We start from the raw sequence: 57671 nt of genomic DNA on the forward strand, positions 1-57671 counted from the left end.
CCGTGGTTCATCGTGTCACCCTCCGTGGTTCATCGTGTCACCCTCCGTGGTTCATCGTGTCACCCTCCGTGGTTCATCGCGTCAACCTCCGTGGTTCATCGTGTCACCCTCCGTGGTTCACGATGTATTTCGGATGGGTTTATATTATAATAATGTATTAAAAAGAAGTTGGGCGACAAATTCTGCATATATACAGATTTGCCGCCCAATCTATTTATGTTTGCAATGTCTCATTATTCTTCAATTGCTGCCTGCGCCGCAGCGAGTCTTGCAATAGGTACTCGGAAAGGTGAGCAGCTCACATAATTCAAACCTACACGATGGCAGAACTTCACGGATGAAGGTTCCCCGCCATGTTCTCCGCAGATGCCGCATGTTAATCCGGGACGTGTAGAACGGCCTTTCTTAACGGCCATTTCGATAAGTTGACCGACTCCTTTCTGATCAAGCACTTGGAAAGGATCGACACTCAGTATCTTCTTTTCAAGATAAACTGGGAGGAAACTTGCGATATCGTCGCGACTGTAACCGAAAGTCATTTGGGTTAGATCGTTAGTTCCGAAACTGAAATACTCTGCCTTCTTGGCTATATAATCTGCAGTAAGGGCTGCACGTGGTATTTCAATCATTGTTCCTACACGATAGGGTATTTTTACACCTTCTTCTTCGAATAGGCGATCGGCTGTTGAACGGATAACTTTTTCTTGTTCGTCGAACTCGTTGACAATACCGATCAAAGGAACCATAATCTCCGGATGCGGATCGAACCCTTCTTTCTTTAGTTGTATAGCTGCACTTAAGATAGCGCGTGTCTGCATTGCGGTAATCTCCGGATAGGTGTTACCAAGGCGACATCCGCGATGTCCAAGCATGGGATTGTGCTCACTGAGTGAGTTTACACGGTTCTGAATTTCCTGTACACTGACACCCATCTCTTGTGCCATGTCCTCTTGTCCTTTAAGATCATGAGGAACGAACTCATGCAGAGGAGGATCAAGCAGACGGACATTGACAGGGTGCCCGTCCATGGCTTTCAGTATGCCATAGAAGTCTTGTTTCTGATAAGGTAATAACTTTTCGAGTGCCACCTCGCGTCCTTCAGTAGTATCTGCAAGGATCATTTCACGCATAGCTTTAATCTTTTCGTTTTCGAAGAACATGTGCTCCGTACGACAAAGACCAATACCTACGGCGCCGAAGTTACGTGCAACCTTTGCATCGTGCGGAGTATCGGCGTTGGTGCGTACTACTAATTTGGTATATTTATCGCATAACTTCATTAGATCGGCAAAATCTCCTGTTACTTCGGCAGCTTTAGTCTGCACTTCTCCCAAATAAACTTCGCCGGTGGAACCGTTTAAAGAAATATAATCGCCTTCGTGTAGCGTGATGCCATCGATTTCAACAGTGCGCTTTTTGTAATCTATGTTAATTGCACCGGCACCAGAAACGCAACATTTGCCCATACCGCGTGCTACAACAGCTGCATGAGAAGTCATACCGCCACGTGCTGTAAGAATTCCTTCTGCAGCAGACATTCCTGCCAAGTCCTCCGGACTGGTTTCGATGCGTACCATTACCACTTGTCGACCATCATCATGCCATTTTTCCGCATCGTCTGCAAAAAAGACAATTTGTCCGCATGCTGCGCCCGGAGAGGCCGGAAGACCGCGTGTAAGCACCTTTGCACGACTTAAAGCCAACTTGTCGAATACGGGATGAAGCAACTCGTCAAGTTTATTCGGTTCGCATCTCAAGAGAGCTGTTTTCTCATCAATCTCGCCTTCGCGGAGCAAATCCATGGCAATCTTTACCATAGCTGTGCCTGTACGTTTACCGTTACGTGTCTGGAGGAACCATAACTTACCCTCCTGAACGGTAAATTCCATGTCCTGCATATCATGATAATGCTTTTCGAGTTTATCCTGAATAGCGTCTAATTGTGCATATATTTCGGGCATAGCTTCTTCCATCGAAGGATAATTGGTGGCACGTACTTCTTCCTCGATACCTTGCTGTGCCGCCCAACGCAACGATCCCTCTTTGGTTATCTGCTGGGGGGTACGGATACCTGCCACTACGTCTTCGCCCTGTGCATTTACAAGGTATTCGCCGTTGAAGCGGTTTTCGCCTGTTGCGGCATCACGAGAGAAGCATACACCTGTTGCAGATGTATCTCCCATATTACCGAACACCATAGCCATAACGCTGACTGCAGTTCCCCATTCCGTGGGGATGCCTTCCATTTTACGATATAGGATGGCACGCTCGTTCATCCAACTATCGAATACGGCACATATTGCTCCCCATAGTTGTTCCATGGGATCTACGGGGAAGTCTTTACCTGTTTGTTGCTTAATAGCATTCTTGAACAATACAACAAGTTGTTTTAGTTCCTCTACGCTCATCTCATTGTCGAGCTTGATACCACGTTGTTCCTTTACTTTAATAATAATAGCTTCGAACGGATCGATATCTTCTTTGTTAAGAGGTTTCATTCCAAGAACAACGTCACCGTACATCTGTACGAAACGGCGGTAGCTGTCGTAAGCGAAACGTTCATTGCCTGTTTTACGTGCAAGGCCTTCTACCACTTCATCATTGAGCCCGAGATTGAGGATTGTGTCCATCATACCCGGCATAGATGCACGTGCTCCGGAACGTACAGATACGAGTAACGGATTTTCTACATCGCCGAACTTTGAATTCATCAGAGTTTCTATATGCTTTACTGCATTTTCTACTTCATCTTTCAGTAAGGCAACAACCTCTTCTTTTCCTTTTTCAAAGTATTCGTTACATACATTCGTTGTAATCGTAAACCCCGGGGGAACGGGAACGCCGATGAGGTTCATTTCAGCAAGATTAGCCCCTTTTCCTCCGAGCAGATTTCTCATATCCGCCTTACCTTCGGCTTTACCGTTGCCAAAGGTATAAACTCTTTTTTCACTCATTGTAAATTTGGTATCAATTGTTTGTTTCATCTATATCTTTTGCAAAATTAGTGGATTTTCATTAACCTACAAAACATTTGGGGTAAAAATTGCAAAGTAGACATTGCATTTTTACCCGTTTGCGTTAACACAAGTAATCTGTTTATGTAAAATGAGCAGAAAATGTGATATTTTAATTTTTATTTTATTGGAGACAGACTGTATTTGTATGTTCGGTAGGGGTATTGTTTGGTGTTGTTAGATATAAGGAATGATAGAGGTTTTTATGTATTCTATGAAAAATACGACATTGTATGCCTATTTGTTTTTTGCGGCTTTTTTCTTTCTGCTCTTTCCGAACAGATCGCGCAAACCGTTGAAATCTTTTTTGAGAATAATACCGATGCCTTGGGTGTTCATGCTGTTTCGAGTAAAATACCGGTCGTTGGTCTGATTATAAACCTTTATGGCAACGTTGCCACTTGGGAAGAGTAAGTATCTTACATCAAAGTCGCCAATGAAGCCGGTAGTGGCATTTGCGTTGTCACGGTAGCCGAATTGTCCGTTTATGAGCAGGCGGTTATTGAGCAACCGGCCGTTCAGCATGCCTTCGTATTCGGCGTTGTTCCAGCCTTCTGTGCCAGTTGAGATGTTTGCACCGAAGTTCCAATTCGTATTGTTGATAACGCTGCTTAGCACGTTGTTGATTTGTTGGCTTACCGTACCGCTCAGAATACTTTGCATGGCGAGACTTGTTTGACTTTGTTGCGAGTTGTTTTCGGCAAACGAATTATTCTGTCCTTGGGAGTAGAACCGTCCGATGGCCAGCAGATAGAGAACTTGTTGATTCATTTCTTCTTCGCTGTTGATCAGATTGTATACCATTTGTTTTACATCGTTGTTCACGGTCGGCATGTCGAGAGAGAAGTCTATCTTGGGCTGCTCCGGCGTGCCGCTGATATTCATCAGGCAATTTACGCGGATTGTATTGTTCGTAAAACTCCGTCCGATCTTCAAGTCGGATAGGCTCACTCCGTTGACCGTGTATTCCGTTTTGAGGTTCAGTGCAGCGTCATACGGATTTCCGCCAAAGGCAATTGTTCCGCCTTTTTCGAATTGGAAATCTTTCTTGATCACATTTTGGATGGTAAGTTTGTAGATACCATGGTCTACCACGTAGTTTCCGAAGATGTTGAAAGCCCCTTTATTATAATAAGTGGCTTGTAAAATACCATCGCCGTTGAGGGCTATATAATCTCCGGTCTGACTGTCCATCAGCAGTTTGAATGTTGTGTTTTGATTGCAGTCGATATGAAAATTTATGTGGAGATCGCTCGGTATGTCGGGTGTATCGTCTGTGTTTTTATCAGTCAGCGCGTTTTGTTGTGGGTTCATTGTGATGTCGGTTACGCTGTCGGTTTTGGCAAACCAATGAATAAACCCTTGTTTATTGATAGTATTTGGCGAAGCAACGTTATATACGAGTTGTGAACCTTTTTGTGGCGTTGCATTTACATCGATAATGAGTTCTCCGCTTTTGGCTTTGATATGGCAATTGCCTGTAACGAATGCTGTTCCATAAAAAGTATCGTCGCCGAAATAATGAGTATCGTAAGCAAGTAAATTTTGGCCGGCAATATTGAGATCGCAGCTTATATCGGTGAGATGCCGGTGATATACATGTCCGTTCAGTATGCCGATATTGCCATCTCGGTCGTACACGGTGTCGTTACGGAAAATAATGTCATCTGGCTCGAAGCGTATCGTAGTGCCCCGCATAGTGTACTGTGTGTTCAGACTTTTAATGCCCAGAGAGCCGGTAGCGGCAACTTCTCCCGTAAGATTAATGTTGCTCAAGTCGCCCGAAACCCGTATTCTGCCGTCGCCTGTGGCATCTACATCGCGCATAAAACTTTTACAGAAATCCTGTACGAATTCGAAACGTGTATGGTGAGCATCGATATCTAAGTCTATGTGGTTCTTGGCCGGCGACACATAACCTTTGATGATTGTCGTTTTGTCGGGGGCATCGACGGCTTGTGCATTTATATTGATTTGATTTTCTTTGAGCGTCCAGTCGACGTTGGCGTATAGCGTTCCCATCCGTCCGTTCTGGAACTTGAAGTCGTTTACTATCAGATGAGCTTTGGCACTCGGTTCGCTGAAAGGAGTATAAAGATATGCCTCACCGGTTGCGAGACCGTTGAATTCGACGGAATGGAAGTTAACGAAATTGAGTACATAATTCACATCGACATCTTTCAGATCGACGGTAACCGAGTCTGATACGGATTTAGAGGCCGTTCCGTCGATGATAATGTGCTGATTGTTGTGACTTACGGCGAAGTGATCTACCGTGAGACGGTGCTTGCTGTAGATGATGTCTGACGGCTGCACGTGCCACGTAGTGTCGCCTACAAGCATTTCTGAAGGGTGAACAACGACATGCGCTGCGGCCGCGCCGTGGGAGTTTTTGAAAAATTTGGTCTCAGTGTTCAGTCGCCCTTTCAGATGTTGGCGGCCTCGATTGTCAAATATCAACGATGTGATAAGATTGTCGTTGGCGGCAGCGCTTTCTACGTTCCAGTCGGTTCCGCCTCCTTTTTTGTCGAGAGTTCTGATTTGAGCGGCGGTTTTCAGCGTGTCGTTGGGTGTTGTGATATGGAAAAATCCTTTCGTGTATCTTTTGGAGTTGTAAACGAAGTCGGGTGCGCTGAAAGTTATGTCGGTATGCTGTCTTTTGCTATCCATGGCCCATTCCAAAGTGAGCGGCTGATTAAGGCCGATAGGGATGCCCAATAATTTTTCTGCCCATTCCGAATTATAGATTTCTACAGAGAGTTTAAACTTTACATCGGGTGCTTTTGCATATTTTATCGGCGAGAGGTGTTGTATTCCGGGGAGTTTGCTTATGATTGTGTTTTCAAGGTTCTGGACCAGTGCCGAGAGGTTGAATTTGCCTTGCAGATATGCTTTTCCGAAGTCGCTGTCGATTGATATGAAATGTTCTTTTTCTTTCATGCCCGACGCGATGGCCAAGGAGTTCAGGTGATATGCGGTTTCGGGAGCAGTCATATTGAAGTTCGAGATTTTCAGACTGCCGAGCATGTTATTGATATTGTTGCCTCTGAGGTTGGCATCTACGTCGAAGTCGAATGTTTTGTTCTTGTAGTTATTCGATAGTTTCAGCGCATTGAGGTCGAGATGCCGCACGCTGAGGCTGAACGACGATTGGGAAGTTTTGGATATGTTGCCTTTGAGTTCTATTTTTCCGTTGGGATCGTCCATGGAGAAGCGGCCGTTGAAACTGGTGGGATGCAGTTTGTTTTGCAGCGTCGAGTTGGCGTCGATGTTTATGTTGCAATAATCGTAGCCGTTGTAAGTGAATTGCGAAACGACTCCTTGAGCGCTTATCTTGGTTTCTTTCTGATTGGGGTGTGGGAGCGTTCCGCTTACGTCGATGTGGGTTGCCAACGTGCCGAATTTGTCGTCGTTCAGAATTTTTTGCAGGTTTATGCCTTGCGTTTCCAGCCGCCCCGAGAAATGGTTTTCGTGTTTGCCGAATGCGATGTTCGCATTGCCGGCATTTGTGTGGATGATGCCTTTTGTGGCGATGTCTTTCCCGTATCCGCCGGCGTTTCCGATGAAAACGATGTTTCCGAGGCGCGTCAGCGGTTCGATTCGCTTATTTGCGTCGGCGAGTTTGTTTATGGTGTATGCCGAGACGCTCAGCATCCGGATATTGACGAACCACTTGGGGCTGGCATTCCAGTTGCTCACGGAGCCGTCGGCCGTGAGTTTTGCGCTGCCGTCTGCGGCCCGCAGGTTCAGGGAGCGGATGCGCAGCGATGTGCTTGTGCCCGAGAAGGAAGCGGCGATGTAGATCGGGGTGTTGAGCGTTTCGGCATCGGGCAACAGGCAGGCTACGTCGGGAAAGAATATTTTCGAGGGTTCCAGCGTGCCGCAGAATTGCAGTGTGGGCATCTGCAGTTTTTGATTTTTCATGGAGTATGTGGCTGTGGTTTCGCCCAAGGTCAGTTGTGAGTGGGGCAGCGCGGCGTGGAAGTCTCTTACAACGGCTTTTTTGTTGTTGCCCGCAAATTTAAACGACAGCGACTTGATATCCAGCCCGCAGCCGTCTTTCAAAGACAGTTTCTTGACGTTGAGATTAACCGTATCTGCCTTTAAAGCGTTCAGTATGATGTGCGCGCTGATATCTTTCGCGTTGATATGATTTAAGGAGAAGCGTGCGCGCCGGGGAGCGATATCCAGCCTGTTGTAGGCAAGAAAACCGTGACGAATTATCAGAGAACCTATCTGCACATCGAGCGGCGCCGAGGCGGTAGTGCTTTTCGAGCTCAGCGAGTCCAGCACGAACTGAAAATTCGGCTCGGCTTCGGCCGTTTGTTTATACAAATTGGCCCGCATGCCGAAAAGCTGCGCCGAGGATATGGATATTTTTCCTTGGCCGAGAAGAAAGAAGTTGAGCTTTACGGATACGCGCGAGGCCTGCAGCAGCAGCTTGTTCTGCTGATCGAGGATGGAAACGTCGTCGACGATGATTCGGTTAAAAAGTCCCAAATCGATGCGGCCTACGGTAACTTTCGTGCCGAGTTTTTGAGACAATAAGCTGCCCGCTTGACTGCCCACGAACGTTTGTACTGCAGGGATGTGCAGCAGAATGGTCAACAGCGTGTACAGGCCGACGGCGGCCCACAGCGTTGCATTAAGTATGCTTTTAAGTTTTTTCAGTCTGACGAAAACATTGCGATTCTTGTCGCAAAAGTACAAAAAATATCAGTAAGGCTCGTAGGAAATTAGGATTATTAACGTAATTGTGGGCGGCGCGGCAGTTTCTGCAGGCGCGGTAATTTGCCAAGGTGCAAAATCATTTTTCGCACTGTCGAGCGGCTCGCTCGGGCCGAAAAACAATTTTTCATGCTGTCGAGCGGCTCGCTCGGGCTGAAAAACAATTTTTCATGCAAGAAAGCGGCTTTCTCGGGCCAAAAATCAATTTTTCGTGCAAGAAAGCGGCTTTCTCGGGCCAAAAATCAATTTTTCGTAAAAGAAAGTGGCTTTCCTGCACATTTTATTAAATTTTATTGATTACTTTTGTAGTCCTAACCTAAAACTATAAAATTATGACGATTAATAACAATGCGCTTCCGAAAACTGTTAAGTTCAAAGGAAGCAACTGTGCAAATTTCAGTAACGCGCTGCACGTACAATTCCATCGCAAACAATTGGAACTGGTGAAAGCGTCGGACTTGACAAAGTTAAATCTTTCGCCCGATCTTATGAGCGAGTGGAAAAATTGCATCGCGCTCGAAGTGGAAATTAACAAAGAAACTACTGCCTCGATATTTACCGAGCGGATGAAAAAGAAAGACGCGGAGCGCGACGCGTTGCTGTCGAATATTTTCGGCGTGGTTCGCGCGCAGAAACTTTCGCCCGTGCAGGCAGTGCGCGAGGCGGCCGAGGTGCTGGATGTAGCCCTGAAACCTTATGTGGGCATTCAGAACGATGCTTTCGAGGTGGAAAGCGCGCACATCGCCGGTTTGGAGGTAGACGTGGCCAAGCATGCCGCAGAACTTACCGCCCTCGGCCTTACTGCCGTGGTGGCGCAGCTGCATACGGCGAACGAGGAATACGAAAAAATGCGCGCAGAACGCCGTGCCGATGCCGTTTCTTCCAAATTGGCCAATGCGAAAGAAGCGCGCCCGAAAACCGATGCTGCCTTCGATACCGTTTGCCAATACATTCAGGCCAGCTATCTTTTTGCCAAAACAACCGACGATAAGGCGATGATAAAGAAAGTTGTCGACGGTATGAATCAAATTTCTGCCGATTTTAAAGTCAGTCATAACGAAAGTCTGGCGCAGAAGAAGAAAACTCCGCGCAACCCGTCCAAAAAAGGAGAAAACGGCAAAGACGACAAGAAAGGCACCGATAAAACGCGCGCCGAGTACGAAAAAAACATCGCCCCGCTGGTGCCGCTTTTCGAGCAGCGACTCAAATTGCCCGCGGGCAGTCTGTCATTCACCGGCAAAACGAAGAAAAACAATGGAAAGGTGTTGTACGAGTTTGCCATAAAAGACTCCGACAAAACCGTTTGGGGGCGCGTGGAAATCGACCATTTAATCGAAGTGGTGATAAGCTGATGCCGGCCCGATAGAGTTTTTTCGGCAAAATTTTAATGAGGGATTGCTTTCTGCATGAAAACAGTCCCTCGTTTTGTTAACGAACTTCGCATAATGCGCGGCAAATCGGAAAACATCAATCCTAATTCCTAATTTTTATTGCTCGTAACAACAAAAGGGCAACTTTTCTTTTTTTATCATCTAAATTTTATTAAATTTGCATCACGTTTCGTAAAAAGCGTTGTAGGGGCTGTTTCGATAGAAGAAATTTCATTTTATATGTTTTAAATATGGCGAATGTTTTTAAGTTGCGCAAGGGCTTAGACATTAATCTGAAAGGCAAGGCCAAAGAAGAAAAAGTAAATCTGGGGCTGAGCGATGAATACGCACTCGTGCCCGACGATTTCGCGGGAATGATTCCGAAAGTGGCAGTGCGGGAAGGAGATGTCGTAAAAGTCGGAGATGCGCTGTTCGTGGATAAAAAATATCCGGAAATACGGTTTGCTTCTCCCGTAAGCGGCAGCGTCAGCGCCATCGTCAGAGGCGACAGGCGTAAAGTCTTGTATGTTAAGGTGAAGGCAGATGCACAACAGCAGTATGCAGATTTCGGGAAGAAAAAAGATGTCGGCTCGATGAACGGCGAAGATGTGAAGAACGCTTTGCTGGAAGCCGGATTGTTCGGCTACATCGACCAGTTGCCGTATGCCGTTTCTACCAATCCGCAGACTGCTCCCAAAGCCATCTTTGTTTCTGCTTTGCGCGATAAACCGCTTGCCGGCGATTTCGAATTTGAGCTGAAAGGCAATGAACACGATTTCCAAACAGGGCTGACCGCTCTTTCAAAGATTGCCAAAACGTATTTGGGGATTGGAGTTCGGCAGAGCGCAGAGGCTCTTACTTCTGCAAGAAACGTTGAGATTAATGTATTCGACGGACCGTGTCCGGCGGGCAATGTCGGTGTGCAGATAAATCATCTCTCGCCCGTTAATAAAGGCGAAGTGGTGTGGACAGTCGAGCCCACGGCCGTGATATTTTTCGGTCGCTTGCTGAATGAAGGCAGAGTGGATCTTAGAAGAGTTGTTGCCGTCGGTGGAAGCAAAATCGTTGAGCCAATTTATGTAGAAACACTCGTTGGAACTCCTTTGTCGGCCATTCTTAAAGACAGACTGCACGCCGATGGGCATGTGAGAATTATCAATGGCAATCCTTTGACGGGTAAACGAGATACGCTGGACGGATTTTTGGGAGCGCATACGTCTGAAATTATTGCCATGCCGGAGGGCGACGATGCAGATGAATTCTTGGGCTGGATACTTCCCCGCACCAATCAGTTCTCTATGTCTCGCAGTTATTTCTCTTGGTTGCAAAAGAAAAGCAAGAAGTATGATTTGGACGCCCGTATAAAAGGCGGCGAGAGGCATATAATCATGAGCGGAGAATACGATTCGGTTTTGCCGATGGATATTTACGGCGAATTCCTCATAAAAGCGATTATTGCCCAAGATATTGATAAGATGGAACAGCTCGGCATCTACGAAGTGGCTCCGGAAGATTTCGCATTGGCAGAATTCGTAGATTCTTCGAAACTTGAACTGCAGCGCATTGTGAGGGAAGGATTGAATATGTTACGAAAAGAAAACGCATAGAGAAATGAGCGCATTAAGGAAATATCTTGATCGAATTAAGCCTTCTTTCGGAAAAGAAGGCAAGCTGCATGCTTTTCGCAGCGTGTATGAAGGTTTTGAGTCTTTTCTGTATGTTCCGAACTCAACGGCAAAAAGCGGAACGAGTATTCACGATTCCATCGACTCGAAGCGTATCATGAGTATTGTAGTAATTGCCCTGTTGCCGGCAATGCTGTTTGGTATGTACAACGTCGGATTTCAGAATTATAAGGCGGCAGGAACATTGGCCGCGGCAAGTTTCTTCGATGTCTTCGCTTACGGCTTTTTGGCTGTTCTTCCTAAAATTGTGCTGAGTTATATTGTCGGCTTGGGCATCGAATTCGCTTGGGCGCAATGGAAAGGAGAAGAAATTCAAGAGGGATACCTCGTTTCCGGAATACTAATTCCTCTGATTGTTCCGGTAACTTGTCCGTTATGGATGCTTGCTTTGGCAATTGCTTTCGCCGTTATTTTTTGTAAAGAAATATTTGGCGGTACGGGAATGAATATATTTAATGTCGCTATTGCGGCACGGGCTTTCCTGTTCTTTTCTTATCCTGCCAAGATGACGGGCGATACTATCTGGGTTGAAACGGATCGTATTTTCGGTTTGGGAAATACTCTTCCCGATGCATTTACCATGGCAACCCCTTTGGGAGAGATTGGGCAAGGCGTGAATGTGCCTTATTCTATCAGCGATATGATCGTGGGCTTTATTCCCGGTTCTATCGGTGAGACAAGTGTCGTGGCGATAGCGATCGGAGCAGCAATATTGCTTTGGACAGGTATTGCAAGTTGGAAAACAATGAGTAGTGTCTTTGTCGGAGGCATTGTAACCGCCTTGTTATTCTCTTTATTGGGCATGACACCCATTCCGTGGTATGAGCATGTCATTCTTGGCGGTTTCTGTTTCGGCGCCGTATTTATGGCAACAGATCCGGTAACCTCTGCCCGTACCGAGACCGGAAAATATATCTACGGTTTTATTATCGGCTTAATGGCGATTGTCATTCGCGTAATGAATCCCGGTTTCCCCGAAGGTATGATGCTTGCCATTATATTTGCAAACATGTTTGCACCGCTTATTGATTATTGTGTTGTTCAAAATAATATCAATAAGAGAATGAAACGTTTAACCCTTAAAAAGTAAACGAAATGGGCGAAGGAAAGAAGAAAGGATTGAATACCAATTCAAATTCTTATACAATCATATATTCTGCATTTGTTGTCATCGTTGTTGCTTTTTTGCTTGCTTTTGTTTTTCAGGCATTGAAGCCCGCTCAAGATGCCAACGTGGCGTTGGATAAGAAAAAACAAATATTATATTCTCTCAATATCCGTAATTTAAGTGACGAAGCTGCTGCTGCAAAATATAAAGAAGTGGTTGTTGCAGATGAAGTGATTGATGCGCAAGACAAAGTGCTTAGCGCGGGTTCGCAGGGAGGAGAGAATGCCGGTTTTAAACTGAACAGTGCCGATTTTAAGGCAGGTAAACTTGCTCTTTACATCTGTAAGGTCGATGGTAAAACGAAATATGTCATACCTGTCTATGGCATGGGGTTATGGGGAGCTATCAGCGGATATATAGCTATCAACGATGATAAGTCGACCGTGTTCGGTGCTTATTTCAATCATGAAAGTGAAACAGCCGGATTGGGCGCAGAGATTAAAGACAATCAGAAGTGGCAGGAGAAATTCCAAGGAAAGAAATTGTTTCTCAACGATAAGTCTTCATCGATAGCTCTTTCAGTGAATAAGAAAGTTTCCGATCCCAAGACACAGGTCGATGCCATTACGGGTGCAACCCTTACTTCGAATGGAGTAACAGAAATGCTACACGATTGTATTGGGCAATATACTAAATTCTTAAAAGATAAATAATCATGGCTTTATTATCAAAACAAAATAGAGAGGCGTTTACCAATCCTCTTAATTTGGATAATCCTATCATGGTACAGGTTCTTGGAATTTGTTCCGCATTGGCGGTGACAGCCCATTTGAAGCCTGCTATTGTCATGGGGCTGGCTGTAACCATTATTACTGCATTCTCGAATGTCATCATATCATCGATACGCAAAACCATTCCGGTCAGAATTCGTATTATTGTTCAATTAGTCGTTGTTGCGGCGTTGGTAACAATTGTAAGTCAGGTATTGAAAGCTGTTGCCTATGATGTCAGCGTGCAATTGTCTGTTTACGTAGGTCTAATAATAACCAACTGCATTCTGATGGGGCGCCTTGAAGCTTTTGCCATGATGAACAAACCGTGGCCGAGTTTCTTGGATGGTATCGGCAACGGTCTCGGCTATGCGATGATTTTGGTTATCGTAGGAGCGCTTCGCGAATTCTTCGGATTCGGTTCTTTGCTCGGTTTCCAAATCGTCCCGAAGAGTTTCTACGACATGGGTTACATGAACAACGGTATGATGACCATGCCGGCAATGGCATTGATATTACTGGGATGCGTGATATGGATTCACAGAGCATATTTTTATAAGGAGAAATGATGATGGAACATATTATAAGTTTATTCTTCAGGTCGATCTTTATCGATAACATGATATTTGCATTCTTCTTGGGAATGTGTTCTTTTCTGGCAGTCTCGAAAAATGTAAAGACATCTCTCGGATTGGGATTGGCAGTAACCTTTGTGCTTGTGGTAACCTTGCCGGTAGACTATTTGTTGCAAACTAAAGTATTGGGGCCCGATTGCCTTGTCGAGGGTGTAGACCTTTCCTATTTGAGCTTTATCCTCTTCATAGCCGTCATAGCAGGTATTACGCAGTTGGTAGAAATGGTTGTAGAGAAATACAGTCCTTCGCTCTATTCCGCGCTGGGTATCTTTCTGCCTTTGATAGCCGTGAATTGTGCCATCATGGGAGCGTCGCTGTTTATGCAGCAGCGTATCAATCTCGATCCGGGTAATACGCAATATATCGGCAACGTATGGGATGCCATAGCCTATGCTTTTGGCAGCGGTCTCGGCTGGACATTGGCAATTGTATCGATGGGAGCTATCAGAGAGAAACTACAATACAGCGATGTACCCAAACCGCTTCAAGGGTTAGGCATCACTTTTATTATAGTAGGATTGATGGCAATGGCCATGATGTGTTTTTCAGGCATTAAAATTTAAGGGAGTTTTCCGTATGGGACAATTTATTATAGCAAGTATAGGAGTCTTTCTCATAACGATTCTTCTTCTGGTAATCCTTCTGCTTGTCGCAAAAAGATACCTTTCTCCGAGTGGCAATGTCGATATTATAATTAATGGCGACAGAAAACTTACCGTAGGGCAGGGTAATTCTTTAATGTCTACTTTGACAGAAAACGGCATCTTTCTCTCATCGGCTTGTGGCGGTAAGGCCTCGTGCGGACAGTGTAAAGTGCAGGTGCTACAGGGCGGAGGAGAAATATTAGATTCGGAACGTCCACACTTCTCGCGCAAACAAATTAAGGATCATTGGCGGCTCGGGTGCCAATGTAAGGTTAAAGGAAATCTTGAAATCAGGCTTCCTGAGAGCGTTCTTGGTGTGAAAGAGTGGGAGTGTACCGTTATTTCGAATAAAAATGTGTCGAGCTTTATCAAAGAGTTTATCGTTGCTCTTCCCCCGGGAGAGCACATGGATTTCATTCCCGGAAGCTATGCACAGATAAAGATTCCCGCATACGATTGTATCGATTATGACAAGGATTTTGACAAGAACGACATCGGTGAAGAGTATCTCCCTACTTGGCAGAAATTCAATATCTTTTCGTTGAAAGCTCATAATCCGGAAGAAACTGTCAGAGCCTATTCTATGGCCAACTATCCTGCAGAGGGCGATCGTATTACGCTTACCGTGCGTATTGCTACTACTCCGTTTAAACCGCGTCCGCAGATAGGTTTCCAAGATGTTCCTACCGGTATCGCTTCCAGTTATATCTTCTCTCGTAAACCGGGTGATAAAGTTGTGATGAGTGGCCCGTATGGCGACTTTCATCCTATCTTCAACTCAAAGAAAGAGATGATATGGGTAGGCGGTGGAGCCGGCATGGCGCCGCTACGTTCACAAATTATGCACATGCTTAAGACGCTTCATACCCGCGACCGTAAAATGCATTATTTTTACGGAGCGCGTAGTTTAAGCGAGGCATTCTTCCTCGATGACTTTCATGCTCTTGAGAAAGAATATCCCAATTTCCATTTCCATCTGGCGCTCGACCGTCCAGATCCTAAGGCTGATGAGGCCGGAGTGCCCTACACGGCAGGCTTTGTGCATCAGGTAATGTATAACACTTACTTGAAAGATCATGATGCACCGGAGGATATAGAATACTACATGTGTGGGCCGGGCCCCATGAGCAAGGCCGTACAAGATATGCTCTACAGCATCGGCGTAGACTCGGAATCAATTATGTTCGATAATTTCGGATAGAATAAATATACATGTCATAAAATAAGGGGCCGATATAAGTCGGCCCCCTATTTTATATTTGTTTGGAACGAAATGGCTGTTATAATTGCTTATCCATGCCATCTGTTGTGAATGTTTCAATGTTATATCACCGATAGATGTGCTCTGTAACGGGAGCAGATGTGCGCTTTGTCAGACGCATTTATTTGATATTTTTGTCTTTACTGCAGAATTTTGCAGTGCTATTCCTTTAGCAAATTATCGAGAAAAGAGTCAAGATCGCTGTCTAAATCCTCCATCAGTTCTTGTCCAACGATAATCGTATCATCGTCGGCAAGATACAATTCGGCCACATGTTCCTTATCATCGTTTTCAAGAACGAAGCTGTAAGGCTTCATAATGCCCAAGTTATCTATCACGTCGTGCATGTTTTTCAGAACCGAGCGCAGTGTAGAGGTCACGTTTTCATAGAAGAGTTCCTCTTTGTTGTCTATCCATTGCTCTACGACACAGCGGGTAATTTCGTTGTCATCATCATCGTAAACCAGTAATTCTCCACTATCTTGCGATACAAGCAAGTGGATGTCTGTCAACGTCGATGTATCTTCATCGCAAGGAAACTTTTGGGCTATTTTCTTTATAGTCCTCTCTAATTGTTGGATAGTTTGCTCTGTAGCTTTCATTGTCATTCCTTTTATTTATGCTGCAAACTTACGAAAAATCGTTGTAACACACAATTTATTTTTGGAAAATGGTATGAATAACCGGTTGTTTACGAGGGTATATGAGGAATGGTAAGCAATGCCGAAACTCATTTGTTGTAGTTTCAGCATCTCTTATTGCCTTTTCTTGGATTTTTCCTATAAGGCTGTAAATGCAGCGAAAAAACCGAACAGTACGCCCGGGGCATTGGCAAGAGCAAGCGGCAAGTCGCGTTTTTCCTTGAATAATCCGTAGCATACCCACAATGTACAGTTGATGCCGGCCATCAAAGGCTGTATGAACGGTCCCTTATGTCCTTGGAGATTTAGTGAGATTTGGGGGAAATAAAATATATACATCATAACGGATGTTGCCATGCCCAGCCATCCTAATTTTTCAAAAAACTTACTTCTGTCCATAAAATCGATATTGCTTTTGGTTTTGGTTATAGCTTGCAAAGATAACGGAAAAATGCAAAAACATATTCATCTCTCGTGTTTTTTGTGAGAAAATCCCTCGTAAGAGCATGTTTTTTACAAACATTATCATTAAATTTGCACTTGTTAGCCGGCGGCAACCCTTATGTCAGTCTGCTTTCGGAACAGTAAAACGATAATTTAAAACATAAACGAAAATGAAACAGACAATTCTTGTTACGGGCGGAACCGGTTTTATCGGTTCCCATACAACTGTGGAACTGCAGCAGGCAGGCTATAAGGTTGTGATTGCAGACAATCTTTCCAACTCTAAAATAGAGGTGCTCGACGGTATCGAAAAGATAACTGGAGTGCGTCCGGCATTTGAGAATATCGATTTAGAAGATTACAATGCGACGAAGAACTTGTTTGAGAAATATCCCGATATTAGGGGGATTATACACTTTGCAGCAAGCAAAGCTGTGGGCGAGAGTGTAGAGAAACCGCTGCTTTACTACCGCAACAACATTACATCGCTGCTCAATTTGCTGGAACTGATGCCGCTGCATCATGTGAAAGGCATTATCTTCTCTTCTTCTTGTACGGTCTACGGCCAGCCTTCCAAGGAACACCTGCCCGTAACGGAGAGCGCACCTATCCAGACTGCACTATCGCCTTACGGCAATACCAAGCAGATTAATGAGGAGATTATCCGCGATTATATTCACAGCGGAGCACCCGTCAAGAGCATTATCCTACGCTATTTCAACCCGATAGGTGCCCATCCTTCGGCTCTTATAGGCGAGCTGCCCAACGGCACACCCAATAACCTGATACCTTATGTTACGCAAACTGCAATGGGTATTCGCAAGCAGTTGACTATCTTCGGCAATGATTATAACACACCCGACGGCACATGTATTCGCGATTATATTTATGTGGTAGACCTTGCAAAGGCACATGTTGCAGCCATGACACGCGTACTCGATCAGGAAACGGAGCTGCTGGAATACTTCAACATCGGCACCGGAAAGGGCGAATCTACGCTCGAAATCGTCGAGACTTTCGAGAAAGTAACGGGGGTAAAACTAAACTGGAAGTACGGTCCGCGGCGCGAAGGCGACATCGAAAAGGTATGGGGCAATGTAGACAAGGCCAACAAAGTATTGGGCTGGAAAGCCGATACGCCATTAGAAGAAGTGTTGGCTTCGGCATGGAAATGGCAGCAGAAACTCCGCGAAGACGGCGTGATGTAAAGTAAAATGGCATATGCTGCACTCTATATTTTCTGTTAATAATCATTAACTAACAACTGAATATATGTCATATGCATATTAGGTGTGAATTAAAAACTGTACCTTTGCAGCCGCTGTTACGAGTTAATGGCATAAAATTCAAACCTAATTAAAAGTTTTAAGAAATGGCAACAAAAATCAGATTGCAGCGTGGCGGTCGTAAAGGCTATGCCTTTTATAGCATCGTAATCGCTGACTCAAGAGCACCACGTGATGGTAAATTTACTGAAAAGATTGGTACTTATAACCCTAATACCAACCCTGCTTCTGTAGATTTGAATTTCGATCGTGCCCTTTATTGGGTAGAAGTAGGTGCGCAACCTACAGATACCGTGCGTAATATCCTTAAGGGTGAGGGCGTTTATTTAATGAAACATCTTCGCGGAGGTGTGAAGAAAGGCGCTTTTGATGAGGCTGCTGCGCAGACTAAATTCGATGCTTGGAAAGAGACAAAGTTAAAAGGTATGCAAGCTGTTCGTGACAACGAGGCCAAGGCTAAGAAAGAAGCAATAGCTAAAGAACTGGAAGCTGAGAAGAAAATCAATGAGGCTGTAGCGAAGAAAGTTGCAGATAAGAAAGCCGCAGAGGCTGCCTCAAAGGCAGAAGCTGAGGCAGCAGAAGCAACAGAGGAGGACGCAAATGCAGAAACAGAAGTTACTGTTGCTGAAGAAACTGCTCCCGTTGCAGAGGAATCTACACCTGCTACAGAAGAAGCAGCTCCTGCAGAAGCATAAGATTTTTCGCTTGAATATGATAAAGGGTACCGATCTCTATAAGGTCTGTACCCTTTTCTTTTTATCTGTTTTTATTACCGAATGCGGCGTTAAGCCGTTCTTGTGTGCATTTTAATCAGGTTTTGTAGAGCAGTAAGGATATGTAACAATCTCTCCTTATGCATACTGTGAATAAGCGTATGGATGGCCGATGAAAGATTAGCAGCAAGAAACAATCAAAACTAAAGGTGAGGACAAGAGAAATTTTACTATAAAATAAAAAGCGATGGCCTTCACAGGCAACCGCTTCAAATCTTCAATAGGTATTAGTTCTTTTAAGGTAAAAAGATTGTTTTCAGGATAACGTATGCAAAGATAGGGTATTTTTTTTAACCGCCAAACTTTTTTCTTATTTTTTTTAATAAAAATAAATGTGTGCCCGCACAATATCAAGTATGCCCCTAAAATGCGTTGGAAACCCTTAAAATATGAGATTTCTAATGCTTTCAGAATAAAGGTTTGTCTTAAATTTATCGGTCTATGTCCGGCTTTGGTTTGTATTACATTCTTCTTTAAATTATTATTCGTATTCGCAAGGAATATGTCTCTTTTAAAACAATAGCTCCTTGAAGTTATGCCGATGGCAATGCTTCAAGGAGCTATCGTGTAGGAATGGTGCTAACAGCCCGTTGCTCTAATGCAATTAAATATATTCTTTGTCGCCATTAAGCAGTACTTCTACATCAGATATAGAGGGTACGTGTCTTTGGCGTTTCTGCGAAGTTATTTGAACGTAAGTTCCTCTTTGTTGGGATTTTTGCCGATAGAAATGGTATCGCCTGCATGAAGCTCGCCCGACAGGATACGTTCGCACACCCCGTCTTCTATATAGTTTTGGATGGCACGTTTCAATGGACGGGCGCCAAATTGCACATCATATCCCTTTGTTGCTACAAACTCTTTCGCTTTATCGGTAATGCTGATGTGATATCCGATATCTTCTATCCGCTTATATAGACCGGATAACTCGATGTCTATTATCTTCTTGATGGCTTCCAAATCGAGTTGATCGAAAGTGATAATCTCGTCCAAGCGGTTCAGAAACTCCGGTGCAAACTGCTTGCTCAGACTTTTCTGAATGATGGAACGTGCATATTCCTTATCTTTTTCGTTTGTGCTCAGTCCTAAGTTACCGCTCGCGTTGAAGCCGATGCCGCGGCCAAACTCTTTCAGCTGACGTGTTCCGGCGTTCGAAGTCATGATGATAACCGTGTTTCGGAAGTCCACCAATCTGCCGTTACCATCGGTAAGACGCCCTTCATCGAGTACCTGTAAGAGCAAATTGAATACGTTGCCGTGGGCTTTCTCTATCTCATCGAGTAACACGATAGAGTAGGGATGCCGCCGTACTTTCTCGGTCAACTGTCCGCCTTCCTCATATCCCACATATCCGGGAGGCGCTCCTACGAGGCGCGATACGTTGAAACTCTCGGTATATTCGCTCATGTCGACACGGATAAGCACATCGTCTGAGCCGAACATGAACTGCGCGAGTTTCTTTGCCAAATAGGTTTTACCTACGCCTGTAGGTCCTAAGAACATGAACGCTCCGATCGGATGGTTAGGATCTTTCAATCCTACACGGTTTCGCTGTATGGCTTTTACCATTTTATCAATGGCTGTATCCTGCGCAATGACAGACTGTTTCAGACTGTCGGCCATGCCTTTCAGGCGTACTCCTTCGTTCTCCGCCATACGCTGCACCGGCACTCCTGTCATCATAGAAACAACATCTGCCACCTCGCTTCCGGTAATAGTCTCGCGGTTTTCGGTATCTCCGGCAGTCCACTTACGGTTCAGTTCATCGAGTTCACCTTCCAACTCTGTCTGACGATCCCTATAACTTGCGGCGAGTTCAAAGTTCTGATTTTTGACTGCATCCTGCTTCTTCTGTTTGATGAAGTCTATTTCTTTCTCTTTCTCTACTATTGCCGGCGGAACTTCGGCATGTTGCAAGTGCACGCGTGAGCCCACTTCATCAAGGGCATCTATGGCTTTATCGGGGAAAAAACGGTCAGTGACATACCGTTCTGTCAGTTTGACACATGCCGTAATCGCATCGTCTGTATATTTTACATGATGGTGGTTTTCGTAACGGTCTTTAATGTTCTGTAAAATCTGTATGGTTTCTGCCACGGTTGTGGGTTCTACCAACACCTTTTGGAACCTGCGTTCGAGTGCTCCATCCTTCTCTATCGAGTTGCGATATTCGTCCAATGTGGTGGCTCCGATGCACTGTATAACCCCGCGGGCAAGGGCTGGTTTCATCATATTTGCGGCATCCATGCTTCCCGGAGTGCTGCCTGCACCGATCAAGGTGTGTATTTCGTCGATGAAAACAATGATGTCCGGGTTTTGTTCCAATTCTTTCAACAGTGCTTTGATGCGTTCTTCAAACTGTCCTCTGTATTTGGTTCCCGCAACAATACCGGCCATATCTAAACTTACCACGCGCTTGTTAAACAGCATAGGCGATGTTTTTCGCTTGGCAATGAGTTGCGCCAATCCTTCGACGATGGCACTTTTACCTACGCCGGGTTCACCGATTAAGATCGGATTATTCTTCTTACGTCTCGACAATATCTCCGTTACGCGCTGTATTTCTTTCTCTCTTCCCACCACAGGATCTAACTTTCCTTCGCTTGCAGCTTTGGTAAGGTCGGTCGAGAAGTTATCGAGAACGGGCGTCTTTCCGTCTGACTTGCGGCTTTGAGCAGTGGTTACAGATCTTTTGGCTGTCTGTTCGTTCGAAGAAGACATATCAGGTTCTTCCTCATCTTCGTCAGGAAGTCCGATGCCGTCTTTAGGAGAAGCGGCTTTCTGCAAGTAGGCAAACAAGTCTTCGTAGCTTACATTGTTGAACTCGAGTACCTCTTTGGCGCCGTTGCTAACTTGGTCATGCAGTATAGCCAATAAGAGGTGTTGCACGTCTACTGTCTGTGTATGCTGTATACGTGCTTCGAGTATGGCGAGCTTCAGTATGTTGCTTGCCTTTTCGTTGAGCACGAGATCGGTTGTATTGATGGGTTGTTCTAACTCATCTTCGCGCACACGTTCCTCGAGTTCTGTCTTTACAGCAGAAATATTGACCTTCATTCTATCGAAAATATCGTGTATGGGATTGTTTTTCTCACGCAGTATACCCAAGAGTAAGTGTTCAGGTCCTACCGATCTGCTTGCTAAACGAGTGGCTTCTTCGCGGCTGAAAGCAAGTATCTCTGATACTTTTGGCGAAAATTGACTTGTCATATTTCTTTTTACCTTTCTTGTTCTAAATGTTGTTACTATTAGTGCTATCCTTCCTGAATTTATAAACACTCCTCTCATTTCTTACGGGAATCGCACGTTAGATATATAATCTATCAATTACAAACATTATGCCAAATCGCATTATCTGGTATATATATTGAAGATATTCGTACCGTTTATCGTGTCGTTTTCTAAATCGAGATGCTGCATACATCCGCCGATCATGTTTTTTATCTGACTGATACGTGCTTTTTGTCTGCTGTTGTCGAACGTTTCATAATAGGCAAGCGAGCTTGTAAGATAGTCGTAAGAATTGTTCCATTTGTTCGTAAAAGCGTAGCAAAGTCCTAATTTAAACAAGGCTTCAGCCCTCTCATTAGGATAACATACGGTAAGCATCATCTCGTAAAGAGGTATGGCTTCGGCGTATTGTTTTAGGTTGAAGTGGCTTTCGGCATCGGCATAATAATAGAAAGAACGTTCGTGTGGGGCAAACGAACGGAGCTGCGGAATGCTTTCATCAAGATGTGCAGCAGCTTTCTCATAGTCCCATTCGTAATAGAAACATACGCCGAGGTATGCTTTGAAACGCGGATTAAGACGGTATGTCTTATCTAATTGCCGGAATATGATCATTGCCTCGTGATACTTTTCACTCTGAAAATATTCGATAGCCTTGCCCAATTGCTCGCTGTCGTTGTGCTGTTTTTCTGGTTGCCAAGCACAGGCGGGCAGCACAGATATGAGAAGTATATATAAGAGGTTTCTGAACATGTAAGACAGTTTTATGGAACTGTTTATTCCGTATAGAATTTAATGAGGCGCTCGATGGCATCTTTACAAACTGCACAGAACTCCGGATATTCGTTCGTACGCATGCGGCAGTCTTGCTGTCCCCTGTATACGCCTTTTAAAGAATAGCCCGCTCCCTCGAATACACCTATTTTTTGTAAGTTCTTGGTGGGCGGCGTAGGGATGGGAGTACCCTTGTCGATCATCTTTTCCCATTTGTTATGGAAGTTGTGCAGGGTAGTAAGATTGGGTTCCCACGGTTCGATGTCGTGAGGATACATGGGTATCTGTTCCTGCTCATAGGCATACTCGTCGCCTAATCCTGCAAAGCTATGTCCGAATTCATGTACCACCACAGACCTGTAAGCCGGGTGGTGTGTCATAGACAGATTATAGGAATTGAGTATTCCCCCGCCGCCATATTTATCGGTATTTACAAGAACTATCAAGTGTTCGTAGGGCGTTCCTGCCATGATGTCGTGCAGATCGTTGATGCTAAGTGTGGTAAGATAGCGGTCGCTATAGAACGTGTCGAAGTGCGAATGCAGTGCTGTATTCTTCCATATCCCGCGTGACGGTTCGCTTGTACCGCTGTCTATCGACGGCGATTTCACTGCAATAATGTTGAATTTGTCACGAAGTGTCTTGAACGGTTCGTGCTCGAACAGCGCTTCCATGGCAATCTTTGCATCGTTCAGAAAGGTGTGCATCTCGTCTTCACGGTATCCTTCCGCCACGTATGCAATGTGAATGCAACGGGTTGTATCCTTTGCTTTTTGCAGTGTAACGTATGGCGTAACATGGCTGAACCCTATGTGTCTGATTAATATGTCTGACGGTACGACCAGATGTGTCAATGTTGCAGTAATGTTTCTGCGGTTGTCTTTTAAGTCTACCGTTACGTCCACAGTGTCGTTGGGCATTGGTATAAGGAAAGAATTCTGGAACGATTTCTGCGCTGTTTTGGCTTCATCGTACGACAACCATTCCTGAAAAAGAGTGGAAAACGAATTACGGAAGATTACTTTCCCTGTTTTATGACTCCTTACGGTAATCTGTCCGTTGCCTTCGACAGGTATCTCTGCCAGTCTTTGTCGTTTGCCGTACCAGCGGGGAAGCATATTAAGTTTGTCGACATATATATACTGCGATGCACTGTTACCTGCGAAAATATAGTCGATACGTAATGTGCTGTCTTTAAAATAGGTGCCGAACGTTTGTGCATTGGCTGCCATAGTGCAGAGGTAGAGATAAAACAAAGAGAGAATAAACCTTTTCATTGTTCGATTTCCTTTAAAAGTTTAATGATGTAATCACGGTGCCAATCTTCCTCGTGGAAGACTGTCTTGCCGTGTAACAGAATGTCTATGTCAAGATTGACCGTATTTTTCTTGCGCAAAGTTTTAGTATCTTTGCACTTGATTTCTACCTGCCTGAGAGTTCTCCTTATCTGATTGATTGTATGTGAAGTATTGACGTAGGCCAAACAATTAAGAAACTTATCAGACTCTATTCCGATGGGTTCTGTCCACACTCGTGAGGTAAACCTTATGTTTTTGAACTGTCTGCTTAAGTTTGTTATTGCTTCTTCGATATGGCGTTGTTGGTCATGATTGGAGCCTAATGCCAATATTAATATGGTAGATACAGCCATTTTTGCAAATATACTAATATTTATTAAACCTAATTCATATATTTTATTTTTTTATGATTTTATGTATCTTTGCACGCAAAAGACAAGATATGAGAAAGACTTTTATACTCTTGACGATTTATTTGTTTTCATTGGGGATGTCGGCCCAAATGAAATGGAATGCCACATATCAGACTTATATCAATCAATATAAAGACCTTGCCATAGAACAAATGCTAAAATTCAATATTCCGGCAAGCATCACGCTGGCACAGGGGCTATTTGAAAGCAGGGCAGGACAGAGCCGTTTGGCACGTTTAGGGAACAATCATTTCGGAATAAAATGCCATGGATGGACGGGACGTACGATTATCGAAGACGATGATGATAATGGCGAATGCTTTCGCGCATACGATAATGCGTTGCAAAGTTTTGATGATCACAGCAGATTTCTTAGTAACAACACAAGATACAGCAGCCTTTTTAGACTGCAACGTACGGACTATAAGGCATGGGCAAGGGGCCTCAAAGCCTGCGGATATGCCACTAATCCGGTATATGCAGATAAGCTGATCGGGATTATAGAGTTATATAAATTATACCAATACGATAGGGCCAGCACCTTTGACCGGTTCATGGCGCGCCACTCGGCAACGGATGTTCCTGCGCAAAAAGGCGGAACATTGCATCCTATATATATATATAATCGCAACTATTATTTAAGGGCACGCAAGGGAGATACATTCCGTACGATTGCTGAAGAGGTGGGAATTTCGTACCGAAAGATAGCAAAATATAACGAACGCGATAAGCATGATGCGCTTACAGAGGGAGAAATCGTTTATTTAAAGAAGAAACAAAAGCGGGCAGACAAGGCTTTTAAGCGGCGTCCTCATAGGGTTAAAGCTGGCGAAAGTATGTATTCGATAGCCCAACAGTATGGTATCCGTACCAAAAGTTTATATAAGATGAACCACCTTTTGCCGACTTATCAGATAAAGGTGGGCGATGTATTAAGAGTATATTAATGGTATATCGACGATAGGGAGGCCTTCTGATTTTATTAGACAGGCCTCCTGTTTTTGTTATCGGGTATCAATGGCCGGAACAGAACGCAATACACACAGGTTTGTCTACGTGAATATCGTGATGAGTATCGGTAAGCAAGCCCGTTGAACGGTTGATTTCGAATACCTGTATGATATTGCTATCTCTGCAGGCACATAGCAGAAACTTGCCATTGGGCGTAATATTGAAGTTACGCGGGTGCATTCCGGTAAGCTGATACCCTACTTTTGTAAGCATTCCCGTTTCTGTATTTACTTTGAATATGGCGATGCCGTCGTTCTTCAGTCGGTTGCTCGAGTACAGAAAACGGCCGTCGGGCGAAATATGTATATCAGCTCCGCCGCGAGCATTCACTTCATCCGATTGTATTTCTTGGAGCATTTTCTTGTTTTTGTTCTGCAGATCGAATACCGTAACATTGCCCGATAGCTCGCTCATGATGTACAGAAATCTACCGTCGGAACTATATTCAATATGGCGAGGGCCCGAGTCTCGGGGCACTTTAACAAGTATCTTTGCCTTTCCTAACGTGCTTTTGTCTTTTTTAATTTCAATCTGTAACAGCCTGTCGGCACTAAAGTCTGTGGCGTATATGTGCTTTCCATTGGGAGCAAACCTTGTGCAATGGATGTGGGGAATTGCCTGACGATCGGCGTCGGGACCGCCGATACCTCCTTTTATCTGTCGAGACATCGGCTGCAGAATGCCCTCTGCATTCAAAGGAAATATACTCATAGAGCCGCCGGAATAGTTGGCCGTGAGAACTATTTTGCCGTTTGTGGCTATGTAGCAGGGATCTTCGCCATACGTTCTTTGGGTATTTATCAGTTGCATGGCTCCGGTATGTTTGTCGAATTTTACAGTGCTGACGGTTGCTGTGGTATCGTTTTTTTCCGATACGGCGTATATATGATTACCGTCTTTCGAAAGCGTAAGGTAAGAAGGGTTCTCTATATTCAGCGAATGTAAGGCTTTTACCGTCCCTGAATGTTGGTTGAAATCGAATGAATAGATGCCCTTGCTCGTTCCATCGGTATAAGTTCCGACGATTAACTTTAGGTTTTCTTGCGCTCTTATGCCCATTAACGGTAAGAAAAGTGCAGAAAGTGCGATGATTAGTCTTGCTTTCATATTGTTTAAAATTTAGTTATACGGTTTAATTTGGGTACAAAGATATGTTTTTCTTTGAAATCCGACAATGAATAGATTGCATACTTTTGCAAATTATGATTGTTGTCCGGTGCTGCAATGGGTGCCGGTGATAATATGTTTGTCGTAGGTACGGCAGGTAAAAACGGGCTGTTGTTTATTGCTCAACCGGCAGTGTGTTTTATAAATTTATTCTTGGCAGGTGCCTTTTTACAACGATTTTTTGTAATTTTGTGCACGTATTATGGACACAATAGGATTAACAGGAATGAGAAAGGGGATTGTGGGAGTGCAATTTCTCTTTGTAGCTTTCGGGAGTACAGTGCTTGTTCCGTTGCTTGTGGGGCTCGATCCGGCAACGGCATTGTTTACGGCTGGTTTAGGTACTTTTATCTTTCATTTCGTGACGAAAGGTAAAGTACCTATTTTTTTAGGCTCGAGTTTTGCGTTTATTGCGCCCATCATCGCGGCTTCGAAACAATGGGGAATGCCCGGAACCTTGGCAGGTTTGGCCGGCGTGTCGCTGGTCTACTTCGTGATGAGTGCCCTTGTAAAGTGGCAAGGCAGGAGGTTTCTCGATAAATTATTTCCTCCTGTAGTCATCGGACCGGTAATTATATTGATCGGACTTACACTGTCTGGCAGTGCTGTCGATATGGCCAAGACCGATTGGCTGCTTGCTTTCGTATCGTTGATAACGGCCATTCTCGTGCTTTCACTTGCCAAAGGATTGTTGAAACTGGTGCCTGTAATCTGTGGAATTATCGTGGGTTACACCGTTGCCCTGTGTATGGGAAAGGTCGATCTTGCCCCTGTAGCGGCCGCACCTTGGTTTGCTCTTCCGTCTTCTATAGCCTCTTTCCACCTTCCGTCGTTCTCTTGGGAGCCGTTCTTGTATATGATACCCGTGGCCATAGCGCCGGTTATCGAGCATATCGGCGATGTGTATGTGGTTGGGGCTGTGGCTCAAAAAGACTTTGTTAAGGATCCCGGGCTTCACAGAACCCTGTTGGGCGACGGGTTGGCATGCCTTTCGGCAGCCTTGTTGGGCGGGCCTCCCGTTACTACATATAGCGAAGTGACCGGCGCAATGTCTATCACAAAGATCACATATCCGCAGGTTGTCCGCATATCGGCGGCCACAGCAATCGTGTTCTCCGTGATAGGTAAGCTCAGTTCATTGCTGCAGAGCATCCCGTCGGCAGTACTCGGAGGTATCATGCTCCTGTTGTTCGGAACCATTGCCGGCGTGGGTATTCAGAATTTGGTGCAGCATCATGTCGACATGAACAGAACGCGCAACATCATTATCATATCCGTTACGCTCACCATGGGCATCGGTGGAGCGGTATTGTCTTGGGGGAGTTTCGCCATCAGCGGTATCGGACTCTCTGCTATCGTAGGGGTGATATTGAACTTAGTCCTTCCAAAAGAGAAAGAAAATGAAGCCTGATAACGATTTCGAACGGCTGTGGAGCGAGAATAGAAGGCGCATCTTAGAGGCCGATACCGAGTATCTGAGTATCAAAGAAAGCTACCGCATGAAGTCTGGAGCCGACTGGTTACTCTTCGGAATACCCGCTGTGGCTGCCATAGTCGTGCTAAATTTCTCTTTTTTCGGAAATGAATTGCTGAACTGGATGCTGGGTGCTGTGGCGGCAATCGTGTCGTTCGTTATTTGCGTGTGGGTAAAATCGCTGCTGAACGGCAGCCGTCCGCTCTCGGAAGTAGAGGAAGATATAAAGAAACGATGCAGGGAGAAGTACGAAAAGACAGGCGAACTGCTTTAAACGAACATCAGATCGCTCATGACCATATCGCTTACGTACAGCCCCTTGCGTGTCAGTCTTGCACGATCGCCATTAATTTCGAGCAAGCCCGAAGCAATGTGTTTGCGGGCATTCTTCATAAAATAATTTCTGAAATTCGGGTGCTGTTTGTTCAGATCGATGCCTTCGTAAGTTCGGAGAGCCGTGGTAATGGTGTCGTTATACACGGTCTCCGGCGATAGAATTTCTTTCTCCATCGGTATTTCGCCGTGCTCTATTCCCTGCATATATAGTTCAATATTGTCGATATTCCACTGCCTCGACCGGCAGTCATAGGAATGTGCAGCCGCGCCGATGCCTATGTATGGAACGGCTTGCCAATAGCTGCTGTTGTGACAGCTTCTGTATCCGGGCTTGGCAAAATTACTGATTTCGTAATGTTCATAGCCTGCGGAACAGAGTTTGTCTATCAGTATTTCGTACATACTTCGGCTTTTCTCTTCATCCGTTTCCTGTACCTTACCCAGCGAAAGCATCTTGAATAGCCGAGTGCCTTCCTCGTACATCAGACTGTAAGCCGATATATGTTCCACTTCCAAGGCTAAGGTGCGGTCGATATCCGTATGCCATTCGCCGAGCGTTTGGCCCGAAAAGCCGAACATAAGGTCGATGCTGATGTTATTGATGCCCGCTCTTCTTAAATCAGATACGGCAGAAACGATTTCAAGGGAGGTGTGCCGTCGGTTCAAAAAGCGCAGTCTGTCGTCGGAAAATGTTTGTGCTCCCAAGCTCACACGGTTGACAGGAAGTGAACGGAGTGCCGATGCAAAATCGGCAGTTACATCATCCGGATTGCATTCCAATGTGACCTCTTGCAGACAACCGGTATCATACACCTTATTAATATTATGGAATATCGTGCTTAGATGGCGATGCGAGAGCAACGAAGGCGTACCCCCGCCGAAATAAATCGTACGGATACGCCTGTCGGGCAGATAATCTTTCCGCAATTCCATCTCTTTGCAAACGGCTCTGACGTATCGGTCGATAAACTCAGATTGCGTGGTCGAGTAGAAGCCGCAGTATATGCAGCGGCTTTCGCAGAACGGAATATGTATGTAAAGTCCGTACATGAATGTTCAAATTTGTTACAAATTTACTAATATGTTTTAAAAGATACCACCAATTCATTTAATTCTTTTGCGCAATATAGGAAAAATGTATAACTTAGACGGCGAATGTTTAACAGACGAAAGTATTAACCATTTTAAATCTATAACCGTTATGCGAGTATATCAAACTAACGAAATTAAGAACATTGCCTTGGTTGGCAGTGCGGGTAGCGGCAAGACTACTCTTGCCGAAAGTATGCTTTTTGAGGCCGGACTCATTAAACGTCGCGGCAGTATAGAGGCCAAAAACACGGTCAGTGACTATTTCCCAGTTGAGCAAGAATACGGCTACTCGGTATTTCCAACTGTTTTTCATGTAGAGTGGAACAATAAAAAACTTAATATAATCGATTGCCCGGGGGCCGACGACTTTATAGGCGGAGCCATTACGGCATTGAATGTAACCGACGAAGCCGTTATTCTTATCAATGGTCAATACGGTCCTGAAGTCGGCACACAGAACGTTTTTCGCTATACAGAGAAGCTCAAGAAGCCGGTTATATTCCTCATTAATCAGCTGGATTCCGATAAATGTGACTTCGATGCCATTATCAACAACATGAAAGAGATATATGGACCGAAGTGCGTACAGATACAGTATCCGATAAATACAGGCAGTGATTTCAATTCGCTTATCGACGTTTTGCTGATGAAGAAGTTCACTTGGAAGCCGGAAGGTGGTACACCTACTGTTGAAGATATACCTGCCGAAGAGATGGACAAGGCTATGGAACTGCATAAAAAACTTGTTGAAACCGCTGCTGAAAACGATGAGAGTTTGATGGAGAAGTTCTTCGAAAGCGAGACACTTACCGAAGATGAGATGCGCGAAGGCATCCGTAAAGGGCTGATAACACGTTCTATATTCCCCATATTCTGTGTTTGTGCGGGCAAAGACATGGGCGTGCGTCGTCTGATGGAGTTCCTCGGAAACGTGGTACCCTTTGTGGGTGAGATGCCAAAGGTGCACAACTCGCGTGGCGAGGAAGTAGCTCCGAACAGCAATGGTCCGCAGTCTATCTATTTCTTTAAGACGGGTATGGAGCCACATATCGGTGAGGTGTCTTACTTTAAGGTAATGAGCGGAAGTGTTAAATCGGGCGATGATCTGACGAATTCCGACCGTGGAAGCAAGGAACGTATAGGGCAAATTTACGCTTGTGCGGGCGCCAACCGCGTGCCGGTAGACCAATTAAATGCCGGAGATATAGGCTGTACCGTGAAATTGAAAGATGTGAAAACGGGTAATACATTGAATGGAAAGGACGTAGAGCAGCGTTTTGATTTCATTAAATATCCAAACTCTAAGTATAGCCGTGCCATCAAAGCCGTGAATAGCGCCGAAATGGAGAAACTCATGGCTGCTCTGTTGAAGATGAGACAGGAAGATCCCACGTGGATAGTAGAGCAATCGAAAGAATTGAGGCAAACGATAGTGCACGGACAGGGTGAGTTTCATCTGCGTACACTGAAATGGCGTCTGGAAAACAACGAGAAACTTGCGGTGAAATTCGAAGAACCTAAGATACCTTATCGTGAGACCATCACCAAACAGGCACGTGCAGATTATCGGCATAAGAAGCAAAGTGGCGGCGCCGGACAGTTCGGAGAAGTGCATCTGATAGTAGAACCGTATGCGGAAGGCATGCCAGATCCTACCGTTTACAAGTTCAACGGACAGGAATTCAAAATGAATATAAAGAGCAAAGAAGAGGTAGATTTGGCATGGGGAGGTAAGCTGGTGTTCATAAATTCCGTTGTCGGAGGCGCCATAGACCTGCGCTTTATACCTGCTATTCTTAAGGGTGTGATGGACTGTATGGAGCATGGACCGCTCACAGGAAGCTATGCCCGCGACGTCAGAGTGGTTGTCTACGATGGAAAGATGCACCCTGTAGATTCGAATGAACTATCGTTTACGCTTGCTGCCCGCCATGCTTTTGCCGATGCATTCAAGCTTGCCGGCCCGAAAATACTTGAGCCCATTTACGATTTGGAGGTGTATGTGCCATCCGATTACATGGGCGATGTGATGAGCGACCTGCAGGGACGCCGCGCCTTGATCATGGGTATGGACAGCGAAGCGGGCTATCAGAAGCTGGCTGCAAAGATACCCTTGAAGGAGTTGGCCAACTATTCGATCTCGTTAAGCAGCCTTACCGGCGGTCGTGCTTCGTTTACTACGAAGTTTGCAAGCTACGAGTTGGTACCGAACGAGCTGCAGACAAAACTCATAGCCGAACATGAAACCGAGTTAAAAGAGGAAGAAGATTAATCGTTTTGTGCTCTCTTGTAAGAGTCGGAACATAATAATATAAGGTTCATATCCGTGTGTCGATACGCATAGGGTATGAACTTTTTTTTGATCACAAGGCATTCTGTGCTTTATAGATGCACGGTTTATGTCCGATATATACACCGTCTGTGCCGGATAGATGTATAGTGTGTTCTTGACAGGCGTATCAGTCAATGTATTTGAACCGAGAGCCCAATCGGAGCAGGTGGTAGATTAAGTCCAAAAGTCTCTGCTTTCTGTTGGTGTCATGGTGCCTCCGCATTTGGGGCATGTGTGCCCGTTCCATCGTGTAATTTTATCGTTTCCGCATCGTGGACATAGTCTTCCTGTCTCCGAATTGAACGATGGAGCCACGTCGCCTATCACTCCTCCGACCACAATATTCCGTATGGCTTTGCACTCCGGACATAAGATGGGCGTGATATGTTGTCCGAACAATCCCTTTCCTTCGTAGATTTCGGCTTCATATCCACATTTATTGCATCTGTAAATTCTCTTTAAAGCCATGTGTAGATGTTGTATGTTTAAATTTTATAGGGGAGTTGTTGCCCCCGCTTGTACATAAAACAGCGATGCATATAGATATTTCTGTTAGCGGCAGATGGAGAAATAGCACAAAAAAACCGTTGAGCTATGCCCAACGGTTCGTTTCTCTCATTTTTCAGTTCGAGCTATAATTACATAGCAGAATCTGCTGCTGCTGTATCAACTGCTGCTGTATCAACAGTATCAACTGCTACTGTGTCAGTGTCGTTTGTGTTAGCAGGAGCTGCTGTCTTCTTACAAGAAGAAGCAAAAGAGATAGCTACGATAGCTACGAACATTAAAACTAATTTCTTCATTTTCTTTGCTTTTTAAATCTGTAAAACAATCATTTGTTTATTAAAACGTTGCAAAGGTAAGTATTTTTTTAATATGTTGTCATTTTTTTTGTGACTTTTTTTCGATGTATTTGTAACTTCTTTCTAATCTATTGTATATCAGTAATTTGCAAACTGGTAACGAATGTTAAAGTTTTTCGGCAGGAGTATTTTCGTGTTATTTGCCATGTTTTTGGGATGTTTGGGGGCTAAAAAGTGATTGCCTTGCAGTAGAATTTGATGAAAAAACCGTAACTTTGCATTACGTATATAATATATAAGGTAGACCGGAGGATGTTTTTTCTCTGTTTGATGTATAATTTGGGTAAGGTAATATGATTGATTCGAGCGCTTTTCAGGGGAAAAAAGCCGTCTATTATACACTTGGTTGCAAGCTTAACTTCTCGGAAACGTCGACATTCGGCAAGCTGTTACAAGAATATGGTGTAACGAATGCTGCCGATGGAGAGCGGGCAGATATCTGTTTAATCAATACTTGTTCGGTAACAGAGGTGGCAGATCATAAATGCAGGCAGGCCATTCATCGCATGGTGAGGGATAATCCGGGGGCGTTTGTCGTGGTAACCGGTTGCTATGCACAGCTGGAATCGGAGACCGTGAGCAAGATAGAAGGAGTGGATTTGGTACTGGGTAGCAATGAAAAAGCTAATTTGGTACAGCGGTTGAACGATGCTTGGTTAGAGAAAAGTACTATCAGCAGTGCCAGCGGTTTCAACGAACATCTGCACGCTTTTCACTCGGTAAAGACGAAAGACATAAAAACTTTCGCTCCTTCTTGCTCGAGGGGAAACCGTACAAGATATTTCTTAAAAGTGCAAGATGGTTGCAATTACTTCTGTACTTATTGTACAATACCCTATGCAAGGGGCTTCTCTCGTAATCCTACTATTGCCTCCTTGGTTGAACAGGCCCGGCAGGCAGTGGCCGAAGGTGGTAAGGAAATTGTGCTTACCGGCGTGAACATCGGCGATTTCGGGGTAACTACAAATGAGCGTTTTATAGATTTGGTGAAGGCTTTAGATAAGGTCGAAGGCGTTAAAAGATACCGCATAAGCAGCTTGGAACCCGATCTTTTAGACGACGAACTGATAGAATATTGTGCCCGTTCGCGTGCTTTTATGCCACATTTTCATATTCCCTTGCAGAGTGGTTCCGATGATGTACTCAAGCTGATGCACCGACGTTACGATCGTACACTGTTCGCTCATAAGATACAATTGATAAAAGAAAAGATGCCAGATGCCTTTATAGGCGTGGATGTGATGGTGGGTTCTCGCGGGGAACGCCCCGAGTATTTCGAAGATTGTTACGATTTTCTTCGATCGCTGGATATAACTCAACTTCATGTTTTCCCTTATAGTGAGCGACCGGGTACCGCTGCACTGTCGATACCTTATGTAGTTGCCGAAAAAGAAAAGAAACTCCGTTCCAAACGTTTGTTGCAGCTTTCCGACGAAAAAATGCAGGCTTTCTATGCTAAATATATAGGGACGAAGGCCGAGGTGTTGTTCGAAAAGGCCACGGTGGGTAGGGCTATGCACGGTTTCACCAAAAACTATATCCGTGTGGAGTTGCCTGCATCGCTGGCACGTGAGGAATACGACAACCAATTGATTACCGTCGAGCTCGGTAATTTTAACCATGATAAATCATCATTAAAGGCGATATTATGAAATTGGCAATTGTTATATTGAACTGGAATGGGCGGGCTATGCTTGAAAAATACTTGCCCAAAGTGCTCGATTACTCACGTGACGAGGCGACAGTCTTTGTATCTGACAACGCTTCGACCGATGATTCGTTGCGCTGGATTGAGAAACATTGCCGAGAGTGCAAGACTATATCGCTTGAAAAGAATTGGGGTTTTGCCGATGGATATAACCAATCGTTGAAACAGATAGATGCTGAATATTACCTACTTCTCAATTCAGACATCGAAGTTACCCACCATTGGCTTACTCCTCTTATCGAATTTATGGATAATCACCCTGAAGTAGCGGCTTGCCAGCCTAAACTTTTGTCGGAAAAAGATAAGGACTCCTTTGAATATGCCGGTGCTTGCGGAGGCTTTTTAGATAGGTATGGTTACCCTTTTTGTAGAGGGCGTATTTTCGAAACTGTAGAAAAAGACTACGGACAATATGACTATTTACAGGAAATATTTTGGGCCTCGGGGGCTTGCATGATGGTTAGAAGCAAAGATTATTGGGCTGTCGGCGGGCTTGACGGGCGTTTCTTCGCCCACAATGAGGAGATCGACCTCTGTTGGCGCCTGCGTATTATGGGGCGAAAACTATATTGTATTCCCGAAAGTTATGTGTATCATGTGGGAGGAGGCACACTTCCGAAAGGCAATCCCATGAAAACTTTCCTTAATTTTCGTAACAACTTGACCATGCTTTACAAAAATCTACCCGAAAAAGACTTTATACATGTCATGCGTGTGAGGCGTGTGCTCGATTACGTAGCAGCCTTTGAAACACTCATCATTAACCGTAATTGGAGAGATTTTACGGCAATCTTCAAGGCAAGGAGAGCCTTTCGACGATGGCTTCCCGACTTTTACGAAGACCGTAAACGTATTCAGAACATGCGGAAAGACAGCACTGCAGATGAAAGAGAAAGTTTCTCTATCCTTCGTCTTTATTATATAAAAGGTATCAGGCAATATTCTAAAATAGTATAGAAAGTGCTATGCAATATACGCATTCTTAATTTTAACAATTTAAAGTTTAAGCGCTTATTTAACGTATTAATTTAATATTTTTAGCTTAAATGTTTGATTTTAAAATATTTTTTAGTACTTTTGTCGCAATAATTCGGATAATATTGTTACGGTGAGGAAGGTTTATTTCATATTTATGATAGCGATGTTGCTTTGTTCGGCATGCGAATATAAGCTGAAACCAAACGATGATGAGCAGGATTTTCGTATCGAAATTCAGCGTTATGACCGGTTGGAAAGTCGCTATCTTACTACAGGTGACTTCTCTGCATTGCAACAAATGAACACCGGTTACCCCATGGAAACGCGCACATTGATAGAAGATGTGCTGCAATTAGGTGAGGTAAACGATCCCGAAATCAATAGTAAATTTCTGAAATTCTATCAAGATACGCTTCTTCAAACCATCATTGCCGATGCCGAAACGCAGTATGCAAGCATGGATGACATTAATCGTAGTTTGGATAAAGCTTTCGAAAGGTTAGAGAAGATATTGCCTAAAATGGAATTGCCCACGGTGTATGCCCAAATCGGAGCATTGGATCAGAGCGTGGTTATCGGCGATAAATCGATTGGAATTTCATTGGATAAGTATCTTGGAAAGGACTATCCGCCCTATAAGAAGTTCTATTCGCAGCAGCAACGCAGTACGATGACGCGCGATTTCATTGTGCCCGATTGCCTGAATTTTTATCTGCTAAGTCTGTTCCCATTGAAGAATTATTCCAATAGGTCGCAGATGGAAAAAGACCTGCATATGGGGAAAGTGATGTGGGTTGTAAATAAAATCATGGATACCCATTTCTTCAATACCAAGTATGTGGACATGGTAGACGGGTATATGAAGAAAAATAAGAAGGTTAGCATAAAGGAAATGCTTCTTTCGGACAACTATCAACTTATTCAAGAAGCCGGATAAAACAGTCTTAGGCAGGCAGGCCTTTTTACCTTTTTTAAATTTTTATGGAAGCAATGCCTATCTTCTAAGAAACTTATATCAGCTTTTTAAAGGGCTTATATCTACTATCTGGTGGGGTTACATATACTGTTTGGTAAACTATGGCAGTAGCGATAGTAGTCTTTCTTTATAACAACAGGCCGGAAGAGTGGCGGGCATATTGTCCTTGGAATGCTTGGGTATGCCGAAGGTGTTGCATCAGCAGATTGGCGAACTCGTAGTTTTTCAGTCCCCATTTGGGGGCTACGAGCAGATCGGATGGTGCCTGACTCACAAATCTATCGAGTACCAAATCTTTACGTAACAGTTGTATGTAACCGACAATCAGTTCTATATATTCTTGCGGTGTGTATAAGTGGAACGGATGTTCGACGTATTCTTCGGCCAGCCGCGTGCCGCGTATGATCTGCATTTGGTGTATCTTGAGGATGTCGATGGGCAGTGCTGAGATGATAGGTGCTTGGCGCAGACTTTCTTCACGGTCTTCTTCGGGCAGTCCGAGTATGATGTGCGCGCCCGTAAGTATGCCCCTTGCATGCGTTCGTTCTACGGCCGATCGCGAACAGGCGAAGTCGTGTCCTCGGTTGATGTGTAGCAGTGTGCGGTCGTTAGCGGTCTCAATGCCGTATTCCACCAACACGAAAGTCTGTTTGTTCAGCCCTTCCAAGTAGTCGAGAAGAGCCTCCGGCATGCAGTCGGGGCGCGTTCCGATAACAATGCCGACCACGTCTTCTGTGCTCAGAGCCTCCTCGTACATGCGACGGAGCGACTCCAGCGGCGAATAGGTGTTGGTGTAGGCTTGGAAATAGGCAAGGTATTTCATGGCCGGATACTTCTTCGAGAAGAAGCGTTTGCCATCTTCGAGCTGTTCGGTTATAGTCTTTTTGCGGTTACAATACGCAGGGTTAAAGGTTCTGTTATCGCAATATGTGCAGCCTCCTCGGCCTGTTAACCCATCGCGGTTGGGGCATGTGAAGCCGGCATCTATGGAAATCTTCTGTACTTTATAGGGAAAACGTTGGCGGAGCCATGTACCAAAATCGTTGTAATATTGTTTCATTTGCTTGCAAAAGTAAGTAAAAATGTCTATCTTTGCAATAGGTTATAACGAAATATCTTATACGGATGAGAAAGATAATTGTATTTTTAGCAGCGTTATTTATGGTATGTTCAGACTTGCAAGCAGCAGAGAAAATGGATTTGAAGGCAATTGCAAAGGGTGAATTTGCCGCGAAAACCATTACAGGAATAACTCCTATCGAAGGTACAGACCGCTATGCACGCATCAGTAGCGACGGGAAACAGATTGTAGAATATTCGTTTAAGACAGGTAAGCAGACCGGTGTGCTCTTCGATGTAGATAATACGATGGGCGAGAAGATAACTTCTTTCGATGGTTATACGATGTCGCCCGATGGCAAGAAGATGCTTATACAGACGAAAACCGAACCGATTTACCGTCGTTCTTTTCGGGCTGTGTTCTATATTTATACCATCTCGTCGCGTAAGTTGCAGCGCCTATCCGATGGAGGTCCGCAACAAGTGCCTGTTTGGTCGCCGGATGGTAATCAAATAGCTTTCGTTCGAGATAATAATATCTATCTTGTAAAGCTGCTCTACGACAATGCCGAGAGCCAAGTAACCAAGGATGGACGGAAGAATGAGGTGATTAACGGCGTGCCGGACTGGGTAAATGAAGAGGAATTCGGGTTCAACAAAGCGTTGTGTTTCAATGCCGACGGCACAATGATTTGCTGGCTTCGCTACGACGAGAGTAAGGTGAAAACCTATTCCCTGCAGCTCTTCAAAGGTGAAAAGCCCGCGAGAGAAGAGTTTGCGGAGTACCCGGGACTTTATTCTTACAAGTATCCGAAGGCAGGAACCGATAACTCTGTGGTTACCGCATGGAGCTATGATATTAAAAGTCATAAGGCCAACCGGCTGCAAGTGCCGCTGGCAGAAGATGGATACATGCCGCGCATCAAGCCTACTGCCAATGCGGAGAAGATTATTGTGTACGCGATGAACCGCCATCAGAGCGAACTTAATCTTTACAGCGTGAACCCCCGCAGCACCGTTGCACAGCTCTTAGTTCAGGAAAAGAATACGAAATATGTGAAAGAAGAGGCAGTGGAAGGCATCATCATCGGCAAAAACAGTTTCTTATTGCCCAGTGATCGCAGCGGATACATGAATGTATATCTCTACAACATGAACGGTCAGCTGATGCGACAGATAGGAAACGGCACTTTCGATATTACCGCTGTTTACGGATATGATGAAGAAAACGGAGATGTGTATTATCAGGCTGCTTCCATCAATGCGCACGACCGTCAGGTGTTTGTGGCTCATAAGAACGGAAAGACCGACCGTCTGTCTGATCAAGAAGGATGGAATACGGCCGTGATTTCTGGCGATTATCGCTATCTGATCAACACTTGGAGCGATTACAATACACCTTATTTATATACGATACGTGATAATAAGGGTAAAATACTTTCCATCCAGTTGGACAACAACGAACTGAAAAGCAAGATATCCGGCTTTGGATGGACGAAAAAAGAAACGTTTACCTTTACTACTTCAGAGGGAGTGAAGCTCGACGGATGGATGATAAAGCCGACAGACTTCAATGCTGCGAAAAAATATCCCGTCATTATGTACCAATACAGTGGGCCTGCGAGCCAGCAGGTTGTAAACTCTTGGCGTGTCGGTTCTATGGGACAGGGCGGCGCTTTCGACTATTATTTGGCACAGCAGGGCTTTATAGTGGTCTGTGTAGATGGGCGTGGCACCGGCGGGCGCGGCTCCGAATTCGAGAAGTGTACCTATCTGAGGCTCGGAGACCTCGAGTCAAAGGATCAGGTAGAGGCGGCCTTGTGGCTGGGTAAGCAGTCTTTTGTGGATAAAAACCGTATCGGTATTTGGGGTTGGAGTTTCGGAGGTTTCAACACTTTGATGAGCATGAGCGAGGGACGTGCCGTGTTTAAGGCCGGCGTTGCCGTGGCTCCTCCAACGAATTGGAAGTATTACGACACGGTATATACCGAACGTTATATGCGTACACCTAAGGAAAATCCCGACGGTTATGCCCTTAATCCGATTGAACGTGCCGGTAAGTTGCAGGGTGCATTGCTTATCTGTCACGGTTCGGCCGACGATAATGTGCAGCCGCAGAATACTTTTGAGTACGCCGAAGCGCTTGTTCAGGCAGATAAAGACTTCAAAGAAAACTATTATACTAACCGAAATCACGGCATATCCGGCGGCAATACTCGTAATCATCTGATGAGACAGATTGCCAACTTCTTTATCAAAGAACTGAAATAACCAATCACAAATACATTATGAAGAAACTTTTATTAGGCGATGAAGCCATTGCTCAAGGGGCCATAGATGCCGGATTGAGTGGTGTGTATGCCTATCCGGGAACTCCGTCTACGGAGATTACCGAGTATATACAATGCTCGCCGGTGGCCAAGGAACGCGGTATTCACAGCAAATGGGCTACGAACGAGAAGACTGCAATGGAGCAAGCGCTGGGCATGTCGTATATGGGAAAGCGCGCACTTGTGTGCATGAAGCATGTCGGACTGAATGTCTGTGCCGATCCTTTTGTCAACTCGGCGATTACAGGTACCAATGGCGGCCTTGTCGTTCTGGTGGCCGATGATCCTTCCATGCACTCTTCGCAGGACGAACAAGATAGTCGTTTCTATGCTAAATTTGCAATGATTCCCTGTTTTGAGCCTTTCAATCAGCAGAATGCGTATGATATGATGGCGACAGCTTTCGATTATAGCGAGAGAATACATCTGCCTGTGCTCGTTAGAGTGACTACCCGTCTGGCGCATTCGCGCGCCGTTGTAGAGATAGCGGAGACATCTCGCCCTGAAAACGATATGAACTATGATGCCAAGGCGAGCGATTGGGTGCTGCTTCCTGCCTTTGCCAGAAAGCGCAATGATATGGTGACGGCTCAACAGGCTGCGCTTGAAGAAGACTCGGCAGGCTCATCTTATAACGCTTATATCGATGCTTCCGATCGTTCCCGCGGCGTGATAGCAAGCGGAATTGCATTCAATTACCTGAACGAATGTTATCCGCAGGGCTGTCCGTTCCCTGTTCTGAAGATCTCACAATACCCGTTACCCAAGAGACTTGTTAACAGATTGACTGCTGAATGCGATGAAGTATTGGTGATAGAAGAAGGTCAGCCCTTCATAGAAGATATGGTTAGAGGTGTTATGCCGGGCAATGCCGTCATTAAGGGCAAGTTTACGGGCGATCTGCCCCGTACGGGTGAGCTCACTCCGGATATCGTGAAGAAGGCTTTTGGACTTGAAATGGCACAGGGATATGCACCGTGCGAAGACGTTACATCGCGACCTCCCGCTCTTTGTAAGGGCTGCGGTCACCGCGATGTGTACAGTGTATTGAATGAAGTCTTATCGGAATATGACAACGCAAGGGTATTCGGCGACATCGGATGCTACACCTTGGGCTTTCTTCCGCCCTATAAAGCGATCCATGCCTGTGTGGATATGGGTGCCAGCATAGGCATGGCGAAGGGTGCTTCAGAGGCTGGACAGTGGCCGGCCATTGCCATTATCGGCGATTCTACTTTCACTCATAGCGGCATAGCGGGCCTTCTTGATGCGATAAACGAAAATTCTAACATCACCGTTATTATCAGCGACAACCTGACAACAGCGATGACGGGCGGGCAAGACAGTGCCGGTACCTCTAAATTCGAGGCGATCTGTCGCGGTTTGGGCGTAGAAGAAGCTCATTTGAAAGTGGTGGTTCCCCTCGCCAAGAATATGCCGGAGATCAAACAGATGCTCCGTGAGGAAATAGAATATAAAGGGGTGAGCGTTATCATTCCGAGGAGAGAGTGCGTGCAAACGCTTAAAAGACATGCGTCGGAGAAACGTAAAAACTAAGGAGAAAGCACAATGAAGACGGATATTATATTAAGTGGAGTAGGGGGACAGGGCATCCTTTCCATTGCAACGATTATAGGTGAAGCCGCCTTGAAGGACAATCTTTATATCAAACAGGCAGAGGTTCACGGCATGTCACAGCGTGGAGGAGATGTACAGAGCAACTTGAGATTGTCGTCGGAGCCCATTAATAGCGACCTTATACCATTAGGATGCGCCGATGTCATCATCTCTATGGAACCGATGGAGGCATTGAGATACCTGCCTTATCTTAGCAAGAAAGGCTGGATTATTACGTCGGTAACACCTTTTGTCAATATCCCCGACTATCCTGATTTAGATAAATTGAAAGCCGATTTGGCGAAAGTAGATAACGTGATTTTATTAGATATCGAACGTTTAGCTAAGGACAATGGCGTTCCGCGCAGTGCAAATGTGATCCTTCTCGGTGCGGCTCAGAAGGCTTTGGGCATAGCCTACGACAAGTTGGAGGATGCTGTACGCCGCGTATTTGTCCGTAAAGGCGATGCCATTGTGGAAGCTAATGTCAAGGCTTTGGCCATCGGACGCGGAGAACAGAGATAAACGTTTCGTTTAATTCCTACATGCAGATGGAAACACCTATCGAGAAAAAAATCATAGACGATGCGATCAGAGATTTCAAAATACAGGATTTCTCCAAAGCCACGATACGTGAAGTGAAGTCGATTGCAGCATTTGCCGAACGCGAGTCGGGTGTAGAGTTCATCAAGATGGAGATGGGAATACCGGGATTGCCGGCAGCCAAGGTCGGTGTAGAGGCGCAGATCAAGGCTTTACAGGACGGTATAGCCCGTACTTACCCCGATATTCAAGGTCTTCCTGAGCTCAAACGTCAGGCTTCCCGCTTCGTTAAAGCCTTTATAGGCATAGACATCAGTGCCGACGGATGTATTCCCGTTTGCGGAAGCATGCAGGGAACGTTCGCCTCATTCCTTACATGTTCGCAGGCCGATCCGCAGAAAGATACGGTGTTGTTCATAGATCCCGGCTTCCCTGTTCAGAAGATGCAACTCCAAGTGATGGGTGTGAAATACGAGACATTCGATGTGTACGATTATCGCGGAGATAAGCTGAAAGGTAAGATTGAGACGTATCTGGCGAAAGGGAACATCTGCGCCGTCGTTTACAGCAATCCCAACAATCCCTCGTGGGTGTGCCTGAACGAAGAGGAACTGCGCGGTATCGGCGAGCTTGCAACACAGTACGATGTCATTGTTATGGAAGACCTTGCCTATTTTGCGATGGATTTCAGGAAGCCTTTAAGCACTCCTTTCGAGCCTCCTTACCAAGCAACGGTGGCGCGATATACCGACAATTACATTCTTCTTATCAGCGGATCGAAGGCTTTTAGTTATGCCGGAGAGCGCATAGGAGTGACATGTATTTCCGACAAACTCTACTCTCGCCGTTACGATGCTCTTGCCCAACGCTACGAGGGGCTGCCTTTCGGGCAAGTATTTTCTACGCGCATGCTTTACGCATTAAGCTCTGGCACCAGTCATAGTGCCCAGTTTGCCATGGCAGCCATGCTGAAAGCTGCCGTAGAAGGTACGTATGATTTCAGAAAGGAAGTAGGTGTGTACGGAGAACGAGCACGCCGTTTGAAAGATATATTCTGCAAACATGGCTTTTACATCGTCTATGATAAGGACTTGGATGAGCCTGTTGCCGACGGATTTTATTTCACTATCGGGTATCCCCATATGACTTCGGGGCAGTTGGCGCACGAACTGATGTACTACGGGGTGAGCGCTATCTGCCTTATCACCACAGGAAGCCGGCAGGAAGGGTTGCGCGTGTGCACTTCGTTCATAGCTGATCATCAATACAAACTGCTCGAAGAACGAATGAAAATATTCGAAACGAACAACCCCGTCTGACCGTCTGCAACCGTTGGGAAGGCAGGTAAGAGGCTACGAATGCCCCTTTTACTAAATATTGCAAAACAAAAAAGAGATGGTAATCGAACACCATCTCTTTTTTATATTATAGGAGAATGAATTATTCACCCTTGATTGCAGCCACACCCGGGAGCACTTTACCCTCGATAGCTTCGAGCATTGCGCCGCCGCCTGTGGATACATAAGATACCTTATCGGCCAGTCCGAACTTGTTGACAGCAGCAACCGAGTCGCCGCCACCCACGAGAGAGAAAGCGCCGTTTTTCTGTGTAGCCTCGGCGACATACTTGGCTATCTCGCCCGTACCGTGGGCGAAATTCTCGAATTCGAATACTCCAACAGGGCCGTTCCATAGAATTGTTTTTGATGAAAGGATAATCTTCTTCCATTCTTCCAACGACTTTTCGGAAGCATCCATCCCTTCCCAGCCATCGGGAATATTGAATATGTCAACTACCTTACGGTTCGCATCGTTCGAGAACTTATCTCCGGCAACGGTAGCAACGGAGAGGCTCAGGTTTACACCTTTCTCCTTGGCAGTCTTCATAACGTTCAGAGCCTCCGGCATCAGGTCGTCTTCGTGGAGCGATTCGCCGATATGGCCGCCTTGCGCCTTAATAAAAGTGTAGCCCATACCGCCGCCTATGATCAGGTTATCTACCTTATCAAGCAGATTTTTGATGACTCCGAGCTTAGAACTTACCTTAGATCCGCCGATGATAGCGGTAAAAGGATGCTGCGCATTCTTCAACACGTTGTCGATAGCCTTTACCTCTTTTTCCATCAGATAGCCCAGCATCTTGTGGTCTGCATCGAAGCTGTCGGCGATAACTGCCGTAGAAGCGTGTCTGCGATGAGCTGTTCCGAACGCATCGTTTACGTAAACGTCTGCGTAAGAAGCCAGTTTCTCTGCAAATGCCTTTTGCTTTTTCTTCATTTCTTTCTTGGCTTCGTCGTATTCGGGCGTACCTTTTTCAACGCCTACAGGCTTGCCTTCCTCTTCCGGATAGAAGCGCAAGTTCTCGAGAAGCAATGCTTCTCCCGGCTTCAGAGCGGCAGCTGCCTCGTCTGCCTTGGCACAATCGGGAGCGAATTTCACCTCTACACCGAGCGCATTACTTACGTTCTTTACGATTTGGCTAAGTGAAAGTTCCGGTTTCACCTTACCTTTAGGCTTGCCCATATGGCTCATCATGATCAGTGCACCGCCATCTGCAAGCACTTTCTTTAGTGTAGGAAGCGCACCGCGTATGCGGGTATCGTCTGTAACATTACCTTGCTCGTCCAATGGAACATTGAAATCCACGCGAACTATTGCCTTCTTGCCGGCAAAGTTGAATTGTTCAATTGTCATTTTTCCTTATTATTTTAGTTAGAAATCTTATTTTTTATTTATTACAAAAATAGTACAAACCGAATGCAAAGAAGTCTGCTGTTATTTGCCGAGGCACTGTCTATTTTATGCAAAAATAATATATTTCCGCGATATACGGAAGTCTCAGCTCCACATTTTGTTCTTTTTTCTGCCGACAAACGGCCAAATGCAAGGCAGAGTTGGCAATTTTTATTACTTTTGCAGCGTATTAAAACATTTTGAAAATGAAAGATTCGGTGATTATAGTGAGCGGAGGAATGGACTCCGTTACCATGCTCTACGAGTATCAAGACCGCATTGCCTTGGGCATATCCTTCGATTACGGCAGCAATCATAATGCCAAGGAAATACCTTATGCACGCCTGCATTGCAAGCGACTCGGTATCAGACACATTGTTATAGACCTCGGTTTCGTGCATCAGTACTTTAAAAGCAGTCTTTTAGAAGGTGCAGACGCCATCCCCGAAGGCAGTTACAACGAGGGGAACATGAAGTCTACAGTGGTGCCGTTCCGCAATGGTATTATGCTTTCCATAGCCGTCGGCGTGGCCGAGAGCCACCATTTGAAATATGTAATGATGGCCAATCATGGCGGCGACCATGCCATCTATCCCGACTGTCGTCCCGATTTTGTGGCAGCGATGTCGACTGCCGCCACCGCCGGAACCTATGAAAAGGTGTGTGTTCTTGCCCCTTATACCGGCATAACCAAGACGGATATCGCCCGCAGAGGGCAGAAGTTCGGGGTGAATTTTGCCGAAACGTGGAGCTGTTACAAGGGAGGCGACAAGCATTGCGGGCATTGCGGAACGTGTCGTGAGCGCAAAGAGGCCTTGGCAGAAGCGGGGATAGAAGACCTTACAGAGTACGAAGAAAGGTGAGCGAGATGCCACTTGCAATGTTTTCGAAAGGCAAACATATGAATAAGGAAAGGCCGCTGTCGACCTTTCCTTTAAGAGGAAAACCGCGGAAAAAGTATGGCTGTTACAGGAATTCCGTCGGTTTCCCAATGACGAACAGAAGCAGAAATATCTGTATTCGGTGCCTATATTTTTAGCGGGTTGCAGGTATATCCGGCTTAGATAGTACATCTAAACTTGTTAGAAAGCCAATCTAAGACGGTTTGATAGGTACTCTAACGAAGATAGATATAAGCGGTTGATAATCAACATGCTATCTGTCGGTTTATCCGAAAAGGCATCTAAGTGCCTCTTCTACCTTTCTTACCGGATGAAGTTCTATGCGGTATTTGCCCTGATTAAAGCTCTGTAGGTTATATTTGGGCACTATCATGTGAGTAAAGCCCAGCTTTTCCGCTTCTGCAATGCGCTGTTCTATGCGGTTAACAGGACGTACTTCACCGCTGAGTCCCACTTCACCGGCCATACACCATCCGTGTTCTATCGCTGTATCGACATTACTCGACAATACAGCGGCTATCACGCTCAAGTCTATGGCCAAATCGGTGACACGAAGCCCCCCTGCAATATTGATAAACACATCTTTTTGCATCAGTTTAAAGCCGACACGCTTCTCCAAAACGGCCAAAAGCATGTTCAATCTCTTCTGTTCAAAGCCGGTAGCTGTCCGTTGAGGAGTGCCATATGCCGCAGATGATACCAGTGCTTGGGTTTCTACGAGAAACGGACGTATCCCCTCGATGGCCGAACTGATAGCAATACCCGATAAACCCTCGTGGTCTTGCGTGAGTAGAAGTTCAGACGGATTGCTTACTTGCCGCAGTCCGTTCCGTTCCATCTCATATATACCGAGCTCGGAGGTAGAGCCAAAGCGGTTTTTAATGGAGCGGAGAATGCGATACATGTAATGTTGGTCGCCCTCGAACTGTATTACCGTGTCTACGATATGTTCAAGTATCTTCGGTCCGGCAAGCGTTCCTTCCTTGTTGATGTGCCCGATAAGCACCACAGGCACGCCGCTTGTCTTGGCAAAACGCAGCAGTGAGGCTGCACATTCGCGTACTTGAGTGATGCTGCCCGGTGAACTTTCCACTTCTGAAGTGGCTATGGTCTGGATGGAATCGATAATAACGATTTCGGGATGCGTATCCTTTATGTGCTCGAAAATATGCTCCAACGATGTTTCGCAGAGTATCATAACGTTGTTATTCTGCCTGTTTGAGCCAAGTCTATCGGCACGCAATTTGAGCTGGTGGGCGCTTTCTTCGCCACTGACATACAGTATACGTCTGTCGGTCATGCGGAGTATCGTCTGCAGGGTGAGCGTGCTCTTGCCGATACCGGGCTCTCCGCCGAGCAAAACAATACTTCCCGGAACCAATCCCCCGCCGAGAACACGGTTCAATTCGGTATCGTTGGTATCGATACGCGGCTCGTCTTTCGCCGATATTTCGTGCAGGTATAGAGGTTTGTTCGAGGTGCCTGCCACAGACAGCCTTACCGATTGTGCCGCCGATCTGGCCGCCATAGAACCCGTATCGCCTGCAATTCTTATCTCTTTAAAAGTGTTCCATTGTCCGCACGAAGGACATTTACCGATCCATTTTGCCGACTCTTGTCCGCAATTGGAGCATACGTATGCTATCTTATCTTTTGCCATAATCAGTTATTCCGGTAGGTATAGACATGCCATCTATGCCGTCAACAAAAATAGTTATTATTTTCCGAGTATCAAAATTTATTACTAAATTTGCCACATGAATAAGTTTTTCATCTATACGGTTGTGCTTGTGTTGCTCGTATCGTGCGGATATTCGCAAGAAGAAAAGGAAAGACTCTCGCGCGAGGAGCGCCGTCGGTTGCAGATAGAAGACTCTTTTGCCTTGAAAATATGCGTGCTGCCGACGCTCGATTGCTTACCTATGTTCGTGGCAAAGGAACGCAGATGGTTTGCTGATAGCGGTGAAGATATACGCTTGAAACCGTATAATGCACAGATGGACTGCGACGTTGCACTTGAAAAGAGGCTGGTAGAAGGCTCCGTTTCAGACCTGATACGCACGGAAAGACTTATAGCAAAAGGGCTTCCTCTTACCTATATTTCCTCGACAAATGCCTATTGGCAACTGATAGCCAATAAAATGGCGCGTATTAAAAAGCCAGAACAGTTGGGCGACAAGATGGTAGCAATGACGAGATTTTCGGCAACCGACTATCTTACAGGCCGTGTACTCGAGGGCGTGAAGACCAACGCACCGGTGTTTCGTGTGCAGTTTAACGATATTCATATACGTTTGAAAATGCTTCTCAATAACGAGATGGATGCCTTATGGCTGCCGGAACCGCAGGCCACTACGGCACGATTGTATTCGAATCCGGTACTGAAAGACAGCCGAGACTATAGAATTAATGTGGGTGTATTGGCTTTTCGCAGCGATGCAATGCGCGACAAACGGCGACAGAAACAACTTCGGGCTTTTGTAAAAGCATATAATACGGCTGTAGATTCTATCAACCGCTCGGGATTGGAGCGTTTCTCGGATGTTATACGGAAATATTGCGGTGCCGACGAGAATACTGTAAAGGCACTCCCGAAGTTATCTTTTAAGCATATAGAGAAGCCGGCGGCAAGCGATATAAATATTGCCCGGCAGTACGTGAAATCGCTTAAACCTGTTTAATCAAAAACATATACGTACGTGAAATATTCCGACAAACAATTACATACGGTAGCAACAGACATCTTAACAGTAAAAGATGTCGCAAAAAGTATGGGCGTTTTGCGCAGTATAATAAACGATAATGCGTTGACAGAGTTCGATGCACGGATAGAAAATATAGAAAACGATTACCGTCTGATGAGCAATTATTTGCGACAGGGGTTGCGCGATCCGAAATTAGAAGATGTGTATAACGGGCTTATATGTACCTTGTATCGGCTTTATAGCGATATTCTACTCGCGTTATCGATAAGGGATAATGCTTCTTACCATATGGCTTCGGTACAGCATGTGCAGGCAGACATGCAGCAAGATGCCATACGCGAACAGCTTGAACGGTTTGTGCAAGACCTTGCCATGCTATCGCTCGAAGCGGAAGATACGCGGCGCGACAAGCAAAGAAGCATTTACGAACTCCATCAGAAGTACATGGATGCACTGTTCGACGCATTGCTTGTTTCGCCTCAATGGAGCGACGGCACGGCTCGTTTCTTCGGAGAAATCTTGCTGTCGCCCACAATAGATGCCATAGATGCATCGATTATGCTCGGTGCCATTATGCTTTCGGCGATACAGATATTCGATGTGAACAAATTCCTTACACTCGCCAAGGTAGCCATAGAGGCAACTGATGAGCATATACGGCAAAGGGCATTGGTAGGAACGGTACTTGTATTGCCGCAGAACGATATGAGTATTTTTCCTGAAGTGCGAAATACGGTGGATAGAATATGCAAAGACGAGTCGTTGTACAGGCAGCTGCTCGAATTGCAGATGCAGATTTTCTATTGTATGAATGCCGATGCCGACAACGATAAGATACAAAGAGACATTATGCCCGAGCTGCTTAAGAACAATCATTTGAGATTTAGCAGCAACGGAATTATAGAAAAGGAAGACGATCAGTTAGAAGAAATTTTGAATCCCGGGGCATCCGACAAGGCTATGGAGGATTTGGAGAAGAGTTTCTCGCGCATGATGAGCATGCAACGTGCAGGCTCTGACATCTATTTCGGGGGCTTTTCGCAGATGAAAAGGTTCTCCTTCTTCTATCAGATCAGCAATTGGTTTAGCCCATTCTATACGGATCATCCGGGTTTACGGCATGTGAACGACAAATTGGGGGAAAGTAAATTCATGAAAGTGTTATTGGATAACGGGCCTTTCTGCGACTCCGACAAGTATTCTTTTGCCCTTGCAATGTCGACAGTTATCGATCGGATACCCGAAAACATGCGAGAAATGCTCAATACAACCGAGATAATGGGGCCGATGATGACAGTAGAAGAGAAAGAAGCACCTGCATATATCCGCCGTATGTATTTGCAGGATTTGTATCGTTTCTTCCGTCTGTACCAGAATAAGGCAGATTTTATCAATCCTTTTGCAGAAACCGATCGGCGGTATTTTTTCTTTATAAATAAGTTGGTGGCTACCCCTGCGATGAACGGATTGGTAATAGAATTGGGCAATTTCTTGTTGAAAAACCATTATTATGCACAACTTATCAAGCTATTGCGGCATTACGAATTATCCGGAAACATAGATTATTACCGCTTATCTGCGGCAGCTTACATGAAGACAGGCGATGCTTATCAGGCGTATAACGAGTATGAGAAACTGCTATCACTCAATGGTGAAGACCTTCAGGCGTTGAAAGGAAAGGCTCGCACGCTTTATCTGATGGGAGAATATGCCGATGCGGAAGAGTGTTACCGTATGATATTGGAAAGAGAGCCTGACAATGTAAGGGCCTCGTTGCATTTTGCCATATCGCAGATATATATAAATAAGGTGGGCGAGGGCATGAATATTCTTTTTAAATTGTACTATGATTATCCCGATGACCTGAACATAGAGCGGGCTTTGGCATGGGGACATCTACATCAATCCAAGCCTGATCTTGCTGAAACAATTTATGAACGTATTCTGAAATCGGGCAAGACGGTTAAGGAAGATTATCTGAATGCCGGTTATGCCAAGTGGTTCCAGTCTAAGAACGAGGAGGCTCTAAGTTTGTTTGCACAATATGCCGGTGATGACAAGAGTGCCGAAGTAGGGCATTCGTTACAAGAAATGTTTGCAAACGACAGAACGCTGTTGGATAAATACAACATCTCTGTATCGGAAGCTAAAATTATAGCCGATCTGTCTATGAATTATATACATAAGTGATATTTGCACGTTTTTAGCGAATATAATGCACGTATAAGAATGCCAAGATGGCTATGATAACGATCATTACAATAGACTTGATGAGGCAACCGGCCACTTTCTTAACGATGAGAAAACCTGCAATGATTGCTAATAGACAAAAAAGATAATATATAAAATTCGTACTCATTTTTGTTGTTTTCTATTTGAATAATTTCTTAAATGCTGGGGGAATGGGCGTATAGAACTCCATACGTTCGTGCGTAACGGGGTGGTAAAAGCATAATAGGTAGGCATGCAGGCATAGGCGATGCAAGGGATCGTCGCCATTGCCATACTTTATATCTCCGCATACAGGGTGTCCCATGTCGGCCGAATGCACGCGTATTTGGTTCTTGCGCCCTGTCTCTAATTTATATTCTACAAGCGAATAATCGGCCGTGCGTTGTAATGTATGGAAATGCGTTACGGCATATTTGCCTCCATTATCGACCGGACTGGAGTATGAAATATACGATTTGTTATCCTTAAGCCAATTGGCTATGGTCCCTTCATCGTCTTCCATCTCGCCACTTACTACTGCCACGTAGCGACGGTCGTACACTATATCGTGCCAATCGCTTTCTAATAGCTGTGCTGTTTGTGTATCTTTAGTGTAAACCATCAGTCCGCTTGTGTCGCGATCAAGGCGATGTACCACATGTGCAGTGCAGTGCTGGCGGCCTTTACTGAAGTAATCGTCGAGAATGTTCTTTACGTTTAGCGTAGAATGTCCGCCTGCCATAGAGAGGATTCCGATATTCTTTTCGACTACGACCAAGAAGCGATCTTCGTACACAATTCTTACATATTTGCTCTGAAGATTATTGTTTCGCTTCGATTTGCTTACAGATACTTTCATTCCGGGCAGCAGTGGGAAGTCGAATTGGGTTACTGTTTTACCGTTTACACGGATGCCTCGCCCCTTTAATGTGGCTTTCACCTTCGATTTGCTTGCGCTTTTAACAGTAGCAAACAGCCAATCGAGCAAGGATGCCTCTTGCTCCACGGTGTAGTGAACATAGTCTTCCTGTTGCTTCTGTCGTATGTTATAATTCTTCATCCGTCTGCAAAGTTACTGAAAAATGGATGAAAAAAGGGGCGCATGAATTAGATTTTTTGAATTTATGTATTTGTGGTAATGGTGGATTACGTTTCGATTTGCAGATTTTGACAGGCGGTTGGGATGTCATGTAAATATGAATCTTTACAGCTAACGTTTTCTATTAGAGAAGATAAAGGGCTCTTTTAATACCGGTAGATATGATGTCTGTCGGCAATAGAGAGCGTGTTTAGCGATGACAGAAGTTCGGTATATCGATTTCGAAAGGGAGTAATGCCGGCAGCAAACGATGTATTTGTCGTTTCTAACAGCTTTTTCTTTTATGTTTCAGAATAATAATCTCGGGCCGTTTTATATAGTTGTCGGAATGATAAGAATAGGAATAAAAGGATAATTTATGCTTTGAGAATTATAGACTTTGGTAGTTTCGTAAACTCTAATATTCTCGGATAACTTCTTTTTTTACATCATTTTTTTGTACCTTTGCACCCGATGAACATGTGACAGAATGGGTTGTGTTGTTTTTGGCAACCACGAGTTTACCATTTTTAGTATTGGTCTTCGCATGATAAATCATCGAACTCGTATTATTTTAAGGTAAAAAAAGAGAATGATAACAGTCACAAATCTTGCTATCCAATTTGGAAAGAGAGTGCTTTACAAGGATGTAAATGTCAAGTTTACGCATGGAAATATTTATGGAGTTATCGGTGCTAACGGTGCCGGAAAGTCTACATTGCTGAAAGCGATCAGCGGTGAATTGGAGCCGAATAAGGGAACTGTGGAACTTGGACCGGGCGAACGTCTCTCGGTATTGGACCAAGATCACTTCAAATACGATGAGTTTCGTGTGCTTGATACGGTAATTATGGGGCATGAACCGTTGTGGAAAAACATGAAGGAGCGCGAGGCATTGTATGCAAAAGCAGAAATGACCGAGGATGATGGTAACCGTGCAGCCGAACTTGAGGAACGTTTTGCCGAGATGGATGGTTGGAATGCCGAGAGCGATGCTGCACAAATGTTGTCGAATTTGGGTATTATGGATGCCTTACACAACAAGCAAATGAGCGAACTTTCTAACAATGAGAAGGTACGCGTGATGCTTGCTAAGGCTCTTTTCGGTCATCCCGATAACCTGTTACTCGATGAACCAACCAACGATTTAGACCTTGATACCGTGACTTGGCTTGAGGAGTATCTCGGCAATGTGGAGCAGACAGTCCTCGTAGTCAGCCACGATCGGCACTTTCTTGATGCTGTAAGTACGCAGACAGTGGATATTGATTTCGGTAAAGTTACGGTATTTGCCGGTAATTATAGTTTCTGGTATGAGAGTTCGCAGTTAGCTCTACGTCAGGCACAGAACCAAAAACAGAAGGCTGAAGAGAAGCGCAAGGAACTCGAGGAGTTCATTCGACGGTTCTCTGCCAATGTGGCAAAGAGTCGTCAGACTACTTCTCGTAAGAAGATGCTCGAGAAACTGAATGTGGAAGAAATACGTCCTTCGAGTCGTAAGTATCCGGGAATTATCTTTCAAATGGAGCGTGAACCGGGCAATCAGATACTTGAAGTAGAAAATCTGAAAGCTGTAGATACGGACGGGACAGTACTTTTCGATCATGTAAACTTCAATATCGAAAAGGGTGAGAAGGTAGTATTCCTCAGTCATAACCCAAAAGCGATGACGGCACTCTTCGAAATTATCAACGGTAAGCGCGAGCCTGATCAGGGTTCTTATAAATGGGGAGTTACCATTACCACGGCTTATTTGCCGCTCGACAATACAGAATTCTTTAAAAGCGACTTAAACTTAGTAGACTGGTTGAGCCAGTTTGGCGTAGGTAACGAGGTTCAGATGAAAGGTTATCTGGGCCGTATGTTGTTCTCTGGCGAGGATGTTTTGAAGAAAGTAAATGTACTTTCGGGAGGTGAGAAGATGCGTTGTATGATTGCAAAGATGCAATTGAAGAATGCAAATTGCCTCATTTTAGATACACCTACCAACCATCTTGATTTGGAAAGCATTCAGGCTTTCAATAACAATCTTATTGCATTCAAGGGCAATATTCTTTTCTCAAGTCATGATCATGAATTTATCGAGACGGTTGCCAACCGCATTATAGAGCTCACTCCATCGGGTACGATCGATAAATTGATGAGTTATGACGACTATATCTACGATGAAAATATTAAGGAGCAAAGGCAGAGAATGTATTGATTTCTGGGGATAATATAAGATATGTGTGTTTCTTGGCAAGGTATTTGCTAAGAAGCATGTATAATAAATTATTTGATCATGAATAAAGATATAGACAATAAGGCAGGAAATGCAGGGCTCGAACAGGAATGTGAAGGGCAGAATATGCAGGATAGTGCTAAAGAAGAGTGTGCTGAAACATCTTCTGAAACTTCAGAAAAAGAATGTGCTAAAGAGCCAAAAGATGCTTTAGAAGAAGCTAATGCCAAGATAGAAGAGCTGAAAGATAAGTATCTTAGGAAGGTTGCAGAGTTCGATAATTATGTGAAACGAACCCGTAAAGAGAAAGATGAACTAATCTTTAATGGTGGTGAAAAGACGATCGATGCCGTCCTTCCTATTATTGATGATATGGAACGTGCCATAGCCAATGCCGGAAAAACAGACGATGCAAAGGCCATAGAAGAAGGATGGGAGCTTATTTTCAAGAAGTTTATCAAGGTGTTGGAAGGCTTGGGAGTTAAGCAAATCGATACAAAAGACCAAGATTTCAATGTAGACTACCATGAGGCTATAGCCATGGTACCCGGAGATGATGAGCATAAAGGAAAAGTTATAGATTGTGTTCAGACCGGTTATACCTTAAACGATAAGGTCATACGCCATGCAAAGGTGGCTGTGGGACAATAGGTTTATGGAATACGAACAGAAACTCTTTCAGAACAGGTAGATTATTATAATGGCACAAAAAAGAGATTATTACGAGGTACTTGGTGTGACTAAGGAGGCTTCGGAAGAAGAAATAAAGATAGCATATAGGAAACTTGCCATCAAATATCATCCCGATAGAAACCCCGATAATAAAGAGGCAGAGGAGAAATTCAAGGAGGCTGCCGAAGCTTATGATGTTCTCCACGATGCGCAGAAACGGCAACAATACGATCAGTTCGGTTTCAATGCACCCGGTGGAGGGGGCTTTAGCGGCGGTTTCGGTGGTGCCGGAGGCTTTTCTATGGACGATATATTCTCGATGTTCGGCGATGTATTCGGAGGACATGGAGGCTTTAGCGGTTTCGGGGGAGGCCAATATCAGCAGACACAGTATAGAGGTGCCGACCTTCGATTGAAGGTACGCCTTACGCTTCAGGAAGTTTTAACAGGCGTAACAAAGAAATTTAAGGTACATAAAGATGTAACCTGTTCTCATTGTCATGGGAGCGGTGCAGAGGCTGGCAGTGGGGTAGAGACGTGTCCTACATGCCATGGACACGGTGTAGTTGTTAAAACTGTGCGCACTATAGTCGGCATGATGCAGACACAAACAGAATGTCCTACTTGCCATGGTGAGGGAACTGTGATTAAAAATAAGTGTCACGAGTGTGGCGGAAGCGGTGTTGTAAAAGGCGATGAAGTTGTGGAAATCAATATTCCGGCAGGGGTATCCGAGGGGATGGTTGTTAATGTTCCCGGCAAAGGCAATGCAGGAAAGCATAATGGAATTACCGGCAATATACAGGTATATATTGAAGAAGAACCCAATGATACGTTCATTCGCGACGGACAGGATGTAATATATAATCTTCTGTTAGACTTTCCTATGGCAGCATTAGGAGGCGATGTAGAGGTTCCGACCATCGAAGGAAGTAAGGTGAAAATAAAAATCGATCAGGGTACACAGCCCGGTAAGACACTTCGTCTTCGTGGAAAAGGACTGCCTGCCGTACAGGGATATGGCAACGGACAAGGGGATCTGGTTGTGAATATCAGTGTTTATGTTCCTAAAACATTGAGCCGTGATGAGAAAGATATGCTTGAACAACTCGGTAAGAGCGATAACTTTAAAGGTGATTTGTCTACAAAGAAGTCGATTTTCGAGAAGTTTAAAAATTACTTTAATTAGTCGTATATTTCTCTTTTTATCATGAATTATCAAGAAACTGTAGAATATCTATTCAACAGCACCCCTGTTTTCGAACATGTGGGTGCTGTTGCTTATAAGGAGGGGTTGGCGAATACATATAAATTAGATAGGCATTTCGGTTCTCCTCATAAGCAATACAAAACCATACATATTGCCGGAACCAACGGCAAGGGATCATGTTCTCATACTATTGCAGCTATACTTCAGGCGGCAGGATATAAGGTAGGATTGTACACATCGCCGCACCTTGTAGATTTTCGTGAACGTATTAGGGTGAACGGAGAGTGCGTAAGCGAGCAGTATGTGGTAGATTTTGTAGCGCAAGAACGCGGTTTCTTCGAAGAATTTCATCCGTCTTTTTTCGAACTTACTACGGCAATGGCGTTCAAATATTTTGCTGAACAGCACGTAGATGTTGCTGTGATAGAAGTTGGACTGGGTGGTCGTTTGGATTGCACGAACGTAATAACACCAGTATTGTCCGTTATTACCAACATAGGTTTGGATCATACGCAGTTTCTCGGTAACACCTTGGAAAAGATTGCGGCCGAGAAAGCCGGAATTATCAAAGAGCATGTTCCGGTTGTAATAGGCGAGAACTGTACCGAGACCGTTGGTGTATTTCAGGCAAAAGCCCAAGAAAAACATGCGGAAATATACTTTGCGGAAGATACACCTGCTATCCAACGTATTGAAATACGAGAAGATGGAACCAAAGTCTATCATACTGGTGAATATGGAACGCTTGTCGGCGAATTGAAAGGTGATTATCAAGACAAGAATACGAATACAATTCTACAGGCCATCAGCCTTTTGACCGATTTTAAAATTACAATGGAAAATGTGCAGGAAGGTTTTGCACATGTCGTGGAATTGACAGGTATTAAAGGAAGATGGCAGGTGATGAACAAATATCCTTTTGTTGTATGTGATACAGGTCATAATGCAGACGCTTGGAAATGTCTTTCCAAGCAAATTGCCAGACAACCGTACGAATGCAAAAGGGTAGTGTTTGGGATGGTAGACGACAAGGATATCGACACTGTAATGTCGATGCTTCCCGCTGATGTCTGCTATTATTTTACACAGGCATCTACGAAACGGGCGATACCCGTAGAAAAAGTAGCTGCCATAGGTAAGAAATATGGCTTACAAGGCAAAGAATTTAGAACGGTAGAGCGAGCTTTCTGCGCAGCATATGATGCTTCCGGACATGATGATTTTATATTTGTGGGTGGCAGCAGCTATGTGGTAGCAGATTTATTGAGTTGTCATAATATTCCAATATCCTTGTAACAGGAATTCTGTTTAGGATTACTATACCTGTTTATTGATATAACGCCACGTCCTTATTTTATTTTGAAATAAGAGCGTGGCGTTATTATATAATATTTAAATGGTTATCTTACCTAAAAAGATTGTATAATATGTGTTGTGTAGGTGTTGCGTTTATGTACCTTACACCTATCGAATATCGGTGTCGGATATATTGTTTATCCCAGATACTTCATCAGTATTTTGGCATTGCCGCTGTCGCGCAGTTTGGCAATACTCTTTTCGCGTATCTGTCTTACGCGTTCTCGTGTGAGCCCTAATTGATCTCCTATTTCTTCAAGACCTTTTTCATGGCAGCCGATACCGAAGCATTCTTTGATGATAGTAATTTCTCGATCTTTGAGTACACGGCTCAATACAGAGTTTAGTTCCATCGCCATCGACTCATGGTCTACGTTGCGATCGGTACGACTGTCATCACCTCCGGGCATCACATCAAGCATTGTGTTGTCTTCTCCGTCTTGAAATGGCGCGTCGATACTTACATGGTGACCGTCTGCCATCATGCTTTGCCCGATTTTTTCTTCATCAATATTCGTTGCGTCCGATAACTCTGAAATTGATGGGCGGCGTTGATTTTCTTGCTCGAACTTATTGATTTCATGATTGATTTTGTTCAAGGAACCCACTTGGTTCAAAGGAAGTCTTACAATACGGCTTTGCTCTGCGATAGCTTGGAGAATGCTCTGGCGGATCCACCACACAGCATAAGAGATGAATTTAAAGCCACGTGTTTCATCAAACTTTTGGGCAGCTTTAATCAATCCAATATTTCCTTCATCTATTAAATCGGTTAGTGTGAGTCCTTGGTGTTGGTATTGTTTTGCTACGGAAACCACAAATCTGAGATTAGCTGTAACAAGTCGCTCTTTTGCTCTTTCGCCCTCAGGGCCTCCTTTTTTTATTTTTTGAGCTAATTCTATTTCGTCTTCTATAGAAATGAGCGGTGCCCGTCCAATCTCAACAAGATATTTATCTAACGCTTCGCTTGAACGATTTGTGATACTTTTTTGGATCTTTAGCTGTCTCATCCCTAATCCGTT

The 57671-nt window shown here is 44.8% G+C and carries 46 protein-coding genes; 27 read left to right on the forward strand and 19 right to left on the reverse strand.

Annotation, left to right across the window (positions count from 1 at the left end):
- Positions 1-233: 233 nt before the first annotated feature.
- From ppdK to HMPREF0663_RS11970, 3 genes are all read right to left on the reverse strand, one after another.
- Entirely contained in the window at positions 234-2954 is a 2721-nt protein-coding gene (gene ppdK, locus HMPREF0663_RS08955; protein ID WP_036859167.1) for a pyruvate, phosphate dikinase, read from the reverse strand.
- Positions 2955-3251: 297 nt separating this feature from the next.
- Positions 3252-7724, reverse strand: a complete 4473-nt coding sequence (locus HMPREF0663_RS08960; RefSeq protein ID WP_004370137.1) for a translocation/assembly module TamB domain-containing protein — start codon at positions 7722-7724, stop codon at positions 3252-3254.
- A 35-nt stretch (positions 7725-7759) separates the two neighbouring features.
- Entirely contained in the window at positions 7760-7981 is a 222-nt protein-coding gene (locus HMPREF0663_RS11970) for a hypothetical protein (RefSeq protein ID WP_155811933.1), read from the reverse strand.
- Between the two features lie 93 nt (positions 7982-8074).
- On the opposite strand from HMPREF0663_RS11970, the gene HMPREF0663_RS08965 reads away from it, so the two are divergent.
- The 7 genes from HMPREF0663_RS08965 to nqrF all read left to right on the forward strand — a co-directional run bounded on the left by HMPREF0663_RS08965 (position 8075) and on the right by nqrF (position 15155).
- Positions 8075-9094 carry a DUF6261 family protein gene (locus HMPREF0663_RS08965; protein ID WP_004370139.1) on the forward strand — a complete coding sequence of 340 codons (1020 nt, stop codon included), beginning with the start codon at positions 8075-8077 and terminating at the stop codon, positions 9092-9094.
- Positions 9095-9363: 269 nt separating this feature from the next.
- Positions 9364-10719 carry a Na(+)-translocating NADH-quinone reductase subunit A gene (locus tag HMPREF0663_RS08970; RefSeq protein ID WP_004370141.1) on the forward strand — a complete coding sequence of 452 codons (1356 nt, stop codon included), beginning with the start codon at positions 9364-9366 and terminating at the stop codon, positions 10717-10719.
- 4 nt (positions 10720-10723) lie between these two features.
- On the forward strand, positions 10724-11887 hold the full coding sequence (locus HMPREF0663_RS08975) for an NADH:ubiquinone reductase (Na(+)-transporting) subunit B (RefSeq protein WP_004370142.1): 1164 nt from the start codon (positions 10724-10726) through the stop codon (positions 11885-11887).
- Between the two features lie 5 nt (positions 11888-11892).
- Positions 11893-12618, forward strand: coding sequence for an NADH:ubiquinone reductase (Na(+)-transporting) subunit C (nqrC, locus tag HMPREF0663_RS08980; protein ID WP_004370143.1), 726 nt, complete (start codon positions 11893-11895; stop codon positions 12616-12618).
- A 2-nt stretch (positions 12619-12620) separates the two neighbouring features.
- Positions 12621-13244: an NADH:ubiquinone reductase (Na(+)-transporting) subunit D gene (locus tag HMPREF0663_RS08985; protein ID WP_004370144.1), complete on the forward strand. Its 624-nt coding sequence runs from the start codon at positions 12621-12623 to the stop codon at positions 13242-13244.
- A gap of 2 nt (positions 13245-13246) precedes the next feature.
- Positions 13247-13873, forward strand: a complete 627-nt coding sequence (gene nqrE, locus HMPREF0663_RS08990; protein WP_016665187.1) for an NADH:ubiquinone reductase (Na(+)-transporting) subunit E — start codon at positions 13247-13249, stop codon at positions 13871-13873.
- Between the two features lie 13 nt (positions 13874-13886).
- Positions 13887-15155: an NADH:ubiquinone reductase (Na(+)-transporting) subunit F gene (gene nqrF, locus HMPREF0663_RS08995; protein WP_004370146.1), complete on the forward strand. Its 1269-nt coding sequence runs from the start codon at positions 13887-13889 to the stop codon at positions 15153-15155.
- A gap of 221 nt (positions 15156-15376) precedes the next feature.
- Here nqrF and HMPREF0663_RS09000 read toward each other — a convergent pair whose 3' ends face one another.
- The gene (locus HMPREF0663_RS09000; protein WP_016665186.1) at positions 15377-15817 is read right to left on the reverse strand and encodes a hypothetical protein; all 441 of its coding nucleotides are present in this window, start codon (positions 15815-15817) and stop codon (positions 15377-15379) included.
- 177 nt (positions 15818-15994) lie between these two features.
- Positions 15995-16255 carry a SemiSWEET family transporter gene (locus tag HMPREF0663_RS09005; RefSeq protein WP_016665184.1) on the reverse strand — a complete coding sequence of 87 codons (261 nt, stop codon included), beginning with the start codon at positions 16253-16255 and terminating at the stop codon, positions 15995-15997.
- A 215-nt stretch (positions 16256-16470) separates the two neighbouring features.
- Here HMPREF0663_RS09005 and galE point away from each other — a divergent pair, with 215 nt between their 5' ends.
- Positions 16471-17508 (forward strand): UDP-glucose 4-epimerase GalE, encoded by a 1038-nt coding sequence (gene galE / locus HMPREF0663_RS09010; protein ID WP_004370150.1) that lies wholly within the window; start codon positions 16471-16473, stop codon positions 17506-17508.
- Between the two features lie 164 nt (positions 17509-17672).
- The gene (locus HMPREF0663_RS09015; protein WP_004370151.1) at positions 17673-18281 is read left to right on the forward strand and encodes a 30S ribosomal protein S16; all 609 of its coding nucleotides are present in this window, start codon (positions 17673-17675) and stop codon (positions 18279-18281) included.
- Between the two features lie 762 nt (positions 18282-19043).
- Here the strand turns inward: HMPREF0663_RS09015 and HMPREF0663_RS09020 are convergent.
- The 4 genes from HMPREF0663_RS09020 to HMPREF0663_RS09035 form a co-directional block, all read right to left on the reverse strand.
- Positions 19044-21569: an ATP-dependent Clp protease ATP-binding subunit gene (locus HMPREF0663_RS09020; protein WP_004370152.1), complete on the reverse strand. Its 2526-nt coding sequence runs from the start codon at positions 21567-21569 to the stop codon at positions 19044-19046.
- Positions 21570-21710: 141 nt separating this feature from the next.
- Positions 21711-22343 (reverse strand): tetratricopeptide repeat protein, encoded by a 633-nt coding sequence (locus tag HMPREF0663_RS09025; protein WP_004370153.1) that lies wholly within the window; start codon positions 22341-22343, stop codon positions 21711-21713.
- A gap of 23 nt (positions 22344-22366) precedes the next feature.
- A complete protein-coding gene (locus HMPREF0663_RS09030) occupies positions 22367-23641 on the reverse strand; it encodes a M64 family metallopeptidase (RefSeq protein ID WP_004370155.1) in 1275 nt (424 codons plus the stop codon).
- Complete coding sequence (locus HMPREF0663_RS09035) at positions 23638-24015, reverse strand: 2-amino-4-hydroxy-6-hydroxymethyldihydropteridine diphosphokinase (RefSeq protein ID WP_004370157.1); 378 nt, start codon at positions 24013-24015, stop codon at positions 23638-23640. Before HMPREF0663_RS09035 ends, HMPREF0663_RS09030 begins: the two co-directional genes overlap by 4 nt.
- Before the next feature lie 89 nt (positions 24016-24104).
- Between HMPREF0663_RS09035 and HMPREF0663_RS09040 the strand changes: the two genes are divergently transcribed.
- Complete coding sequence (locus HMPREF0663_RS09040) at positions 24105-25022, forward strand: glucosaminidase domain-containing protein (protein ID WP_016665183.1); 918 nt, start codon at positions 24105-24107, stop codon at positions 25020-25022.
- 67 nt (positions 25023-25089) lie between these two features.
- Here the strand turns inward: HMPREF0663_RS09040 and HMPREF0663_RS09045 are convergent, their stop codons facing one another.
- Entirely contained in the window at positions 25090-26193 is a 1104-nt protein-coding gene (locus tag HMPREF0663_RS09045; RefSeq protein ID WP_004370161.1) for a lactonase family protein, read from the reverse strand.
- Between the two features lie 262 nt (positions 26194-26455).
- Here HMPREF0663_RS09045 and HMPREF0663_RS09050 point away from each other — a divergent pair, with 262 nt between their 5' ends.
- Both HMPREF0663_RS09050 and HMPREF0663_RS09055 read left to right on the forward strand, forming a co-directional pair.
- Positions 26456-27664, forward strand: coding sequence for a uracil-xanthine permease family protein (locus HMPREF0663_RS09050; RefSeq protein ID WP_004370164.1), 1209 nt, complete (start codon positions 26456-26458; stop codon positions 27662-27664).
- Positions 27654-28001 (forward strand): hypothetical protein, encoded by a 348-nt coding sequence (locus tag HMPREF0663_RS09055; protein ID WP_004370166.1) that lies wholly within the window; start codon positions 27654-27656, stop codon positions 27999-28001. Before HMPREF0663_RS09050 ends, HMPREF0663_RS09055 begins: the two co-directional genes overlap by 11 nt.
- Here the strand turns inward: HMPREF0663_RS09055 and hemW are convergent.
- Positions 27998-29113, reverse strand: coding sequence for a radical SAM family heme chaperone HemW (gene hemW, locus HMPREF0663_RS09060; protein WP_004370167.1), 1116 nt, complete (start codon positions 29111-29113; stop codon positions 27998-28000). The genes HMPREF0663_RS09055 and hemW overlap by 4 nt on opposite strands.
- 151 nt (positions 29114-29264) lie before the next feature.
- On the opposite strand from hemW, the gene fusA2 reads away from it, so the two are divergent.
- The gene (gene fusA2 / locus HMPREF0663_RS09065; RefSeq protein WP_016665182.1) at positions 29265-31427 is read left to right on the forward strand and encodes an elongation factor G2; all 2163 of its coding nucleotides are present in this window, start codon (positions 29265-29267) and stop codon (positions 31425-31427) included.
- 234 nt (positions 31428-31661) lie between these two features.
- Here the strand turns inward: fusA2 and HMPREF0663_RS11775 are convergent, their stop codons facing one another.
- Entirely contained in the window at positions 31662-31955 is a 294-nt protein-coding gene (locus tag HMPREF0663_RS11775) for a hypothetical protein (RefSeq protein WP_004370169.1), read from the reverse strand.
- Between the two features lie 170 nt (positions 31956-32125).
- Positions 32126-32290, reverse strand: a complete 165-nt coding sequence (locus tag HMPREF0663_RS12080) for a hypothetical protein (RefSeq protein WP_004370170.1) — start codon at positions 32288-32290, stop codon at positions 32126-32128.
- A 353-nt stretch (positions 32291-32643) separates the two neighbouring features.
- On the opposite strand from HMPREF0663_RS12080, the gene mtaB reads away from it, so the two are divergent.
- From mtaB to HMPREF0663_RS09080, 3 genes are all read left to right on the forward strand, one after another.
- On the forward strand, positions 32644-34002 hold the full coding sequence (mtaB, locus tag HMPREF0663_RS09070; RefSeq protein ID WP_004370171.1) for a tRNA (N(6)-L-threonylcarbamoyladenosine(37)-C(2))-methylthiotransferase MtaB: 1359 nt from the start codon (positions 32644-32646) through the stop codon (positions 34000-34002).
- Positions 33999-35015: a glycosyltransferase family 2 protein gene (locus tag HMPREF0663_RS09075; protein WP_004370172.1), complete on the forward strand. Its 1017-nt coding sequence runs from the start codon at positions 33999-34001 to the stop codon at positions 35013-35015. The genes mtaB and HMPREF0663_RS09075 overlap by 4 nt, the downstream gene beginning before the upstream one ends.
- Positions 35016-35166: 151 nt before the next feature.
- Complete coding sequence (locus tag HMPREF0663_RS09080; protein WP_234955587.1) at positions 35167-35973, forward strand: gliding motility protein GldB-related protein; 807 nt, start codon at positions 35167-35169, stop codon at positions 35971-35973.
- 166 nt (positions 35974-36139) lie between these two features.
- Here the strand turns inward: HMPREF0663_RS09080 and mnmL are convergent, their stop codons facing one another.
- Positions 36140-37072, reverse strand: a complete 933-nt coding sequence (mnmL, locus tag HMPREF0663_RS09085) for a tRNA modification radical SAM protein MnmL/YtqA (protein WP_004370174.1) — start codon at positions 37070-37072, stop codon at positions 36140-36142.
- A 65-nt stretch (positions 37073-37137) separates the two neighbouring features.
- On the opposite strand from mnmL, the gene HMPREF0663_RS09090 reads away from it, so the two are divergent.
- The 4 genes from HMPREF0663_RS09090 to HMPREF0663_RS09105 are packed head-to-tail and all read left to right on the forward strand — an operon-like array spanning position 37138 to position 42880.
- Entirely contained in the window at positions 37138-39342 is a 2205-nt protein-coding gene (locus HMPREF0663_RS09090) for a S9 family peptidase (RefSeq protein ID WP_004370175.1), read from the forward strand.
- Between the two features lie 17 nt (positions 39343-39359).
- A complete protein-coding gene (locus tag HMPREF0663_RS09095; RefSeq protein WP_004370176.1) occupies positions 39360-40958 on the forward strand; it encodes a thiamine pyrophosphate-dependent enzyme in 1599 nt (532 codons plus the stop codon).
- Between the two features lie 12 nt (positions 40959-40970).
- Complete coding sequence (locus HMPREF0663_RS09100; RefSeq protein ID WP_004370177.1) at positions 40971-41543, forward strand: indolepyruvate oxidoreductase subunit beta; 573 nt, start codon at positions 40971-40973, stop codon at positions 41541-41543.
- A 26-nt stretch (positions 41544-41569) separates the two neighbouring features.
- Positions 41570-42880, forward strand: a complete 1311-nt coding sequence (locus tag HMPREF0663_RS09105; protein WP_016665178.1) for a pyridoxal phosphate-dependent aminotransferase — start codon at positions 41570-41572, stop codon at positions 42878-42880.
- A 121-nt stretch (positions 42881-43001) separates the two neighbouring features.
- Here HMPREF0663_RS09105 and HMPREF0663_RS09110 read toward each other — a convergent pair whose 3' ends face one another.
- Positions 43002-44255 (reverse strand): phosphoglycerate kinase, encoded by a 1254-nt coding sequence (locus tag HMPREF0663_RS09110; RefSeq protein ID WP_004370179.1) that lies wholly within the window; start codon positions 44253-44255, stop codon positions 43002-43004.
- A gap of 245 nt (positions 44256-44500) precedes the next feature.
- Between HMPREF0663_RS09110 and queC the strand changes: the two genes are divergently transcribed.
- Positions 44501-45157, forward strand: coding sequence for a 7-cyano-7-deazaguanine synthase QueC (gene queC, locus HMPREF0663_RS09115; RefSeq protein WP_004370181.1), 657 nt, complete (start codon positions 44501-44503; stop codon positions 45155-45157).
- A gap of 304 nt (positions 45158-45461) precedes the next feature.
- Here queC and radA read toward each other — a convergent pair whose 3' ends face one another.
- On the reverse strand, positions 45462-46856 hold the full coding sequence (gene radA, locus HMPREF0663_RS09120; RefSeq protein ID WP_004370182.1) for a DNA repair protein RadA: 1395 nt from the start codon (positions 46854-46856) through the stop codon (positions 45462-45464).
- Positions 46857-46953: 97 nt separating this feature from the next.
- On the opposite strand from radA, the gene HMPREF0663_RS09125 reads away from it, so the two are divergent.
- Together HMPREF0663_RS09125 and HMPREF0663_RS09130 are read left to right on the forward strand one after the other, a co-directional pair.
- A complete protein-coding gene (locus HMPREF0663_RS09125) occupies positions 46954-47877 on the forward strand; it encodes an ABC transporter substrate-binding protein (RefSeq protein WP_004370183.1) in 924 nt (307 codons plus the stop codon).
- Positions 47878-47895: 18 nt separating this feature from the next.
- Positions 47896-50091, forward strand: a complete 2196-nt coding sequence (locus HMPREF0663_RS09130) for a tetratricopeptide repeat protein (protein WP_004370184.1) — start codon at positions 47896-47898, stop codon at positions 50089-50091.
- Between the two features lie 13 nt (positions 50092-50104).
- On the opposite strand, the gene HMPREF0663_RS12085 is transcribed toward HMPREF0663_RS09130, so the two are convergent.
- On the reverse strand, positions 50105-50260 hold the full coding sequence (locus HMPREF0663_RS12085) for a hypothetical protein (protein ID WP_004370185.1): 156 nt from the start codon (positions 50258-50260) through the stop codon (positions 50105-50107).
- 12 nt (positions 50261-50272) lie between these two features.
- Positions 50273-51172 (reverse strand): RluA family pseudouridine synthase, encoded by a 900-nt coding sequence (locus HMPREF0663_RS09135; protein WP_004370186.1) that lies wholly within the window; start codon positions 51170-51172, stop codon positions 50273-50275.
- Between the two features lie 610 nt (positions 51173-51782).
- Here HMPREF0663_RS09135 and HMPREF0663_RS09140 point away from each other — a divergent pair.
- The 4 genes from HMPREF0663_RS09140 (at position 51783) to HMPREF0663_RS09155 (ending at position 56589) form a co-directional block, all read left to right on the forward strand.
- Entirely contained in the window at positions 51783-53393 is a 1611-nt protein-coding gene (locus HMPREF0663_RS09140) for an ABC-F family ATP-binding cassette domain-containing protein (RefSeq protein ID WP_004370188.1), read from the forward strand.
- 78 nt (positions 53394-53471) lie between these two features.
- Positions 53472-54062 carry a nucleotide exchange factor GrpE gene (locus tag HMPREF0663_RS09145; RefSeq protein WP_004370189.1) on the forward strand — a complete coding sequence of 197 codons (591 nt, stop codon included), beginning with the start codon at positions 53472-53474 and terminating at the stop codon, positions 54060-54062.
- 49 nt (positions 54063-54111) lie between these two features.
- Positions 54112-55272, forward strand: a complete 1161-nt coding sequence (gene dnaJ / locus HMPREF0663_RS09150; RefSeq protein ID WP_004370190.1) for a molecular chaperone DnaJ — start codon at positions 54112-54114, stop codon at positions 55270-55272.
- A gap of 21 nt (positions 55273-55293) precedes the next feature.
- Positions 55294-56589 carry a bifunctional folylpolyglutamate synthase/dihydrofolate synthase gene (locus tag HMPREF0663_RS09155; protein WP_004370191.1) on the forward strand — a complete coding sequence of 432 codons (1296 nt, stop codon included), beginning with the start codon at positions 55294-55296 and terminating at the stop codon, positions 56587-56589.
- A 197-nt stretch (positions 56590-56786) separates the two neighbouring features.
- Here the strand turns inward: HMPREF0663_RS09155 and HMPREF0663_RS09160 are convergent, their stop codons facing one another.
- A complete protein-coding gene (locus HMPREF0663_RS09160; RefSeq protein ID WP_004370192.1) occupies positions 56787-57659 on the reverse strand; it encodes a sigma-70 family RNA polymerase sigma factor in 873 nt (290 codons plus the stop codon).
- Positions 57660-57671 lie beyond the last annotated feature (12 nt).

The organism is Hoylesella oralis ATCC 33269 (assembly GCF_000185145.2).
In the GTDB taxonomy this organism is placed as follows: Bacteria; Bacteroidota; Bacteroidia; order Bacteroidales; family Bacteroidaceae; genus Prevotella; species Prevotella phocaeensis.

Bases quoted from the DNA above. Each gene is read 5' to 3' on its own strand.
- fusA2 (WP_016665182.1), top strand. From the start codon at position 29,265: ATGCGAGTATATCAAACTAACGAAATTAAGAACATTGCCTTGGTTGGC.
- HMPREF0663_RS09125 (WP_004370183.1), top strand. From the start codon at position 46,954: ATGAATAAGTTTTTCATCTATACGGTTGTGCTTGTGTTGCTCGTATCG.
- HMPREF0663_RS09155 (WP_004370191.1), top strand. From the start codon at position 55,294: ATGAATTATCAAGAAACTGTAGAATATCTATTCAACAGCACCCCTGTT.
- HMPREF0663_RS09050 (WP_004370164.1), top strand. From the start codon at position 26,456: ATGGACACAATAGGATTAACAGGAATGAGAAAGGGGATTGTGGGAGTG.
- HMPREF0663_RS09035 (WP_004370157.1), bottom strand. From the start codon at position 24,015: ATGGCTGTATCTACCATATTAATATTGGCATTAGGCTCCAATCATGAC.
- HMPREF0663_RS09075 (WP_004370172.1), top strand. From the start codon at position 33,999: ATGAAATTGGCAATTGTTATATTGAACTGGAATGGGCGGGCTATGCTT.
- radA (WP_004370182.1), bottom strand. From the start codon at position 46,856: ATGGCAAAAGATAAGATAGCATACGTATGCTCCAATTGCGGACAAGAG.
- HMPREF0663_RS09145 (WP_004370189.1), top strand. From the start codon at position 53,472: ATGAATAAAGATATAGACAATAAGGCAGGAAATGCAGGGCTCGAACAG.
- HMPREF0663_RS09105 (WP_016665178.1), top strand. From the start codon at position 41,570: ATGGAAACACCTATCGAGAAAAAAATCATAGACGATGCGATCAGAGAT.
- HMPREF0663_RS08985 (WP_004370144.1), top strand. From the start codon at position 12,621: ATGGCTTTATTATCAAAACAAAATAGAGAGGCGTTTACCAATCCTCTT.
- HMPREF0663_RS09020 (WP_004370152.1), bottom strand. From the start codon at position 21,569: ATGACAAGTCAATTTTCGCCAAAAGTATCAGAGATACTTGCTTTCAGC.
- galE (WP_004370150.1), top strand. From the start codon at position 16,471: ATGAAACAGACAATTCTTGTTACGGGCGGAACCGGTTTTATCGGTTCC.
- HMPREF0663_RS09005 (WP_016665184.1), bottom strand. From the start codon at position 16,255: ATGGACAGAAGTAAGTTTTTTGAAAAATTAGGATGGCTGGGCATGGCA.
- HMPREF0663_RS09045 (WP_004370161.1), bottom strand. From the start codon at position 26,193: ATGAAAGCAAGACTAATCATCGCACTTTCTGCACTTTTCTTACCGTTA.
- nqrC (WP_004370143.1), top strand. From the start codon at position 11,893: ATGGGCGAAGGAAAGAAGAAAGGATTGAATACCAATTCAAATTCTTAT.
- mnmL (WP_004370174.1), bottom strand. From the start codon at position 37,072: ATGAAACAATATTACAACGATTTTGGTACATGGCTCCGCCAACGTTTT.
- HMPREF0663_RS09090 (WP_004370175.1), top strand. From the start codon at position 37,138: ATGAGAAAGATAATTGTATTTTTAGCAGCGTTATTTATGGTATGTTCA.
- HMPREF0663_RS09000 (WP_016665186.1), bottom strand. From the start codon at position 15,817: ATGAAAGCTACAGAGCAAACTATCCAACAATTAGAGAGGACTATAAAG.
- HMPREF0663_RS09015 (WP_004370151.1), top strand. From the start codon at position 17,673: ATGGCAACAAAAATCAGATTGCAGCGTGGCGGTCGTAAAGGCTATGCC.
- queC (WP_004370181.1), top strand. From the start codon at position 44,501: ATGAAAGATTCGGTGATTATAGTGAGCGGAGGAATGGACTCCGTTACC.
- ppdK (WP_036859167.1), bottom strand. From the start codon at position 2,954: ATGAGTGAAAAAAGAGTTTATACCTTTGGCAACGGTAAAGCCGAAGGT.
- HMPREF0663_RS09140 (WP_004370188.1), top strand. From the start codon at position 51,783: ATGATAACAGTCACAAATCTTGCTATCCAATTTGGAAAGAGAGTGCTT.
- HMPREF0663_RS12085 (WP_004370185.1), bottom strand. From the start codon at position 50,260: ATGAGTACGAATTTTATATATTATCTTTTTTGTCTATTAGCAATCATT.
- HMPREF0663_RS09025 (WP_004370153.1), bottom strand. From the start codon at position 22,343: ATGTTCAGAAACCTCTTATATATACTTCTCATATCTGTGCTGCCCGCC.
- HMPREF0663_RS09055 (WP_004370166.1), top strand. From the start codon at position 27,654: ATGAAGCCTGATAACGATTTCGAACGGCTGTGGAGCGAGAATAGAAGG.
- HMPREF0663_RS09095 (WP_004370176.1), top strand. From the start codon at position 39,360: ATGAAGAAACTTTTATTAGGCGATGAAGCCATTGCTCAAGGGGCCATA.
- nqrE (WP_016665187.1), top strand. From the start codon at position 13,247: ATGGAACATATTATAAGTTTATTCTTCAGGTCGATCTTTATCGATAAC.
- HMPREF0663_RS09100 (WP_004370177.1), top strand. From the start codon at position 40,971: ATGAAGACGGATATTATATTAAGTGGAGTAGGGGGACAGGGCATCCTT.
- mtaB (WP_004370171.1), top strand. From the start codon at position 32,644: ATGATTGATTCGAGCGCTTTTCAGGGGAAAAAAGCCGTCTATTATACA.
- HMPREF0663_RS11775 (WP_004370169.1), bottom strand. From the start codon at position 31,955: ATGGCTTTAAAGAGAATTTACAGATGCAATAAATGTGGATATGAAGCC.
- HMPREF0663_RS09135 (WP_004370186.1), bottom strand. From the start codon at position 51,172: ATGAAGAATTATAACATACGACAGAAGCAACAGGAAGACTATGTTCAC.
- HMPREF0663_RS12080 (WP_004370170.1), bottom strand. From the start codon at position 32,290: ATGAAGAAATTAGTTTTAATGTTCGTAGCTATCGTAGCTATCTCTTTT.
- HMPREF0663_RS09030 (WP_004370155.1), bottom strand. From the start codon at position 23,641: ATGAAAAGGTTTATTCTCTCTTTGTTTTATCTCTACCTCTGCACTATG.
- HMPREF0663_RS09160 (WP_004370192.1), bottom strand. From the start codon at position 57,659: ATGAGACAGCTAAAGATCCAAAAAAGTATCACAAATCGTTCAAGCGAA.
- HMPREF0663_RS08970 (WP_004370141.1), top strand. From the start codon at position 9,364: ATGGCGAATGTTTTTAAGTTGCGCAAGGGCTTAGACATTAATCTGAAA.
- HMPREF0663_RS09040 (WP_016665183.1), top strand. From the start codon at position 24,105: ATGAGAAAGACTTTTATACTCTTGACGATTTATTTGTTTTCATTGGGG.
- HMPREF0663_RS09110 (WP_004370179.1), bottom strand. From the start codon at position 44,255: ATGACAATTGAACAATTCAACTTTGCCGGCAAGAAGGCAATAGTTCGC.
- nqrF (WP_004370146.1), top strand. From the start codon at position 13,887: ATGGGACAATTTATTATAGCAAGTATAGGAGTCTTTCTCATAACGATT.
- dnaJ (WP_004370190.1), top strand. From the start codon at position 54,112: ATGGCACAAAAAAGAGATTATTACGAGGTACTTGGTGTGACTAAGGAG.
- HMPREF0663_RS08975 (WP_004370142.1), top strand. From the start codon at position 10,724: ATGAGCGCATTAAGGAAATATCTTGATCGAATTAAGCCTTCTTTCGGA.
- HMPREF0663_RS08965 (WP_004370139.1), top strand. From the start codon at position 8,075: ATGACGATTAATAACAATGCGCTTCCGAAAACTGTTAAGTTCAAAGGA.
- hemW (WP_004370167.1), bottom strand. From the start codon at position 29,113: ATGTACGGACTTTACATACATATTCCGTTCTGCGAAAGCCGCTGCATA.